General features: G+C 72.2%; 24 protein-coding genes. 17 read left to right on the forward strand and 7 right to left on the reverse strand.

Going from position 1 to position 41,333, the window contains the following annotated elements; genetic code table 11:
- Nucleotides 1-230 precede the first annotated feature (230 nt).
- The 3 genes from ACFWZ5_RS26930 (at nucleotide 231) to ACFWZ5_RS26940 (ending at nucleotide 3,997) form a co-directional block, all read left to right on the forward strand.
- On the forward strand, nucleotides 231-1,439 hold the full coding sequence (locus ACFWZ5_RS26930; protein ID WP_384789439.1) for a cytochrome P450: 1,209 nt from the start codon (nucleotides 231-233) through the stop codon (nucleotides 1,437-1,439).
- Between the two features lie 67 nt (nucleotides 1,440-1,506).
- On the forward strand, nucleotides 1,507-2,772 hold the full coding sequence (locus tag ACFWZ5_RS26935) for a beta-ketoacyl-[acyl-carrier-protein] synthase family protein (RefSeq protein ID WP_384789436.1): 1,266 nt from the start codon (nucleotides 1,507-1,509) through the stop codon (nucleotides 2,770-2,772).
- Complete coding sequence (locus ACFWZ5_RS26940; protein ID WP_384789433.1) at nucleotides 2,765-3,997, forward strand: ketosynthase chain-length factor; 1,233 nt, start codon at nucleotides 2,765-2,767, stop codon at nucleotides 3,995-3,997. The genes ACFWZ5_RS26935 and ACFWZ5_RS26940 overlap by 8 nt, the downstream gene beginning before the upstream one ends.
- 93 nt (nucleotides 3,998-4,090) lie before the next feature.
- Here the strand turns inward: ACFWZ5_RS26940 and ACFWZ5_RS26945 are convergent, their stop codons facing one another.
- Nucleotides 4,091-5,095, reverse strand: a complete 1,005-nt coding sequence (locus ACFWZ5_RS26945) for a ketoacyl-ACP synthase III family protein (RefSeq protein WP_384789430.1) — start codon at nucleotides 5,093-5,095, stop codon at nucleotides 4,091-4,093.
- A gap of 182 nt (nucleotides 5,096-5,277) precedes the next feature.
- On the opposite strand from ACFWZ5_RS26945, the gene ACFWZ5_RS26950 reads away from it, so the two are divergent.
- The 4 genes from ACFWZ5_RS26950 (at nucleotide 5,278) to ACFWZ5_RS26965 (ending at nucleotide 8,623) form a co-directional block, all read left to right on the forward strand.
- Complete coding sequence (locus ACFWZ5_RS26950; RefSeq protein WP_384789427.1) at nucleotides 5,278-5,535, forward strand: acyl carrier protein; 258 nt, start codon at nucleotides 5,278-5,280, stop codon at nucleotides 5,533-5,535.
- Between the two features lie 69 nt (nucleotides 5,536-5,604).
- Entirely contained in the window at nucleotides 5,605-6,411 is an 807-nt protein-coding gene (locus ACFWZ5_RS26955) for a methyltransferase (protein WP_384789424.1), read from the forward strand.
- Nucleotides 6,412-6,925: 514 nt separating this feature from the next.
- Nucleotides 6,926-7,582 carry a response regulator gene (locus ACFWZ5_RS26960; RefSeq protein ID WP_384789421.1) on the forward strand — a complete coding sequence of 219 codons (657 nt, stop codon included), beginning with the start codon at nucleotides 6,926-6,928 and terminating at the stop codon, nucleotides 7,580-7,582.
- Between the two features lie 291 nt (nucleotides 7,583-7,873).
- Nucleotides 7,874-8,623 carry an SDR family oxidoreductase gene (locus ACFWZ5_RS26965; RefSeq protein WP_384789418.1) on the forward strand — a complete coding sequence of 250 codons (750 nt, stop codon included), beginning with the start codon at nucleotides 7,874-7,876 and terminating at the stop codon, nucleotides 8,621-8,623.
- Nucleotides 8,624-8,727: 104 nt separating this feature from the next.
- Here ACFWZ5_RS26965 and ACFWZ5_RS26970 read toward each other — a convergent pair whose 3' ends face one another.
- On the reverse strand, nucleotides 8,728-9,540 hold the full coding sequence (locus tag ACFWZ5_RS26970) for a BTAD domain-containing putative transcriptional regulator (RefSeq protein ID WP_384789416.1): 813 nt from the start codon (nucleotides 9,538-9,540) through the stop codon (nucleotides 8,728-8,730).
- Between the two features lie 212 nt (nucleotides 9,541-9,752).
- Between ACFWZ5_RS26970 and ACFWZ5_RS26975 the strand changes: the two genes are divergently transcribed.
- Together ACFWZ5_RS26975 and ACFWZ5_RS26980 are read left to right on the forward strand one after the other, a co-directional pair.
- Nucleotides 9,753-23,204, forward strand: a complete 13,452-nt coding sequence (locus ACFWZ5_RS26975; protein ID WP_384789413.1) for an SDR family NAD(P)-dependent oxidoreductase — start codon at nucleotides 9,753-9,755, stop codon at nucleotides 23,202-23,204.
- Nucleotides 23,205-23,223: 19 nt separating this feature from the next.
- Nucleotides 23,224-24,438 carry a trans-2-enoyl-CoA reductase family protein gene (locus ACFWZ5_RS26980; RefSeq protein ID WP_384789410.1) on the forward strand — a complete coding sequence of 405 codons (1,215 nt, stop codon included), beginning with the start codon at nucleotides 23,224-23,226 and terminating at the stop codon, nucleotides 24,436-24,438.
- A 49-nt stretch (nucleotides 24,439-24,487) separates the two neighbouring features.
- Here the strand turns inward: ACFWZ5_RS26980 and ACFWZ5_RS26985 are convergent, their stop codons facing one another.
- Nucleotides 24,488-25,420, reverse strand: a complete 933-nt coding sequence (locus ACFWZ5_RS26985) for an AEC family transporter (protein ID WP_384789407.1) — start codon at nucleotides 25,418-25,420, stop codon at nucleotides 24,488-24,490.
- A 178-nt stretch (nucleotides 25,421-25,598) separates the two neighbouring features.
- Here ACFWZ5_RS26985 and ACFWZ5_RS26990 point away from each other — a divergent pair, with 178 nt between their 5' ends.
- The 3 genes from ACFWZ5_RS26990 to ACFWZ5_RS27000 all read left to right on the forward strand — a co-directional run bounded on the left by ACFWZ5_RS26990 (nucleotide 25,599) and on the right by ACFWZ5_RS27000 (nucleotide 30,332).
- Nucleotides 25,599-28,484 carry an AAA family ATPase gene (locus ACFWZ5_RS26990; RefSeq protein WP_384891344.1) on the forward strand — a complete coding sequence of 962 codons (2,886 nt, stop codon included), beginning with the start codon at nucleotides 25,599-25,601 and terminating at the stop codon, nucleotides 28,482-28,484.
- Nucleotides 28,485-28,645: 161 nt separating this feature from the next.
- Entirely contained in the window at nucleotides 28,646-29,518 is an 873-nt protein-coding gene (locus tag ACFWZ5_RS26995; RefSeq protein WP_384789401.1) for an NAD-dependent epimerase/dehydratase family protein, read from the forward strand.
- On the forward strand, nucleotides 29,511-30,332 hold the full coding sequence (locus tag ACFWZ5_RS27000; protein WP_384789398.1) for an MBL fold metallo-hydrolase: 822 nt from the start codon (nucleotides 29,511-29,513) through the stop codon (nucleotides 30,330-30,332). Before ACFWZ5_RS26995 ends, ACFWZ5_RS27000 begins: the two co-directional genes overlap by 8 nt.
- Here ACFWZ5_RS27000 and ACFWZ5_RS27005 read toward each other — a convergent pair.
- Nucleotides 30,322-31,377, reverse strand: coding sequence for an NAD(P)-dependent alcohol dehydrogenase (locus ACFWZ5_RS27005; RefSeq protein WP_384789395.1), 1,056 nt, complete (start codon nucleotides 31,375-31,377; stop codon nucleotides 30,322-30,324). The two genes, ACFWZ5_RS27000 and ACFWZ5_RS27005, sit on opposite strands and share 11 nt — an antisense overlap.
- Before the next feature lie 47 nt (nucleotides 31,378-31,424).
- The gene (locus ACFWZ5_RS27010) at nucleotides 31,425-31,820 is read right to left on the reverse strand and encodes a nuclear transport factor 2 family protein (protein WP_384789392.1); all 396 of its coding nucleotides are present in this window, start codon (nucleotides 31,818-31,820) and stop codon (nucleotides 31,425-31,427) included.
- Between the two features lie 96 nt (nucleotides 31,821-31,916).
- Here ACFWZ5_RS27010 and ACFWZ5_RS27015 point away from each other — a divergent pair, with 96 nt between their 5' ends.
- The gene (locus tag ACFWZ5_RS27015) at nucleotides 31,917-32,546 is read left to right on the forward strand and encodes a TetR/AcrR family transcriptional regulator (protein WP_384789389.1); all 630 of its coding nucleotides are present in this window, start codon (nucleotides 31,917-31,919) and stop codon (nucleotides 32,544-32,546) included.
- Here ACFWZ5_RS27015 and ACFWZ5_RS27020 read toward each other — a convergent pair.
- Nucleotides 32,524-33,678, reverse strand: a complete 1,155-nt coding sequence (locus ACFWZ5_RS27020) for a magnesium and cobalt transport protein CorA (protein ID WP_384789386.1) — start codon at nucleotides 33,676-33,678, stop codon at nucleotides 32,524-32,526. The genes ACFWZ5_RS27015 and ACFWZ5_RS27020 overlap by 23 nt on opposite strands.
- A 222-nt stretch (nucleotides 33,679-33,900) precedes the next feature.
- Between ACFWZ5_RS27020 and ACFWZ5_RS27025 the strand changes: the two genes are divergently transcribed.
- The 3 genes from ACFWZ5_RS27025 to ACFWZ5_RS27035 all read left to right on the forward strand — a co-directional run bounded on the left by ACFWZ5_RS27025 (nucleotide 33,901) and on the right by ACFWZ5_RS27035 (nucleotide 38,487).
- On the forward strand, nucleotides 33,901-35,025 hold the full coding sequence (locus ACFWZ5_RS27025) for a winged helix DNA-binding domain-containing protein (protein WP_384789383.1): 1,125 nt from the start codon (nucleotides 33,901-33,903) through the stop codon (nucleotides 35,023-35,025).
- A 112-nt stretch (nucleotides 35,026-35,137) separates the two neighbouring features.
- A complete protein-coding gene (locus tag ACFWZ5_RS27030) occupies nucleotides 35,138-36,835 on the forward strand; it encodes an AMP-binding protein (protein ID WP_384789380.1) in 1,698 nt (565 codons plus the stop codon).
- Nucleotides 36,832-38,487, forward strand: coding sequence for an AMP-binding protein (locus ACFWZ5_RS27035; RefSeq protein ID WP_384789377.1), 1,656 nt, complete (start codon nucleotides 36,832-36,834; stop codon nucleotides 38,485-38,487). Before ACFWZ5_RS27030 ends, ACFWZ5_RS27035 begins: the two co-directional genes overlap by 4 nt.
- Nucleotides 38,488-38,504: 17 nt before the next feature.
- Here the strand turns inward: ACFWZ5_RS27035 and ACFWZ5_RS27040 are convergent, their stop codons facing one another.
- A complete protein-coding gene (locus ACFWZ5_RS27040) occupies nucleotides 38,505-39,179 on the reverse strand; it encodes a hypothetical protein (RefSeq protein ID WP_384789449.1) in 675 nt (224 codons plus the stop codon).
- 325 nt (nucleotides 39,180-39,504) lie between these two features.
- On the opposite strand from ACFWZ5_RS27040, the gene gcl reads away from it, so the two are divergent.
- Entirely contained in the window at nucleotides 39,505-41,283 is a 1,779-nt protein-coding gene (gene gcl / locus ACFWZ5_RS27045) for a glyoxylate carboligase (protein WP_384789374.1), read from the forward strand.
- Nucleotides 41,284-41,333: the final 50 nt, after the last annotated feature.

Below are 41,333 nucleotides of genomic sequence, written 5' to 3' on the forward strand. Positions count from 1 at the left end.
GCCGGTGGCGGCCGCTCGCCGCTGTCCGGCGGCCGCACGACCGCCGCACGGCGTTCGCCCGTTTCGAACCGACCACGAACTCCTCTCGAACCGGTGCCGCGAAGCTTGGCGCACAACATCGCCTTCCTGGCTGTCCGCGAACGCACGCCGCCCCACCGCACCTTCGGCACAGCACGGCGGGCCGAATCATCTCGGTTACGAACTGAGCACCAAAGCAGAGGAGGCGGACGATGGATTTCGGCGAGGACCCCTATCCCCAGTACGCGTGGCTGCGCGCGGAAGAACCGGTCCGGCGCGTCCTGGAAGGCAAGGGCCTTTACGGACTGCTCGTGACCCGGTACGAGGACGTGCGCATGCTGCTCTCCGATCCCCGGATGAGCAAGGACCCGCGCAACGCGCCGCTCGACTGGCAGGAGGCGGGCAAGGGGCGCCCCCTTGAGGACCGGACCGGGCTCGGCACCCATCTGCTCACCACGGACGCGCCCGAACACACCCGGCTGCGCAGGCTGGTCTCGACCGCCTTCACCGCCCGCCGGGTCGAGGGCCTGCGCGGCCAGGTGCAGCAGATCACGGACGGGCTCCTCGACGAGATCGTGCCGAGGGGACGCGTCGACCTGGTCACCGAGTTCGCGTTCCCCCTGGCGATCACGGTGATCTGCGAGCTCCTCGGCGTGCCCTCGGCGGACCAGGACGTGTTCCGCCAGTGGACGAAGGACTTCCGCAAGTGGACCAACACCAACAACAACGGCTCCGCCCAGGCCGACAACGAGCAGGCGCGGCCGGTCGGACTGCGCGACCTCCTCGGCTATCTGACGGAGCTGGTCGACAAGCGCCGCCGCGAGCCGGCCGACGGCCTGGTCGACGCGCTGATCGCGGCCAGGGACGACGGCGACCGGCTCGATGAGACCGAGCTGCTCTCGATGATGTCCCTGCTGTTGGTCGGGGGATTCGAGACGACGGTCAACCTGATCGGCAACGGCACGCTCGCCCTCCTGCGCAACCCCGACCAACTCGCGCTGCTGCGCAAGCAGCCGGAGCTGGTGGACGGGGCCCTGGAGGAGATGCTCCGGTACGACGGGTCGTTCGAGACGGCCACGTGGCGGTTCCCGCTCGAACCCATCGAGATCGCGGGCACCCGCATCGAGAAGGGCCACCCGGTGCTGCTGTCGCTGGCCTCGGCCAACCGGGACCAGGCGAAGTTCACGGAGCCCGACCACTTCGACGTCACCCGTGCCGAGAACGGGCACGTGGCGTTCGGCCGCGGTGCGCACTTCTGCCTCGGCGCTCCGCTGGCCCGCCTGGAGGGCCGGATCGCGTTCGACGGGCTCCTGCGCCGACTGCCCGGCCTCGCCCTGGCCGTACCGCCCGAGACGCTGCGATGGCAGCGGAGCCTCACGATCCGCGGACTGGAATCGCTGCCCGTCACGTTCGACGTCTGACCTTCGCTAGCAGGAAAGAGATTCCCATGCGACATGTTGAATTGAGCGCGCGAACGGTGAGCACACGATGAATCGGCGGGTAGCCATCACCGGCATAGGCGTGCGCGCACCGGGCGGTGGAAACGCCAAGGCGTTCTGGGAGCTGATCTCGTCCGGCACCTCGGCCATTCGCACCATCTCGCTGTTCGACGCGACCGCGTTCCGCTCCCGGATCGCGGGCGAGTGCGACTTCGATCCGGTGGCGGAGGGCTTCTCCGCGCAGGAGATCCGGCGGATGGACCGGAGCGCGCAGCTCGCCGTCGCCTCGACCAGGGAAGCGGTCGCGGACGCCGGCCTCGACGTGGACGCGATCGACCCGTACCGCACCGGGACCAGCGTCGGCAGCGCCATCGGCGGCACGATGAGCCTGGACCGGGAGTACAACGTGCTCTCCGACGGCGGCCGCAACTGGCTCCTCGACCACGAGTACGCGATTCCACACCTGTGCAAGTACCTCGTCCCGACGTCGATCGCCGCCGACGTGGCCTACGAGGTCGGCGCGGAGGGCCCGGTGGCGCTGGTGTCCACAGGGTGCACCGCGGGCATCGAATCGGTCTCCCACGCGGCCCGGCTGATCCGTGAGGGCTCCGCCGACGTGATGCTGGCCGGCGGCTCGGACGCGCCCCTGTCACCGGTCTGCGTCGCCTCCTTCGACGCGATCAAGGCGACGACCCCGCGCAACGACGACCCGGCCACCGCGTCCCGCCCGTTCGACCGCACCCGGAACGGGTTCGTGCTCGCCGAGGGCGCCGCGATGCTGGTCCTGGAGGAGTGGAGCCACGCCAGGGCGCGCGGCGCGCACATCTACGCGGAGATCGGCGGCTGGGACGTGCGCGCGAACGCGTTCCACATGACCGGGCTCAGGACCGAGGGCACCGAGATGGCCAAGGCCATCGACGTGGCGCTGCGGATGGCCGGGCGCGCTCCCGACCAGGTGGACTACGTGAACGCGCACGGTTCGAGCACGGTCCAGAACGACCGGCACGAGACGGACGCGTTCAAGCGCAGCCTGGGCGAGCACGCGTACCGGACACCGGTGAGTTCGATCAAGTCCATGATCGGCCACTCGCTGGGCGCGATCGGCTCGATCGAGATCGCGGCCTGCGCGCTGGCCATCGAATCCGGGCTCGTTCCGCCGACGGCCAACCTGCACGAGGCCGACCCGGACCTGGGCCTCGACTACGTCCCGCTGGAGGCGCGGGAGGCGGAGCTGCGCACGATCCTCAAGGTGGGCAGCGGGTTCGGTGGTTTCCAGAGCGCCATGGTGCTGACCGAGGGGGATTCCCATGAGTGACACCAGCCCGGCGCCGACGCGCCAGCGCGCGGTGATCACCGGCATCGGGGTGGTCGCGCCGAACGGGTTCGACACCGATGAGTACTGGGACGCCGTGCTGCACGGGCGCAGCGGCATCGAACGGGTCACCCGGTTCGACCCGACGCAGTACCCGGCCAAGCTGGCGGGCGAAGTGGCCGACTACGACGTCCGCAAGCACGTCCCCGGCCGCCTCGTGCCGCAGACCGACCAGGCCACCCGGCTCGCGCTGATCGCCACGGACGCCGCGGTCAGCGACTCCGCCCTCGATCTTGCCGCCGTCCCGGACGACCAGGTCGGCATCGTCACCGGCATCTCCGCGGGCGGACTCGAGTACAGCCAGCGCGAGTTGGAGAAGCTGTGGAGCCTCGGCAGCGACCACGTGAGCGCGTACCTCTCGTTCTCCTGGTTCTACGCGGTGAACACGGGACAGATCTCGATCCGGCACGGGCTGCACGGCCAGGGCGGGGTCCTGACCGGACAGACGAGCGGCCTCGACTCCCTCGCGCAGGCCCGCCGGTACGTGGACGACGGGCTTCCGGTGGTGATGTGCGGCGCGACGGAGAGCACGCTGTGTCCGCTCGGGTGGGTGATCGAGCTGACCACCGGCCGGATGAGCACGGTGACCGACCCGACGCGGGCCTATCTGCCGTTCGACGCCGCCGCGTCCGGCCATCTGCCCGGTGAGGGCGGCGCCATGCTGATCGTGGAGGAGGCCGAGTACGCCCGCGCCCGGGGGGCTCGGCCGTACGGCGAGATCGCCGGGTACGCCAGCACCTTCGACCCGCGGCCCGGTTCGGGGCGGGAGCCGGGCCTGCGCCGGGCCATCGAGTCCGCGCTCGCGGATGCCGGTGTGACGCCGGCCGATGTCGACGTGGTGTTCGCGGACGCGGCCGGCGTCGCCGAACTCGACCGCGCCGAAGCCGCCGCCGTCACCGCCGTGTTCGGCCCGGGCGGAGTGCCGGTCACCGCGCCGAAGACGATGACCGGCCGGCTGTACTCCGGCGGTCCGGCGCTCGACGTGGCCACGGCGTCGTTGAGCATGCGGCACGGCGTCATCCCGCCGATGATCAATGTGACCGACCCGGTCGAGGACGACCGACTCGACCTGGTCATCGGCCGGCCGCGGGAGACGCCCGTGTCCACCGCCGTGGTGCTGACCCGCAGCGACGGCATCAACTCCGCGCTGGTGCTGACGGCGGCGTAACCCGCCGTACCGCAGCCGCGGGAACCGCTTGCGGACCCACGCCGTACGGGGCAGCCGTCACCACGGCTGCCCCGTACGGCGTTAGCGTTTGGTTCACGGCGTGGCGACGATCTCCAGGACGCCGACCGTCCACGTGAAGCCCGCGCCGATGCCGGCGAGCAGGCACGTCTGACCGGGCTCCAGGGAGCCCTCGGAGACGAGGTGGGCCAGCGCGGCGAACTGGTCGCCCGCGCCGAGATGCCCCACCTGCCGCCCCCAGGACCAGGTGGACTGCTGCGGGTCGATGCCGAACGGGTCGAAGTACTGCGCCCGCATCCGGGTCCGGCCCAGGTTCGGCAGCACGAACCAGTCGACGTCGCTGAACTTCACGTCCGCCTGCGCGCAGGCCCGGTCGAACGCCTCCCGCTGCCCCGCCTCGATGCGGTTGAGCAGGCCCTCCACGCCGAGCTCGCGCACCAGCAAGTCGCTGTTCAGGTCGATCGGCCCTCCGGTGGCCAGCGGCGCGTCGCTGAACTCCTCACCCCGACTGCCGTGCTCCAGGCCGGAGTCGGAGACCGAGACGAGCCCGCGGATCCTGGCGAATCCACCGCGGGCGGACACCACCACGGCGGTGCCGCCGTCGCCGCAGATGGTGCTCGGGTCGCTGCGCCACCGGTCGAAGCCCGGCAGGCAGAACCGGTCGGCCGTGGTGACCAGGGCGGTCGTACGGCCGCCGCCGCTCAGATAGCCGGCCGCGAGCTCCAGGGCGATCATGCCGCCGTTGGACATCTGGCGGACCTCGATCGCCGGGCACGAGCCGCCGCCGGAGAACCGCTGGATGTACGAGGCCGTCGGCCACATGTCGTGACCCTGGTGGTACGCGCAGGCGTGCAGCCGCAGCTGGAGGTCCTCCGGATCGGTCCCGCTGCGTTCGAGCGCGGCCCGCGCGGCAAGCACCGCCATCTCCGGTGCCGACTTGTCCGCCGAGACGCACACCGACTGGATGCCGGTGTTCCAGACCCGCGCCCGTTCGGCGAGGCCGGCGCGGTCCGCCTCGTCGAGTGTCATGCGCTCGGGCAGCCACGAACTCGCGGCGGCGAGGTAGAGGTCGTCGCTCATCGTCGTCCTCCCACGGACTGAATCGGATACCGCATCCGGTCAGGGTCGTCAGGTCCGGCGGAGGCTCGTTCGAGGCCCAGGCGAGGCCTTGACGGGCCCGTCACCGTCGATCCGACCTCGATCGGGTGTCGAAGCGTCCCGGCCATGTTGGTCGTCGACGGCACGAGACGAAGGGGGCAACGATGGCGACGTTCACCCAGGCGGACCTGGTGGGGTACATACGCCGGGCGGCAGGCGAGGACGAGGGACTCGACCTGGACGGCGACATCGGCGAGACCGCGTTCGCCGATCTGGGCTACGACTCCGTCGCGATGGTGGAGGTGACGCTCCTCGTCGAGCGGGAGCTCGGGATCAGCCTGCCGGAGGAGAAGACGAGCAAGGACGCGACGCCGAAGGAGTTCGTCGCGCTGGTCAACGAGCTGCTGCCCGCGTCGATCTAGCCGCGGGCCGCGGTGGCGCGGACGGCTCGACGACCCCGGCGGCGCGGACGGCTCAACGAGGAGATGCCCATGTACAACACCGAGCACAAGCAACGCTTCGACAACGACGCGCCGGTGGCGGGCGAGCAGCTGAGCCTGCTCTCCGAGATCCTCAACCGGGAGACGTTCAGCATCCTCGGCGAGGAGGTGCGCGTCGGTCACCGCTGGCGCTGCTGGGAGGTGGGCGCCGGGGACGGCTCCGTGGCCCGCTGGCTGGCCGCCCGCGTGGGAACGGGCGGACACGTGGTGGCCAGCGACCTCAAGCCGCAGCACGTGCCCGACCATCCACGGATCGAGGCGATCCAGCACGACCTCGCCAGCGACCCGTGGCCGGAGCCGAAGTTCGACCTGATCCACGCCCGGCTGCTGTTGATGCACCTGCCCGACAGGGAGGCCATCGCGGTGAAGCTGGCCGGGCACCTGCGGCCGGGCGGCGCGCTGGTGCTCACCGACTGGTACCGCGCCGCCGACGAGGGCCTGTTCACGTCCCAGGTCGACGAGGACACGGCGCGCGTCTTCCAGGAGTACCACGACGGCGTGCACAAGCTCGCCGGTCAGGCCGGTATGGACTTCGACTGGGCGGCCCGCACGCCGGACGTGCTCTCCGCCGCCGGCTACCGGGACATCACGGTGCGGGACTATCAGGCACCGGGACAGGGCGGGGCACCGTCCGCGCGCCTCGCCCGGCTGCACAGCAGCATGCACGAGCCCTTCCTGCTGAATCAGACGAGCCTGACGGAGGCCGATCTTTCCGTGATCCGGGAGAAGCTTCTCGACCCGGAATTCGAGATGGTCACCAACCACACGTACACGACCATCGTCCGGGCACCGAAGTGAGGATGCGCGGCGACGCGGGCTGCGCCGTGAGTGCCCCGGCTCCGTCCGCCGCGCGCACTCGCTTGAGTAACGGAACAGGCTGACTCAAGTACCGCACAAAGACTGGGACAAGGCCATCGTGCACCCGGGTTGAACGTCACCGTTCTTCCCGAGCGCTGCACGGTGGCCCCTGCCTGTTCAGGGGTGGTACGAACCGGCGCGGCGGAAGCGCGCGCAGGGCGCACAACTCCTCAGGCGTGCCGCCGTGTACCCCAAACATCAATCTTGTCAGGAGGCGGAGCCACAGACTACCGTCTGTCGTATGCCAGCGAGCATATGGGGGAATTAATGGCAGCTTCTGCGGCATCGGTATCTGCGGCAATGCGAAATGTGGATTTCGCGGCCGATCATGCCATCCAGGAACTGGCGAGCATCTCCATACGGATCTGTCGCAGCGAAAGACGGATAAAACCCGGTGTGTGCGCCGCCCTCGGAAATCCCTCATGGCACTCCGCGTCCCAATCGGGGGCGGGCCATGGGGCCTGACCACGTCGGTCGGCTACGGATAGTACTGATCGACGACCACACGCTGCTGCGCGAGGTGGTGCGCGCGGCGCTCGACATGGAACCGGACATGGTCGTGGTCGGCGAGGCCGCCAGCGGCACGGCCGGCATCCTGCACTGCAAGTCCGAGCAGCCCGACGTCGTGCTGCTCGACGTGAACACCCCCGACGGGTCGGTCACCGAGACCGTGCACGCCATCCGCACGATATCGCCGAACGCCAGGATCCTGATCGTCAGCATGCGTGACGACCCGGTCCTCGTGCGCCAGTTGCTCGACTGCGGTGTGCGTGGCTATCTGAACAAGTCGGTGAGCCGGACCGATCTGGTGTCCAGCATCCGCGCGGTGTGCGCCGACGACATCCGCATCGTTCTGCACGTGTCCCCCGACGCGCTCACCTACATTGCCGCGGCGTCGAACTGCTCGGACATGCTCACCAAACGGGAGCTGGAGATTCTGACCCTGGTGAGCAAGGCCATGAGCAATCGGCAGATCTCGCGACGCCTGACGATCGCGGAGGGCACGGTGAAGCGGCACCTGGGCACCATCTTCACCAAGTTGGGTGCGCGTTCCAGGCTCGACGCGGTCAACAAAGCGGTTTCCATCGGGCTCATCGCCCGCGCCGGATAGGACGCTCGTGACAGTTCCCCGACGTGCTGGTTCGGGGGCCCCTTTGAGGATTGCTCGTAGCGCCTTCGTAGCTGATAAGAGAGGCGCAATACGACGCGCTTCCCCGGGTTGTTGCCGCCGCCCGCGACTGGTCTAATCGCTGTCTGGAGAGCCTTTGTTCCCCGTTCTCAGGGGGACGTAATCCGGAAGTATCCGCAGGTGCAGATGAATTCGTTCTCGCCCGGCGTCCGGCAGGCAGTCACTACTGAATCCGGTCACTGGGCGGAACCATCAAGGGGAGGTACGCAGACCGTGACAAGCTTGAAGGGCAAGACCGCGCTGGTGACCGGTGGCCGGACCGGCATCGGCTTCGGCATCGCCACCGCACTGGTCGAGCGGGGCGCGAACGTGGTGATCACCGCGCGCAGTGAGGACAAGCTGCGTGAGGCGGCCGCCCAGCTCGGCGACGACCGGGCCATCGGCATCGTGGGCGAGGCCAGCGACCCCGAGCACGCGCGGAGCGCGGTGGCGGCCGCCGTCGAGCGGTTCGGTTCGCTCGACCTGCTGGTGAACAACGTCGGCGGTACGGAGAGGGACGGCCGCCGCCTTGTCGACACCGACGTGGCGACGTATCTGCGCACCATCGAGATGAACCTGGTGACCTCGCTGACCTGGGTCCAGGCGGCCTGGCACGGCTGGCAGGGCGAGCACGGCGGCGCCATCGTCAACGTGTCCTCGATCGCCAGCCTGCTCGCCGTTCCCGACGGCACCTCGTACGGGACGGCCAAGGCGGCGCTGAACCACTTCACCCGGCAGATGGCGAACGAACTCGCGCCCGGGGTCCGGGTGAACGCCGTCGCGTCCGGCACGGTGCTCACCGACTTCACCAGGGTGAACGTCGAAGGCCGGGAGGAGAAGGTGCTCGGCGGCATCCCGCTGAAGCGCCTCGGAGAGCCCTCCGACGTGGGCGCGGCCGCGGCCTTCCTGCTCTCGGACGACGCGGCCTGGATCACCGGGCACACCCTCGTCGTCGACGGCGGCCGGCTGCTCCACAACCGCTAGTACGGAATCCAGAGGCAAGAACAGGTAGTTCGGTATCGGCGTGATCGAGGATCGCCTCCCCGCGATCCTCGATCCGTCACCAACGGCCCCCCGCGGCACCGGAACTACCGGGTGACCGGCTCTGAACGGGACCTGTCCGACGCCCCCCAGTCCGACCAGGAGTCGCGTCCGGCAAGGACCTCCTGGTGCAACTCCTGCAGCACCTCCGACGGTTCGAGCCCGAGTTCGGTCGACAGCGTCCTGCGGAGGTGCTGGTAGGCCACCAGCGATTCGTTGCGCCGCCCGCTGGAGGCCAGCGCCTTGATCAGCTGTGCGTGATACCACTCGTTGAGCGGTTCGGTGAGCAGCATGGCCTTGAGCTCCCCGACGAGTTCCCGGTGCCGGCCGAGCATCGCGTCGGCCTGGATGCGCAGTTCGACGGCGTGCGCCCGCTGCTCCCCGAGATGGACGACGTGCGCCTGGATGGAAGGACCGGCCGTCACATCGGCGAGCGCCGGCCCCGACCAGAGGCCGAGCGCCTGCCGGAGCAGTCTCCCCGCCGCGGCCGGATCGCCGGAGGCCAGCGCGACGCGCCCCTGCTCCGCCAGCCGGAGAAACGCTTCGAGGTCCAGCTGGCCCGGCTCCACCCGGAGCATGTAGCCGGTGCCGCACGTGGCGAGCACCTGCTCGACCGAGTGGTCGGGCACCCACGGTTCGAACTGCCGCCGCAGCTGGTAGATGTACGTCTGCGCGGTGGGCACGGCGCTCTTCGGCGGCTTGTCACCCCACAGTTCATCGATGATCGCGTCGAGCATGACGATGTTGTTCGCGCACAGGAGCAGCTGCGCCAGCACACGCCGCGCCATCGGCGCGGTCGGCGTGCAGTCGCCCAGATCGTTGGTGACGGTAAGACGGCCGAGTATCTGGAATCGCAACACGGGCGAAAGCCTCCACGCGGAGTTCGTTGGGACGGGCCTCGATTCAGACTCTGCCGAGCGCTTTGCTCGGCAAGCAATGCTTCGAGGCGAAGGTCCCACGCCGGTGACCGTGTCGGGTCGCGTCGACTACAACCTTCGCTGCATTCCCTGGGCGAAAGGTTTACGTCCGGCGGTGCCGGCCAGCCCCTGAGAGCAGAGTGGAATCCGCTGTCATGACAGAGAACTTCGTGAAATCGAGTGGTCACGACGTCGTCGCGGTGGTCGGTCTGTCGTGCCGCCTTCCCGGTGCGAGCTCCCCCGAGGCGTACTGGGACCTGCTGTCGTCCGGCCGGGAGGCCGTCGCAGAGGTGCCCGCCGACCGCGCCGCGCACGTCGGCGCGCGGGTGGGCAGGGCCGGGCTCGTCGAGGGGGTCGCGGACTTCGACGCGGGCTTCTTCGGGGTGTCGCCGCGCGAGGCCGCGGCGATGGATCCGCGGCAGCGACTGATGCTCGAACTGGCGTGGGAAGCCCTTGAGCGCGCGGGAATCGACCCGTCGGTGGTGCGCGGCATTCGGGCGGGAGTCTTCCTCGGGGCCATGGGGGACGACTATGCCGGTCTCGTGCACGACCGGGGCGCGGAAGCGATCGACAGTTTCACGCTGTCCGCGCTCCAGCGCGGCATCCTCGCGAATCGCATCTCGTTCTTCCTGGGCCTTTCCGGCCCGAGTGTGGTCGTGGATTCCGCGCAGTCCTCGGCTCTGGTCGCCCTGCACCAGGCGTACGAGAGCGTGCGCCGCGGGGAGTCGACCTGGGCCCTCGCGGGCGGGGTGAACCTGATCCTCTCGCCGGAGTCGACGGCGGCCGCGAGCGAGTTCGGCGCGCTGTCGCCGGACGGCCGGTGCTACACCTTCGACGCGCGCGCCAACGGGTACGTGCGCGGCGAGGGCGCCGGCATGGTGGTCCTCATGCGCCTCGCGGACGCCATCGCGTACGGCCACGACGTGGTGTGCGTGATCCGCGGCGGCGCGGTGAACAACGACGGCGGCGGCGAGCAGCTGACCACGCCGAGCAGGCCGGGGCAGGAGCAGCTGCTGCGGATGGCCCTCTCCGCGGCGGGCGTCGACGCCACCGACGTGGGATACGTGGAGCTGCACGGCACCGGCACGCCCGTCGGGGACCGCGTGGAGTCGGCGGCCCTGGCCACGGTCTTCGGGGACCGGGACCGGCCGCTGGTGGTGGGGTCGGCCAAGACCAACGTGGGGCATCTGGAGGGGGCGGCGGGGGTCGCCGGCTTCCTCAAGGCGGCGCTGGCGGTCCAGCGCGGCCAGGTGCCGGCGAGCCTGAACTTCACCGCTCCGCCGGACGACGTCCCGCTCACCGAGCTCGGCATCGAGGTCGCCGCCGAACTGCGCGACTGGCCGGGCGACGGGCCCCGGGTGGCGGGCGTGTCGTCGTTCGGGATGGGCGGGACGAACTGCCATCTGGTGCTCGCCCAGGCCCCGGATCCGCTGCCGGTGGAGGACAGCCGCCCCGGCCGCCCGGCCGAGGAGGGCCGCCCCGTCGCGGAGGGCCACCCCGAGAGGGCGGCCACGATCCCCTGGCTCGTGTCCGGCGGCACCGCCCAGGCACTGCGCGCCCAGGCCGAGCGCCTCGCCGACCACCTGGCCGCGCAGGACGGTCCGGATCCGCTCGACATCGGATTCTCGCTGGCGACCACCCGCGCCGCCCTCGCCCACCGCGCCGTCGTGATCGGCGCCGACGCGGCCGAGCTGAGCGAGGGCCTGACCGCCCTTGCGGCGAACGAGCCCGCGCCGCACGTCGTGTCCGGTGTCGTCGCCGACGGCGGCACCGCGTTCATGTTCACCGGGCAGGGCGCGCAACGCACCGGCATGGGCCGGGAGTTGTACGCGCAGTTCCCGGTGTTCGCCGAGGCCTTCGACGCGGTGTGCGCGGAACTGGATCCGCTGCTCGGCCGCGGGGTGCGGGAGATCGCGTGGTGCGACGACGACCTGCTCGGCCGGACCCGGTACACGCAGGCGGCGCTGTTCGCGCTGGAGACGGCGTTGTTCCGCCTGGTGGAGTCGTTCGGCGTGCGTCCGGACCACCTGATCGGCCATTCGATCGGCGAGGTCACCGCCGCGCACGTCGCGGGGGTGCTCTCGCTGCCCGACGCCTGCAAGCTCGTCGCGGCACGCGGACAGCTGATGCAGGCGGCGCCCTCCGGCGGGGCGATGGTGGCCGTCAATGCCGCCGAGGACGACGTACGGGCCGTGCTGCCCGAGTCCGGGGTCAGCGTCGCCGCCGTCAACGGGCCCAACTCGGTAGTGATATCCGGTGACACCGAACCGGTGCTCGCGTTGGCGGAGTCCTTCCGCGCCGAGGGAGTGAAGACCAAGCAGCTGACCGTCAGCCACGCGTTCCACTCCCACCACCTCGACGGAGTCCTGGACGAGTTCGCCGACGCCATCCGCGGGCTGACCTTCCACGCCCCCCGGATCCCCGTCATCTCGAACCTCACCGGACGCCCCGCCACCACCGACGAGCTGACCGACCCGGGCTACTGGGCACGCCACATCCGCGGCACCGTCCGCTTCGCCGACGGCATCCGCGCCCTGCACGGCGCGGGCGTCTCCCGCTACCTCGAGCTCGGCCCCGACCCCGTACTCGCCGGCATGGCCCGGGAAACCCTCGCCGAGCAGGCACCGGCGGCGGTGTCCACCCTGCGCACCGGGCAGCCGGAAGTCCGCGCCCTGCTCAGGGCGCTCGGCACGATGCACGCCACCGGCGTGGACGTGGACTGGACGCGGCTGCTCAGCGGCGGCCGCAGGATCGCGCTGCCCACGTACGCCTTCCAGCGCCGCCGGCACTGGATCGGTGAGGCGCGCGAGGCCGCGTCCGCCGCGGAGCCGAGGCAGCGGCACGACCGCGACGGCGTGCTCGACATGGTGCGCAGACACCTGGCGGCGGTCCTGGGGTACGACGCGGCCGACATGACGCCGCTGACGTCGTTCAAGGACCTCGGCCTCACCTCGCTCACCGCGGTCGAGCTGTGCGCCGGGCTCTCCGGAGAGCTGGGTCTGGTCCTGTCCGGATCCCTGGTGTTCGACCATCCCACCCCTGACCGGTTCGCGACGTACCTGCACGCGGAGCTCACCGGACACGGCGACGCGGGTGCCGCGGTGGGCATCCGGGCAGAGGGCAACAGCATCGCCGCACGGGGCGACGGCACCGCCGACGACGCGATCGCCATCGTCGGGATGGGGTGCCGGTATCCCGGCGGCGCGGCGACGCCGGGCGAGCTGTGGGACCTGGTGCGGTCGGGCCGGGACGCCGTCGGCGGGCTGCCGCGCGATCGCGGCTGGGACCTGGACAACCTCTTCGACCCGGACCCGGCGACCTCGGGGCGGACCTACGTACGGCACGGCGGTTTCCTCGACGACGTCGCGGGATTCGACGCCGGGTTCTTCGGGGTGTCCCCGCGCGAGGCGCTGGCGATGGATCCGCAGCAGCGGCTGCTCCTGGAGACCGCGTGGGAGGCGCTGGAGGACGCCGGGATCGAGCCCGGTTCGCTGCGCGGCAGCAGGACGGGCGTGTTCGTCGGGGCCATGGCGGGCGACTACGGCCCGCGGCTCGACACTCCGTACGGCGGCGTCGACGGATATGTGCTCACCGGCAACACCGGCAGCGTCACGTCCGGCCGCCTTGCGTACTTCCTGGGTCTGGAGGGGCCCGCGGTGACGGTGGACACGGCGTGTTCGTCGTCGCTCGTCGCCCTGCACCAGGCCGCCCAGGCGCTGCGGAGCGGTGACTGCGCCCTGGCGGTGGCCGGTGGCGTGACCGTGATGTCCTCGCCCGGAATGCTGGTGGAGTTCTCCCGCCAGCGGGGGCTGTCCGCCGACGGCCGGTGCAAGGCGTTCGCGGAGGCGGCCGACGGCACCGGCTGGGGCGAAGGAGCGGGCCTCGTCCTCCTTGAGCGCCTGTCCGACGCGCGCGCCAACGGGCACCGGGTCCTTGCGGTGCTGCGGGGTTCGGCGGTCAATCAGGACGGAGCTTCGAACGGCCTGACCGCGCCGAACGGCCCGTCACAGCAGCGAGTCATCCGCGGCGCGCTGGCCAACGCCGGACTCACCGGCGCGGATGTCGACGTGGTCGAAGCCCATGGCACGGGCACCGAACTCGGCGACCCGATCGAAGCGCAGGCCCTGCTGGCCACGTACGGGAAGGAGCACTCCCCGGAACAGCCGCTGTGGCTCGGCTCGCTGAAGTCGAACATCGGTCACACCATGGCGGCGGCCGGGGTCGGCAGCGTCATCAAGATGGTGGAGGCGCTGCGTCACGGTGTGCTGCCGCCGACGCTGCACGTGGATGAGCCGACGTCACACGTGGACTGGGATGCCGGGGGAGTCCGGTTGCTCACCGAGCTCCGCGAGTGGCCTTCGACGGATCGGCCGCGTCGTGCCGGGGTGTCGTCGTTCGGCATCAGCGGCACCAACGCGCATGTGATCCTGGAGCAGGCGCCGCAGCCGGAGCCGTCGGAGCCCCCGTCCCCGGAGGGGCCAGTCGGGTGGGTCCTTTCGGCGCGGACCGAGGAGGCGCTGCGGGCGTACGCGGGACAGATCGCCACCGCCGCCCCCTCCGATGTGTCCACCGTGGACATCGCCACGACGCTGGCGGCACGCTCCGCGTTCGAGCACCGTGCCGTGGTGGTCGGCTCCACCCGCGAGCAACTCCTCGCCGGACTCACGTCCGTGGCGGAGGGCCTTCCCTCGGACACGGTGATCACCGGACGTGCACGGGACGGCAAGACCGCGCTGGTGTTTCCGGGACAGGGTTCGCAGTGGGACGCGATGGCCCGTGACCTGTACGCGACCGCTCCGGTGTTCCGTGCCCGCATCGACGACTGCGCACAGGCGCTGTCCGCGTACGTCGACTGGGACTTGCTGGAGGTGTTGCTGACCGACGACGGCGCGCCGCTGTTGACCCGGGTGGATGTGGTGCAGCCGGCGCTGTTCGCGGTGATGGTGTCGCTGGCCGCGCTGTGGCAGTCGTATGGGCTGCGGCCGGACGCAGTGATGGGCCATTCCCAGGGAGAGATCGCCGCGGCCTGCGTCGCCGGGGCCCTGTCGCTGGAGGACGCGGCTCGCGTCGTGGCGCTGCGCAGTCAGGCGATCCGCGCGCTGGCCGGGCAGGGCGGCATGGTGTCCATCGCGCTGTCCGTCGACGAAGTGCGGCCGCGTTTGCAGCAGTGGGACGGTGACATCGGCATCGCCGCGATCAACGGCCCTGGTTCCACGGTGGTGTCCGGCAGCGCGCAGGGCCTCGACGAGCTGCAAGCCGTCTTCGAGGCCGATGGCGTACGCACCTGGCGCATCCCCGTCGACTACGCCTCGCACTCCCCGCACGTCGACCAGATCCGCGACCGCATCCTGGAGCTGCTGGCGCCGATCCGCCCGCAGGCCGGCACCATCCGCTTCTACTCCACCGTCACCGCACAACACATCGACACCACCGAACTCGACGCGGAGTACTGGGTCCGCAACCTCCGCGGCACGGTCGAGTTCGAAGCCACCACCCGGCTGCTGCTGGCGGACGGCTACGACACCTTCATCGAGTCGAGCCCGCACCCCGTCCTGGCTCCCGGAGTGCAGGAGACCATCGACAGCACACCGACTCCCGCCCGGAGCATCGGCACACTGCGCCGTGACAACGGCGACCTGACCAGCTTCCTGCGCGCCACCGGCGAAGCCTTCACCGCCGGAGCCACCTCCCACTGGAGCCCTGCGCAGCAGCACAAGGGCAGCCATGTCACCCTGCCCACCTATCCCTTCCAGCGGGCGCACTACTGGCTCACCCCCGACACCGGCCGACGCGATGTCAGCGCCGTCGGCCTGACGGCGGCCGGTCACCCCCTGCTCGGCGCTGTCACCGAGGGTGCGGCCAGCACGGTGTTCACCGGTCGGATCTCCCTGGCCACTCACCCGTGGCTGGCCGACCACGAAGTCGCCGACACCGTCGTGGTGCCCGGCGCCGCCTTCGTCGAGCTGGCCGTGCACGCCGCCGACCTGGTGGGGTGCGGCGCCGTGCGCGAGCTGACCGTGCAGGCCCCGCTCGTCCTGAGCGAACAGGGCGCGGTGAGGCTCCGGGCGGAGGTCGGCGAGCCCACCGGCGACGGCGCGCGCCCGATACGTATCGACGCACGCCCGGACACCGGCGCCGACGCCTCCTGGACGTGCCACGCCACAGGCGTCCTGGACATCGAGACGCCGACCCCGGACTGGGACCTCACCGCCTGGCCCCCCGCCGGGGCCGAGCCCGTCGACATCTCGTACGACACCCTCGCCACCGCCGGATACCAGTACGGCGAAACCTTCCAAGGGCTGCACCAGATGTGGCGCCACAACGACCACATCTACGCCGAGGTCGCCCTCCCCACCGACCCCGACACCTACACCCTCCACCCCGCCCTCCTCGACGCCACACTCCACGCCGCACTGCTGGGCCAGGACCTGCCCAACGACGGCCGGATACGGCTGCCGTACGCCTGGGAAGGCGTGACGCTGCACGCTTCCGGCGCCGCCGCGCTGCGGGTGTCCGTGACGACCGCGGGGGACAACGCGCTGCGGCTGCGCGCGGCGGACGGCGCCGGCATGCCCGTCGCCGAGGTGGCGTCCCTCACCATGCTGCCGGCCGACCTCACCGACCTCGGTGCTCCGGCCGTGCACCGGGACTCCCTGCTGCGCCTGGAATGGCTGCCCGCGCCGTCGACGGACGCAAGCCCGCCCACCGGGCTCGCGCTGCTCGGCCACGACCCGTTCGGCCTGCGCTCGGGAACGGGCGTCGACTGGCACGAGTTCACCGAACTGGCCGCGATACCCGGCGACTCGCCCGACGTGGTCGTGTGCGTCGGAGGCGACGGCGCGCCGGACGTCCCGGCGGCCGCCCGCACGGCGCTGTACGGGGCGCTCGACCTGGTCCAGGCATGGCTGTCCGACGACCGGTTCGCGGACGCACGGCTCGTCGTGGTGACCCGGCGCGCGGTCATGACCACAAGCGGCGAGCCCGTACCGGACCTCGCCGCCGCGCCCCTGTGGGGGCTGCTCCGCTCCGCGCAGAACGAGAACCCCGGCCGCCTCGTCCTGGTCGACGTGGACGACGACGACCGCTCGCTCGCCGCGCTGCCCGCCGCACTGGCCGGTGACGCCACCCAGTTCGCGCTGCGGGACGGGCACGTCGTGGTGCCGAGACTGACCAGGCCGAGCGCCAAGGACCGACTGCGGGAACCGGCAGGCGTGCCGTCGCCGTCGGACGCCGAGGGCCAGGAGTCGCCGTCGGACGCCGAGAGCCAGGGCGGGCCGGAGCCGCTGTCACGGTGGGACACCGACGGCACCGTGCTGATCACCGGTGGTACGGGCACACTCGGCAGGCTCTTCGCCCGGCACTTGGTCACGCGGCACGAGGTGCGGAACCTGCTCCTTGTCTCCCGGCGCGGGCCGGACGCCCCCGGAGCCGCGGACCTGGTCGCCGAACTGTCCGGCCTGGGCGCCGAGGTGACGGTGGCCGCGTGCGACGCGGCCGACCGGGACGCGCTGTCCGCACTGCTCGCGGCCATCCCGGCGGACCACCCGCTCACCGGCGTGGTGCACACCGCGGGGACCCTGGACGACGGGCTGATCTCCGGGATGACGCCGGAAAGCCTCGACACGGTCCTGACGCCGAAGCTGGACGCGGCGTGGCACCTGCACGACCTGACCCGCGACCTCGGCCTGTCCGCGTTCGTCCTGTTCTCCTCGATCATGGGCACGATCGGCAACGCGGGCCAGGGGAACTACGCCGCCGCGAACGTGTTCCTCGACGCGCTCGCCCAGCACCGCCACGCCACCGGACTGCCCGCGACCTCGCTCGCGTGGGGCTTCTGGAGCGAGCGCAGCGAACTGACCGGCGACCTGGCCGACACGGACCTCGCCCGCATGGCACGCACCGGCCTCAAACCACTGCCGTCGGACGAGGGCGTCGCGCTGTTCGACGCGGCGCTCGCCCGTGGTGCGGCCACCGCGACACCGGCCGCGCTCGACCTGGACCGGCTGCGCGCGCGGGCCGCCGAGGCGAGCCTGCCGGAGGTGCTGCGCGGCCTCGTCCGGGCGCGGCGCACGGCGACCGCGGTCACGGCGACCGGCTCGACGCTCGCCGACCGCCTCGCCGGACGCCCGGCCGAGGACGTCGACCGCGAACTGCTCGACCTGGTGCGCTCCCACACCGCCGCCGTGCTGGGCCACGCAGGCGCCGGTTCCGTACAGCCGGACATCGCGTTCCGGGAACTCGGCCTCGACTCGCTGTCCGCGATGGAGCTCCGCAACCGGCTCAACGACGTCACCGCACTGCGGCTCCCGGCCACCGTCGTGTTCGACCACCCCACCCCGTCCGGCCTGGCCGCGCTCCTGCGCGCGGAACTCCTCGGCGGGACCACCCCGGCCGTCACACCGGCGGCCGCGGCACTCGCCCCGGCAAGGGACGACGAGCCGGTCGCCGTCGTCGGCATGGGGTGCCGGTACCCCGGAGGTGTGCTGTCGCCGCAGGGCCTGTGGGACCTCGTGCGGTCGGAGCGGGACGCCGTCGGCGGGCTGCCGCGCGATCGCGGCTGGGACGTGGACAACCTCATCGACCCGGACCCGGGGCGCACCGGCAAGAGCTATGTCGACAAGGGCTACTTCCTCGACGACGCGGGGGAGTTCGACGCCGGGTTCTTCGGCATCTCGCCGCGCGAGGCACTGGCCATGCACCCGCAGCAGCGGCTGCTCCTGGAGACCATGTGGCAGACGCTGGAGGACGCCGGGATCGAGCCCGGTTCGCTGCGCGGCAGCAACACGGGCGTCTTCGTCGGCGCGATGTTCCAGGAGTACGGGCCGTCGATGCACGACGGTTCGGCGGAGGCCGACGGGCTGCTGCTCACCGGCACCATGGGCAGCGTCGTGTCCGGCCGCCTTGCGTACTTCCTGGGTCTGGAGGGGCCCGCGGTGACGGTGGACACGGCGTGTTCGTCGTCGCTCGTCGCCCTGCACCAGGCCGCTCAGGCGGTGCGCAGCGGTGAGTGCGGTCTGGCGGTGGCCGGTGGCGTCAGTGTGATGTCCTCGCCGGGCGTGCTGGTGGAGTTCTCCCGCCAGCGGGGGCTGTCCGCCGACGGTCGGTGCAAGGCGTTCGCGGAGGCGGCCGACGGCACCGGCTGGGGCGAAGGGGCGGGCCTCGTGGTGCTTGAGCGCCTGTCCGACGCGCGCGCCAACGGGCATCGGGTCCTTGCGGTGCTGCGGGGCTCGGCGGTGAACCAGGACGGTGCGTCGAACGGCCTGACCGCGCCGAACGGCCCGTCGCAGCAGCGAGTGATCCGCGGGGCGCTGGCCAACGCCGGACTCACTGCCGCCGATGTCGATGTCGTCGAAGGACACGGCACGGGCACCACGCTCGGCGATCCGATCGAGGCGCAGGCCCTGCTGGCCACGTACGGGCAGGAGCACTCCGACGATCAGCCGCTGTGGCTGGGTTCGCTGAAGTCGAACATCGGTCACACCATGGCGGCGGCCGGCATCGGCGGTGTCATCAAGATGGTGGAGGCGCTGCGTCATGGAGTGCTGCCGCCGACGTTGCACGTGGACGCGCCGAGCTCACATGTGGACTGGAGCACTGGTGGGGTCCGGTTGCTCACCGAAGCGCGGGAGTGGCCCGAGGTGGGGCGGCCGCGTCGTGCCGGGGTGTCGTCGTTCGGCATCAGCGGCACCAACGCTCATGTGATCCTGGAGCAGGCGCCGCAGCCGGAGCCGTCGGAGCCCTCGTCCTCGGAGCCGCCTGCGGAGGCTCCGGTCGGGTGGGTGCTTTCGGCGCGGACCGAGGAGGCGCTGCGGGCGTACGCGGGACAGATCGCCACCGCCGCCGACTCCGAAGTGCCGCTCGTGGACATCGCCACGACACTGGCCGGGCGTACCGCGTTCGAACATCGCGGTGTGGTGGTCGGCTCCACCCGTGAGCAACTCCTCGCCGGTCTGAAGTCCCTCGCGGACGATGTTCCCGCCGATGACGTGGTGACGGGCACCGCTGGAACCGGCAAGGCGGTGCTGGTGTTTCCGGGGCAGGGTTCGCAGTGGGACGCGATGGCCCGTGACCTGTACGCGACCGCTCCGGTGTTCCGCGCGCGCCTTGAGGAGTGTGCGCAGGCGCTGTCCGCGTACGTCGACTGGGACTTGCTGGAGGTGTTGCTGACCGACGACGGCGCGCCGCTGTTGACCCGGGTGGATGTGGTGCAGCCGGCGCTGTTCGCGGTGATGGTGTCGCTGGCCGCGCTGTGGCAGTCGTATGGGCTGCGGCCGGGCGCGGTGTTGGGCCACTCCCAGGGGGAGATCGCCGCGGCGTGTGTCGCTGGTGCGTTGTCGCTGGAGGACGCGGCTCGGGTGGTGGCGCTGCGCAGTCAGGCGATTCGTGCGCTGGCGGGGCAGGGCGGCATGGTGTCGATCGCGCTGTCGGTCGATGAGGTGCGGCCGCGTTTGCGTCAGTGGGACGGTGATATCGGCATCGCCGCGATCAACGGCCCTGGTTCCACGGTGGTGTCCGGCAGTGCGCAGGGCTTGGACGAGCTGCAAGCCGTCTTCGAGGCCGATGGCGTACGCACCTGGCGCATCCCCGTCGACTACGCCTCGCACTCCCCGCACGTCGACCAGATCCGTGAGCAGGTCCTCGACCTGCTGGCGCCGATCCGCCCACGGCCCAGTGAGGTGCACTTCTATTCGACCGTCATGGGGCAGCGGGTCGACACCACGGAGTTGGATGCCGACTACTGGTTCCGCAACCTTCGCACCACGGTGGAGTTCGAGGCCACCACGCGGCTGCTGCTGGCGGACGGCTACGACACCTTCATCGAGTCCAGCGCCCACCCCGTGCTGGCTCCGGGTGTGCAGGAGACCATCGACAGCACACCGCATCCCGCCCGCAGCATCGGCACACTGCGGCGCGACAACGGCGACCTGACCAGCTTCCTGCGCGCCACCGGCGAAGCCTTCACCGCCGGAGCCACCACGCACTGCGTCCCCGCGCGGCAGCACGACGGCAGCCATGTCACCCTGCCCACCTATCCCTTCCAGCGGGCGCACTACTGGCTCACCCCCGACACCAACCGACGCGATGTCAGCACCGCGGGACTGACCGCGGCTGACCATCCGCTGCTCAGCGCCATCACCGACGGCGCCACCAGCACGGTGTTCACCGGCCGGATCTCCGTGGCCGCCCACCCCTGGCTGGCCGACCACGAGGTCGCCGGCACCACCGTGCTCCCCGGGTCCGTGTTCGTCGAGCTTGCGGTGCACGCCGCCGACCGGGTGGGTTACGGAACCATCCGGGAACTGACCGTGCAGACCCCGCTGATACTCCCCGAACACGGTGCCGTACGGCTCCGCGTAGAGGTCAGCGAGCCCACCACGGGCGACGGCGCACGGCCGATACGTATCGACGCCCGCCCGGACATGAGCACCGACACGTCCTGGACGTGCCACGCCACGGGCGTCCTGGACGTCGAGGCACCGTCCCCGGACTGGGACCTCACCGCCTGGCCTCCCGCGGGCGCGGAGCCCGTGGACATGTCGTACGACACCCTCGCCGCGTACGGATACGACTACGGCGAAACCTTCCAGGGGCTGCACCGGATGTGGCGCCACAAGCACCACATCTACGCGGAGATCGGCCTCCCCACCGACCCCGACACCTACAACGTCCACCCGGCCCTCCTCGACGCCGCGCTCCACGCCGCGTGCACCGAGGGCCCCCGGCTTGCGACGTCGTGGCGTGGCGTCGCCGTGCACGCGGTCGGCGCGTCCGCCCTGCGGGTGCGGATCGGCCCGAGCCGCACCGGCTCGGTGTCGATGATGCTGGCCGACACCGTGGGCGATCCGGTCGCCGAGCTCGCGGTCGGCACCACCCCCGTCGACGCGGGGCAGCTGCGGGCCGCCAGGGTCGCGCAACTCGACGCGCTGTACCGGGAGGTATGGGTCGACCACGTCGCGCACTCGTTGCCCCGCAAGGCGAACTGGGCGGTCGTGGGCGCGGATCCGCTGGGCGCCGCCGCGGGACTGACGGCCGCGGGCGTGGACGCCCAGGAGTACCCGGGGCTCGACGCCCTGGCCGCGGTCGGCGGGGGCGTGCCGGACTATCTGGTGCTCACCGTGCCGACGGGCGCGGAGGTCGCCGCCACCGCGCGGGAGACAGCGCGTCAGCTGGACGCGCTCCTGGCGACCGAAGCGTTCGCCGCGGTGACCGCGGTGTTCCTGACCACCTCCGTGGTACGGGCCTTCGACCGCGCGGGCACCGACCTCGGCGGCGGCGCGGTGTGGGGCCTGATCCGGTCCGCGCAGGCGGACAACCCCGGACGGTTCGTGCTGGCCGACGTGGACGCCGACGCAGCGTCGTGGCGGGCGCTGCCCTGGGCCGTCATGTCGGGCGAGCCGCAGCTGGCCCTGCGCGAGGGCCGGGCCAGGGTGCCGCGGCTCGCACCGGCGGGCGGGACGGCCGACGGTACGGAGCGGTTCGCCACGGGCGAGGGCACGACGCCGATCATGGGCGGTGGCACGACGCTGGTCACGGGCGAGGGCACGACGCTGGTCACGGGCGGAGCCACGCCGATGGGCGAACACCTGGCCCGGCACCTGGTGGCCGTGCACGGCGTGCGGCACCTGGTGCTCACCGGCGCCGAGGACCCCGTACTGGCCGCGGAGCTCACCGCGTTGGGTGCCACCGTCACCACCGCGGCGTGCGATCCGGGTGACCGCGCGGCGCTGCGCGAGCTGATCGACGGTCTGCCTGCGGAGCGTCCGCTGTCGATGGTGGTGTACGTGCCGCAGGGGCTGCCGAGCGACGCGACGCCTTCTCTGACCTCTCGGGAGCCTTCTCCGGCATCCTCGCTCACGCCGGATGCGATCGCCGAGGCGGTGCGCGCGACGGTCGGTGCCGCGGAGCTCCTGGACCAGGAGGCCGGGGCCGCCACCCTCGTCCTGTGCTCGTCGTTCGCCGGGACCCTCGGCGGCGACGCGACCGCCGCCTCGGCCGCGTCGGCCGCCGCACTGGACGCGCTCGCCCGACGGCGCCGGGCGCGCGGCGCCCCCGCGGTGTCGCTGGCCTGGGGGCCCTGGGCGCCGGGCGACGCACCGTCCCGTACCGGGATCGCGGGGGTGGGCGTGCTGGGGGCGCGGGAGGCGGTCGCGCTGTTCGACGCCGCCTGTGGCGCCGGCGAACCCGTGCTGATTCCGGCCAGGCTGGATCTGGCCGACCTCGCCCGGCAGGCCAGGACCGGGAAGGCGCTGCCGCCCGCGTTCCGGTCGCTGGTCAGGACCACCGGCAAACGCACGGCGGGCGGCGGCGCGGTCTCGCCGACCTCGCTGCGGGAACGGCTCGCGTCGATGGCGGAGGCCGACCGGCACCAGACGCTGTCCGACCTGATCTCCACGCAGATCTCGGCGGTACTGGGGCTCGATTCGCCCGATGTCGTGCAGCCGAACCAGATCTTCCGCGAGCTCGGGTTCGACTCGCTGTCGATTCTGACCCTGCGCAACCGCCTGAACTCGGCGACCGGCGTGCGGCTTGACGCCTCGTCGATGTTCCAGCAGTCGACACCGGACGACCTGGTCCAGCACCTCAAGCAAGCACTGCTCGAGAACTGACGCGGCAGAGGAGACGATGATGCACCCACCGCTCACGCAGTCCGAACGCGTCGTTGCCCCGACGGGACGCGGCTATCTGCTGGTCGAGTCGCATCCCGCCGGATGCCTGCGCAGCGTCGAGCTGATGCGGGCCGAGGTGCCGGAGCCCGGGAAGCCACCGGCGCGGCGGCCGACGGCGCTGGTGATCGGGTCGAGCGCGGGCTACGGCCTGGCGAGCACCGTCGCCGGGCTCGTGCGGTACGGCATCGACGGCGTCGGCATCGGTGTGGAGCGTCCGGCCGGGCGCCGCAGCGCGTCCGCCGGGTGGTACCGCACCGTCGCCACCGACGCGCTCGCCCGCGAGCTCGGGTCGGACTTCTCGTTCCGCAACGCCGACGCGTTCGCCGACACCACCAAGGCCGAGACGCTTGACCTGCTGGCCGAGCGGTTCGGCGGCGTGGACTACCTGATCTACAGCCTGGCCGCGCCCAAGCGCACCGATCCACGGAGCGGCACCACCTACCAGTCGGTGCTCAAGCCGCTCGGCACGCCGTACACCACGCGGAACCTGGAGTTCGCCGACGACGGCGCCGCGTACCTGCGGGAGGTCACCGTGGGTCCGGCGAACGAGGCCGAGACCGCCGCGACGGTCCGCGTCATGGGCGGCGAGGACTGGTCCCGCTGGATCACCGCCCTTGCCGAACGCGGGCTGCTGCGCGACGGCTTCCGCACGGTCGCCCTCTCCTACGTCGGCTCGCCGCTGACCTCGGCGATCTACCGCGCGGGCACGATCGGCGCGGCCAAGGCCGACCTGGAGGCCACCGCGGTCGCCCTGACCGAGCGCCTTGCCGCGGTGGGCGGCCGCGCCTACACATCGGTGAACGGCGCCGTGATCTCGCAGGCGTTGACCGCCATCCCCGGCATCCCGCTCTACGTCAGCCTGCTCCGCGGCGTCCTGGGCGACCGCTTCCCGTCGCCCGTCGCGCAGGCGCTCCAGCTGTGGGACCAGCTCACGTCGGACCATCCCGACCTGGACGAGTCCGGCCGCATCCGCCTCGACCGCTGGGAGCTGGCCGCGCCGGTCCAGGCCGCCGTGGCCGAACGCTGGCGGTCGCTCACCCCCGAAACCCTCACCGAGCAGGCCGACATCCCATGGTTCCGCACCCAGTTCCGTTCCCTGTTCGGCTTCGACGTCCCCGGCGTCGACTACGACACCCCGGTCGAGACGGACCTGCCCTGGCCGGCCCCGCGCTGATCCCCGAAGGCTGACGTTTCCGCGGGCCGACGTCTCCCGAGGACCGACGTCACCCGAGCAGCGCCGCGACCACCACCAACACCGGCACCGACGCCATCGTCGACAGCAGGATCGACTCCCGTGCGAGGCGTTCCGCCACCCGGTAGTGACTCGCGTACGTGAAGAGGTTCTGGGCCGCCGGAAGCCCCGACGTCACCACGACATCCAGCAGCCTCGCCCCGTGCAGGCCGAACACGCAGGACGCGAGCACCCACGCCGCCACCGGCTGGCCCACCGCCTTCAGCGCCGCCGACAGCAGCACCGGCGCCCGGTCCGCGCCCCGGCCGCCGGGCAGGGAACTCCCGCACAGCGAGATGCCGAACGCGATCAGGATCGTCGGGACGGACATGTTCGCGATGAGTTCCATCGGATCGAACAGCGGGGACGGGACGGTGAAGCCCGCCGCCGACACCGCGACGCCGGAAAGCGAGCCGATCGCGATCGGATTGCGGAACGGGGTCAGCAGCCGCTGTGCCCACGAAAGGCGCGCCTCCCCGGACGCCGCCCCGGACAGGTCGAGCACCGTCAGCGCCACCGGTGTCACGACGAGCTGCTGGAAGAGGAGGACCGGCGCCACGAGGGACGCGTCGCCGAGCACATAGACCGCGATCGGGATGCCCAGGTTCCCGGAGTTCACGTACGACGAGCACAGCGCGCCGATCGTGATGCAGCCCGTGCCCCAGCCGCGTACGACACCCACCGCGACGAAGATCCCGGCCGCCGCCGCCGTGGAGAGCGCCGTGACCAGCAGGCTCGGCGAGAGGATCACGGACAGGTCCGCCCGGGCCAGCATCGTGAACAGGAGCGCGGGCGTGGTCACATGGAAGGCCAGCTTGGTGAGCACCCGACGGCCGTCCTCGCCGAGATGCCCGCGCCGCCCGATGACGTAGCCGACCGCGATGACGACCGCGATGACCGCGAACCCGTTGAGAACTCCTTGCACGCCCGCCAGCCTCAACCGCGACCGAACCACCGGTCAACGTTGATCCACATCAACGTGATCCACCCCACTACGGCATGCGCGGGGAGCGCACGGACCGGGACCCACGACTGTCGGACCCATGACATTTCAGCCATGATCACCGTGGGGGTGAGGTGTCTTGATGAGGGGGGAAGCACCGATGACTGACGCGGTCCGTGCAGGTGCCGTCGACCGGGGGGCCGCCGGCCTCAGTGGCCGGGAGCGCGAATGGGACCTTCTCGACGGGCTCTTGGCGGGGGCCCGGGAGAGCAGGGGCGGCGCCGTGGTGCTCATCGGCGAGGCGGGGTCGGGCAAGACGGCGCTGCTCGACCGGTGTGCCGCGGCGGCGGACGGAGCCCGGCTGCTGCGGTGCACCGGTGTCCAGTCGGAGGCGGCGCTGCCGTACGCCGGTCTGCAGGTGCTCCTCCGGGGAGCCCTGGAGGAGGTCAGGGGCCTGCCGGAGCGTCAGGTGCGGGCGTTGCGCGGGGCCGTCGCGCTGGACGACGCGCCCGCCGGGGACCGCTTCCTGGTCGGGGCCGCGGTGCTCGGCCTGCTCGACGAGCTGTCCGAGGAGCGTCCCGTCGTGGTCCTGGTCGACGACGCGCACTGGCTGGACCTGGAGACCGTGGACGCGCTGCTGTTCGCGGCCCGTCGGCTCGGCATGGGGCGGGTGGCCATGGTGTTCGCCGCGCACGAGGACGCGGCGGTCCTCGACGCCGCGCCGGGCCTGCCGGTGCTGCACCTCGGGCCGCTGACCGACGAGCAGGGGGCGGCACTCCTCGCCGACCGGGCGCCCGATCTGCACGCCCACGTGAGCCGCCGGATCCTCGGGCTCGCGCGGGGCAATCCGCTCGCCCTGGTCGAGCTCGCGGGGGCCCTGACGGCGGCCCAGCGGAACGGGAGCGAGCCGCTGGACGCGCGGGAGATCGCCGTCCTTCCGGCCTCGTGGCGGGTACGGCGGATCTTCGACGACCGGATCCGGGCGCTGCCCGCGCCGACCCGCCTGCTGCTCACGGTCGCCGCGGCGGACGACACCGGTGACGTGGCGCTCGTGGTGGCGGCGGGAGAACGGGTGGGCGCGGCCGCCGGTGACCTCGGTCCCGCGGAGGCGGCGGACCTGGTGCGGGTGTCCGGGCGCCGCCTTGTGTTCCGGCATCCGCTGGCGCGGGCCGCCGCCTACCAGGGGGCGGTCCTCGGTGAACGGACGGCCGCCCACCGGGCGCTCGCCGAAGCGGCGTCGGCCGCCGGGGACATGGGCCGCCGGGCCTGGCACCTGGCCGCCGCGACCGTCGGCTACGACGAGGAGGTCGCCGCCGAACTGGAGCGCAGCGCCGAGCTGTTCCGCTCGCGGGGCGGCCGGGCGGCGGTCGCCGCTGCCTACCGGCGGGCCGCACGGCTCACCGCGGACCCGGAAGCCCGGTCGCTGCGCCTTGCCACCGCCGCCTCCGCCGCGGCGGAGGCCGGACAGGTGGAGCTCGCGGGGACGCTCGCCGACGAGGCGGGGCCGGTGAGCAGCCCGCCCGCGATGGCCAGGCTCGCCAGCGTCCGGGCGGCGCTCGAACACGGGCAGGGCCGCGCGGAGTCGGCGCGGCTGCTGCTCGTCGAGGCGGCGTCCGAGGTGACGGCGCACCGCCCCGCCATGGGGGCGTGGCTGCTGTTCGAGTCGGCCGCGATGGCCTGGGAGGCGCCGGCCCCGGCCGCGGCGGCCCGGGACACCCGGGCGCGGATGGCCGGTCTGGACTTCCGCGGGCATCCCGTGCACCGGGGCGCGGCCGGGGTGCTCGACATGCTGGCGGGCGATCCGGCGGGCGGGGCGGCGGCGATACGGGAGTTCGCCGGGTACGTCGTACGGACCCGGCACGAGCGCGGCCTGACCGACCAGGTGCGCCTGCACGGCTGGGACATGCTGCTCGGCGAGTACCAGGCGGTGCACGACGAGGTCGTCGCCCTGGAGCGGGAGTGCCGTGTGGAGGGTGCCGTCGGGGTGCTGCCGCGGGTGCTGCTGCGCCTCGCGCGGCTGCGCCTGTTCCTGGGCCGGCACCGGGACGCGTACACGACGGCGGTCGAGGGCCTGGAGATCGCTTGCGACACCGGTCAGCGCCATCTCGCCACGATGCTCAGCGGTGTCCTGGCGGTGCTCGCCGCGCTCGAAGGGGAGGAGCCGGGCGGCACGGAGGGGTCGGCGGGTGCCGACGGGCCGGACGGCGGGGGCGGCAGGGACCGCCCGGTCGGCGGGGACCGGACGGGCGGCGGGGACCGGACGGGCGGCGGGCGGGGGTCCGCCGGGAGGGCGGGGCGGGACCCGTACCTCGGTGTCGCGCCGATCCCGATCTGGCTCACCAGGGCCCAGGGCCTGCATCACCTCGGGCTCGGCCGCTACGACCGCGCGCTGCAACGCTTCGCGGCCCTGACCGGCGGCCCGCACCGGCACCTCATGGTCTCCGTGCACAGCCTGCCCGACCAGGTGGAGGCCGCCGTCCGGATCGACCGGGCCGCCGACGCCGTACGGGCCGCCGAGCGCTTCACGTGCTGGGCCGCGGCCACCGGGACCGCGTGGGCGGGGGCGGTGGAGCTGCGCTGTCGTGCCCTGCTCGCCGCCGACGACGCGGGGGCGGAGGAGTACTACGAGCGGGCGCTCGCCGCGCACGAGGGCGACGGCCGCCCGTTCGAGGAGGCACGCACCCAACTCCTGTACGGGGAGTGGCTGCGCCGGGCGAAGCGCAGGGTCGCCGCCAGACAGGCGCTGACCACGGCGCTCGAGTCGTTCGAGCGGATGTCGGCGGCCGCGTGGGCGGACCGGGCCCGCACGGAGCTGCGGGCCGCCGGTGCCGGCCAGGCCGCGCCGGCGGCGGGCGCGGATCTCGTGGGCCGACTGACCGCGCAGGAGCTGCGGGTGGTCCAGCTTGCGGCGACGGGTCTGAGCAACCGCGACATCGGCGCGCGCCTGTTCCTGAGCCCGCGCACGGTCGGCTACCACCTGTCCAATGCCTACCCGAAGCTCGGTGTGACGTCGCGGGCCGCACTGGGAGCGCTCAACCTGGGCTGACGTCCGCCTGCCGCCGTCACGACCGTCATATCCGTCACGTCCGTCACGTACGAGCCCTGGTACGGCACCCCGGTACGACACCTGGTCATTCGACGGATCCGCAGGCCCGGGCGCGATTCCTACTGTTCTCCCGTTCGAGGAACGTCCACTTGGGAGAGATCATGAGGGTTCTGGTACTCGGTGCCACCGGTTACATCGGCTCCGCGGTGGTGTCGCGCCTGACGCAGGAGGGCCACGACGTGGTGCCCCTGGTCAAGGACGCGACCGCGCTGCACCCGGACGTGCCGGTGCGGGTCGGCGACCTGGCCGACCCGGCGTCGCTGCGCGCGGCGGTGACGGACGACATCGACGCGGTGGTGCACCTGGCCGCGCCGACCGGCGACGAGGCGGTGGACACCGCCGCCGTGGAGGCGCTGCTCGCACCGCTGCGCGGCACGGGCCGGGCCTTCGTCTACACCAGCGGTGTATGGGTGCTCGGTGCCACCGGGGACGCCCCGCTGACCGAGGACGCCGACACCGACCCGATCGCGATCGTCGGCTACCGGCCGCGGGTCGAGCAGCGGGTCCTTGCCGCCGCCGGGGACGACGTGCGGGCGGCGGTGATCCGCCCCGGCATCGTGTACGGGCGGGACGGCGGCATCCCGGCCATGATGACCGGCTGGGCCCGGGAGCAGGGCGCGGGCCGCTACGTGGGTGCGGTCACGACCCGCTGGCCGATGGTCCACGTCGACGACCTCGCCGAGCTGTACGCCCTGACGCTCGCCAAGGGCGACGCGGGTGCCCTCCTGCATGGCGTGGCCTGGGAGTCCGTCCCGGCGGCCGCGGTCGCGGCGGCCGCCGATGTCGCTGCGGGCGGTACCGGCCGGGCCGAGCCGTGGTCGCTCGCCGAAGCCGCCGAGGCGGTCGGGGCACCGTTCGCCGAGGCGCTCGCGGTCGACCAGGTGGTGTCGGGCCGGCGCGCCGTCGAGCGGCTCGGCTGGCGGCCGAGCCGCCCGTACGTCCTCACCGAGCTCGCCGGAGGAAGCCGTGACTGACACCACCACCCCCGCACCCCCCATCTGCCGCACCTGCGGCACCCAGTACGCCGCCGCGCGCCCGGACTGCCCGGTCTGTCTGGACGAGCGGCAGTACGTGGGCCACGGCGGCCAGCAGTGGACGAGCCTCGCCGGATTGCGCGAGGACGGCCACAGCGGCCGCTTCGAGGAGCAGGGACCCGATGTGCTCGGCATCGGCGTCACGCCGCAGTTCGCCATCGGCCAGCGGGCCCTGCTGCTGCGCACCGCCGCGGGGAACGTGCTGTGGGACTGCGTGCCGTACCTCGACGACGCGATGGTGCGGGCCGTCGAGGAGCTCGGCGGCATCGACCACATCGCGATCAGCCACCCGCACTTCTACTCCTCGATGGTGGAGTGGGCGCACGCCTTCGACGCGCCGGTCCACCTGCACGAGGCCGACCGGCAGTGGGTGGGCCGGCCGGACCCGGCCGTGCGGTTCTGGAGCGGGCGCACGCTCCGGCTCACCGACGAGGTCACCCTGATCAACCCGGGCGTGCACTTCCCGGGCAGCGCGGTCCTGCACTGGAGCGCGGGCGACGGGGCGCTGTTCACCGGCGACGTGGTCAACGTCTGCCCGGACAACCGCTGGGTGACCCTCATGTACAGCTACGCCAACCACATCCCGGAGCGTCCGCACGCGGTCCGCGCGGCGGCGGACCTGCTCGCCGGCTACCGCTTCGAGCGGATCTACGGCGCTTGGTGGAACCGGGTCGTCGCCTCCCAGGGCAACGAGGTCCTCGCCCGGTCCGTCGAGCGCTACCTCCGCTTCGAACAGGCCACGGTCACGGACTGACGGTCCTTGACCGGGGGTTGCTGATGACGACCTTGCCGAAGGGGCCGCCGTTCGCGTAGTGGCGGTAGGCGTCCACGGCCGCGTCGAAGGGGAAGACGCGGTCGATCACGGGCCGCAGTCCGTGCGCCGCGATGAAGGTGTTCATCGCGGTGAACTGGGCGCGGCTGCCGACCGCGACGGTCCGGACGGTGGCACCGGAGGCGAACAGGGCACGGGTGTCGAGGGGCGCGGGGCTGTTGCCGACGAAGCCGACGCACGCGATCGTGCCCGCCAGGGCGATGGCGCGGACCGACTCGTGGAGCAGCCCCGCGACGTCGACGACGCGGTCGGCGCCCCGGCCGCCGGTGAGCGCCCGGACCTCGGCGGCCCAGTCGGGCGTGGCCGAGTAGTCGACGACCTCGTCGGCGCCGAGGCCGCGCAGCCGCGCGGCCTTGGCGGGACCGCTGGTCGTGGCGATCACGCGCGCGCCGAGGGCCTTGGCGAACTGGAGCGCGAAGAGGGAGACACCGCCGGAGCCCTGCACGACGAGGGTGTCGCCGGGCCCGAGGCCCGCTCCGTCACCGGTGAGCGCGTTCCACGCCGTGACCGCCACGCACGGCAGGGTCGCCGCTTCCTCGTACGACAGGTGCGCGGGGACGGCCACCAGCGAGTCCACGTCGACCAGGGCGAACTCGGTGAGCAGACCGTCCAGCGAGCCGCCGCGCTGGGCGAGGTGCTCGACGGCGAAGGGGCCGTCCTGCCAGGTAGGAAAGAGCGTGGCGGCCACGCGGTCACCGACGCGCACCGTGCCGCCGCCCGTGCCGCCGCCCGTGCCTCCACCCGGGCCGACAGCGACGACCTCGCCGGCCCCGTCCGACACGGGAACGACATCGGGCTTGACCGGCAGCACGTAGGTCCCGTCGAGCACCATGAGTTCGCGGAAGCTCAGGGATGTCGCGCGTACTGCCACCAGGGCCTGGCCGGGACCGGGCACGGGAGTGTCGTGCTCGCGGACGGAGAGGCCGGAAAGCCCGGCACCGCTGTGCGACAGGTGGTAACTCAGCATCGGGGGAGTGCCCTTCTCTTCTCATGTCTCATGACGTGGGTGGTGGTTCACGCGGCGTCGGACTCGGTGGCCAGCGGGACCTCGCCGGCGGTCTTGCTGAAGCCGAGGGCCTCCACGATCCGGCCGTCCGTCACGCGCATGACGTTGACGCCGTGCACCCACTGGTCGGGGCCGTCCCCGAAGCGGTACGTCCACAGGATCGTCGCGCGGTCGCCCGCCACGATCACCTCCTGCGGAGTGAACTGCGAGGCGCGGTCCTCGACGAGGGCCGCCCACCACTGCGTACAGGCCTCGCGCCCGACGACCCGCTCCCCGCGCGGCGCGGGCTGGACGCTCTCCATGACACAGTCCTCGCCGACCAGGTCGGCCAGGAGGCCCGCCTCGCGGTGGGTGAACGCGCGGTTGAAACGGTCGATGACTTCGGCGGTGCTGAGCACGGACATGACGCCTCCTCACACGAGATAGACCGATCGGTCTACCCTCCTGAGATATAGATAGACCGATTGATCTACCGCGTCAAGGGCTGGCACAATCACGCCATGACCGCTTCCGCCAAGCCGGGCCCCCGCGAACGCCTGCTACTCGCGGCCCAGGAGCTGACGTACACGCACGGCGTCGGCGTCGGCGTGGACGCCCTGCTCAAGGCGGCCGGCGTCGCACGCCGTTCCCTGTACGAGCACTTCGGCGGCAAGGACGGCCTGATCGCCGAGGTGCTGCGCCGCAGCACCACCGAGGACGCGGCGGAGTACCGCGCCACCATGGACGCGGCGGGCGACGACCCGCGGACCCGCCTCCTCGCGGTCGTCGACCGGCTCGGCGGCATCGCCGCGGGCCCGGACTTCCACGGCTGCCGCTACCTCGCCGCCGACCTCGCCCTCACCGACCGCGACCATCCGGGCCACGAGGTCACCCGCGCCTACCGGCGCACGCTCCACGAGCTGTTCACGGCCGAACTCGACGCCCTAGGGCACGCACGCCCCGGCTTCGCCGCCGACCAACTGCTCATCCTCATCGACGGCCTGCTCGCCACGGGCGCGTCCCGCCCCGAGGACCGCCCACCGACCATGGCGGCCCGCGAACTGGCCGAGCACATCATCGACACCGGGCGCCCCGCGCCGGGCACCGCCGGGGGGCGAGCATCCCCCGCTACAGCCAGTCCCGCCGCTTGAAGATGAAGTACAAGCTCACGCACACCACACCCATCAGCCCGATCGCGAACGGATACCCGAAGGTCCAGTTCAGCTCCGGCATGGCGTCGAAGTTCATCCCGTAGATGGTGCCGACCAGGGTGGGGGCGAACAGGATGGCGGCCCACGACGAGATCTTCTTGATCTCCTCGTTCTGCTCGAAGCCCGCCTCCGCCAGGGCCCGCATTTCCGCGTTCTGCTGTTGGGTGACCAGGGTGGCGTTGACCGTGAGGATGTCCGTGAGGGCCTGGCGGAAGCCGTCGACGCGTTCGCTGGTGTGGGTGACGTGGTCGGCCACGTCGCGCAGGTAGCGCTGGAGTTCCTCGTCCGTGCCGTACTTGGCGAAGCCCGCCATCAGGCCGTGCAGCATGCCGACCAGGGGGCGGGTCGCGCGCTGGAACTCCACGACCTCGCGGGAGAGCTCGTAGATGCGCCGGGAGACCTCCGGGTCGCCGCTGAACACCTCGGTCTCGATCTCGTCGATGTCGTTCTGCACGCCCCACACGACCGGCGCGTAGCCGTCGACGACCGCGTCGAGGATGGCGTACAGGACCGCCTCCGGGCCGAGGCGGAGGAGTTCGGGGTCCTCCTCCATGCGGCGGCGCACGGCGGACAGGTCGGGGGCCGCGCCGTGCCGGACCGTGATGACGAAGTCCGCGCCCACGAACACGTGCAGCTCACCGAAGTCGACCTCCTCGGGCGCGTCCAGATAGCGCGCCGCGCGCAGGACGACGAACAGCGTCTCCCCGTACCGCTCCAGCTTCGGCCGCTGGTGGGCCTCCATCGCGTCCTCGACGGCCAGCTCGTGCAGGTCGAACTCGGCGGCCAGGGAGAGCAGTTCCTCCTCCGTCGGGCGGGCCAGGCCGATCCACGCCATGCCGTCGGGCCGCCCGCGCAGCTCGCGGTAGGTCTCGGCGAGCGTCGCGGGCGACGACACGCGGACGCCGTCGCGGTACAGGGCCGACTGCACCACGCTCGGGCCCTCGGCCCGCGCCGGCCGCGCGGCGTGGCGCTGCGGCGGGTCGGCGGGCCCCGCCGCGGGGCGCTCGGGCGCGCGGCGCCAGGAGTGCTTGCGCGTCGACTGCGGACGGTGTGCTCGTCGCTCCGGAGTCACCGGTGGGCCTCTTCCTGTCGTCCGGCGGTTCGGTCGCCGATGCGGTCGCTGGTTCGGTCGCGCGTTCGATTGTTGGTGGGGTTTGTGTGGGCCCGCCCGTCCCCCCCCCGTGGCCTCGGAGCAGGATATATGCGGCAAATGAAGCAGGGGTCGCGGGCGCGGGGCGGCGTGGGGCGCTGATGCGGACCGTAGGTGTCCGCAACTCGGGCTAGCGTGCGGAGCATGACGAAAACCGCGCAGGGGACCCCGGCGGGTGCCCAGGTCCTCAGCCGTCGTGCCCTGAACCGGGCCACCCTCGACCGCCAGCTCCTGCTCCGCCGCGCGCGCCTGTCCGCGCACGACGCCCTCACCCACCTCGTCGGCCTCCAGGCGCAGAACGTGAAGCCGCCGTACCACGCGCTCGCCGCCCGCCTCGACGGCTTCGACCCCGAGGAGCTCTCCCGGCTCATGAGCGACCGCGCCGCCGTACGTGCCGTCACCATGCGCTCCACCGTCCACACCCTCACCGCCGACGACGTCCTCACCCTGCGGCCCCTCACCCAGGCCGCCATCGACCGCGAGCTGCGCGTCTTCCGCCACGGGCTCGCCGGCGTCGACCTGGACCGGCTCGCCGCGCACGCACGGGCCTACGTCGAGGAGGAGCCGCGTACGCCCGCGCAGCTCCGTACCGAACTGCTGCGGTACTGGCCGGACGCCGACCCGCAGTCCCTCGGCATCGCCGCCCGTGCCCGTCTGCCGCTCGTCCAGGTCACCCCGCGCGGCCTGTGGCGGCGCAGCGGGCAGGTCGCGCTCACCACCGCCGAGCACTGGCTGGGGCGCCCGCTCGCCGACGCGCCCACGCCGGACGGGACCGTCCTGCGCTACCTCGCCGCTTTCGGGCCCGCCTCCGTCAAGGACATGCAGACCTGGGCCGGTCTCACCCGGCTGCGGGACGCCTTCGAGCGGCTGCGGCCCCAGCTGCGTACGTTCCGTGACGAGCAGGGGGTCGAGCTCTTCGACCTGCCCGACGCGCCGCGGCCCGACGCGGACGTGCCCGCGGCGCCGCGGTTCCTTCCCGAGTACGACAACCTGCTCCTCTCGCACGCCGATCGGACCCGGGTCGTGCCGGTCGCCCACAAGGGGCGGATCTGGAAGGGGAATCAGTCCTTCCCCTCGTTTCTCCTCGACGGATTCGTCGCGGGGGTGTGGCGGTTGGAGGAGGGCGAGGGCGGTGCCCTCGTGACCGTCGAGCCCTTCGCGAAGCCGTCGAAGGCGCAGCGCGCCGAGCTGGAGCGGGAGGCGGTCCGGACGGCGGCCGTCCTGGCCCCCGAGGCCCCGTCCCACGACGTGCACCTCCGTACGGGGTAGTGAGACCCGCATCACGCGCGACACGATGGTACGAATCCGGGATCTGGGCCATACAACGGTGGACGAGCCGGAACACGAGCCGGGTGACCAGTCGGGAACGAGGGGCGCGCAGATGAGGGTGACGGGGACGGGCACGGGGGCGGGCGGCGTGACGGAGGAGTTCCGGGCCGCGCGGGACTTTCTGCTGGGCCACCGCGAGGACTACGAGACCGCGTACGAAGGCTTCGCCTGGCCGCGGCCCGAGCGGTTCAACTGGGCCCTCGACTGGTTCGACGTCATCGCCGACGGCAACGACCGCACGGCGCTGCACATCGTCGAGGAGGACGGGACCGAGACCCGGCTGTCCTTCGCGGAGCTCTCGCGGCGCTCGGCGCAGGCCGCCAACTGGCTGCGGGAGCGCGGCGTCGCGGCCGGGGACCGCCTGATCGTGATGCTCGGCAACCAGGCCGAGCTGTGGGAGATCGCGCTCGCCGCGATGAAGCTGCGGGCCGTGGTGATCCCGGCGACGCCCCTGCTCGGCGCGGCGGACCTGCGCGACCGGATCGAGCGCGGCCGGGCCCGGCACGTGCTCGTGCGCCCCGAGGACACCGGCAAGTTCGCCGACGTGCCGGGGGAGTACACCCGGATCGCCGTCGGCGGCGCCCCCGAGGGCTGGATCGGATACGACGGCGTCGACGCCGCGTCCGCCGACTTCACGCCCGACGGCGTCACCCTCGCCACCGATCCGCTGATGCTCTACTTCACCTCCGGCACCACCGCACGGCCCAAGCTCGTCGAGCACACCCATGTGTCGTATCCCGTGGGCCACTTGGCGACGATGTACTGGATCGGGCTCAAGCCGGGCGACGTGCATCTGAACATCTCCTCGCCCGGCTGGGCCAAGCACGCCTGGTCGAACCTCTTCGCGCCCTGGAACGCGGAGGCGACTGTCTTCATCCACAACTACTCGCGCTTCGACGCGGGGCGGTTGATGCGGGAGATGGACCGGGCGGGCGTCACGAGCTTCTGCGCGCCGCCCACCGTGTGGCGCATGCTCATCCAGGCCGACCTGACGCAGCTGCGTACGCCGCCGCGGGAGGTCGTCGCGGCGGGCGAGCCGCTGAACCCCGAGGTCATCGAGCAGGTGCGGCGCGACTGGGGCGTGACCATCCGGGACGGGTTCGGGCAGACGGAGACGGCCGTGCAGGTCGCGAACACGCCGGGGCAGAAGCTCAAGCCCGGCTCCATGGGCCGTCCCACGCCCGGCTTCGCCGTCGAGCTCCTCGACCCGGTGACCGGCGCACCCGGCGCCCAGGAAGGGGAGATCGCCCTCGACCTGTCCGCCGACCCCGTCGGCCTGATGGTCGGCTACCACGGCGACCCGGAGCGCACCGCCGAGGCCATGGCCGACGGCTACTACCGCACGGGCGACATCGGCGCGCGCGACGCCGACGGGTATCTCACGTACGTGGGCAGGTCGGACGACGTCTTCAAGGCGTCCGACTACAAGATCTCGCCGTTCGAGCTGGAGAGCGCGCTCCTGGAGCACGAGGCCGTCGCGGAGGCCGCGGTGGTGCCCGCCCCGGACCCGCTGCGCCTCGCCGTGCCCAAGGCGTACGTGGTGCTCGCCGAGGGATACCAGGCGGGACCGGACACCGCCGCACTGCTCTTCGCGCACTCGCGCGCGGTGCTCGCTCCGTACAAGCGCGTACGCCGCCTGGAGTTCGGTGTGCTGCCCAAGACGGTGTCGGGCAAGATTCGCCGCATCGAACTGCGTGAGGCGACGGCCGAGGGGTCCGACGCCGAGTACCGCGAGGAGGACTTCCGGTGAGCACGACGGTGGGCACGACGGCGGCGACCGCGGAGCACGGCCGGGCGGGGACCGCCCTGTCCTACGCGCACGGCACCAGCACCACACCGCTGCTCGGGGACACCATCGGGCAGAACCTCGACCGGGCCGTCACCGCCTGGCCCGGCCACGACGCGCTCGTCGACCTCGCCTCGGGGGTCCGCTACACGTACGCCGAGTTCGGCGCCGCCGTCGAGCAGCTGGCGCGCGGCCTGCTCGGCGCGGGCGTGGCCAAGGGCGACCGGGTCGGGATCTGGGCCGTGAACTGCGCCGAGTGGGTCCTGGTGCAGTACGCCACCGCGCGCGTCGGCGCCATCATGGTCAACATCAACCCCGCCTACCGCTCCCACGAATTGGCGTACGTACTGAAGCAGTCCGGGATCTCGCTGCTCGTCGCCACCCGGCGGCACAAGAGCAGCGACTACCGGGCGATGATCGACGAGGTCCGCGGCGACTGCCCGGACCTGCGGGCCGTGCACTACGTCGGCGACCGGACGTGGGACGCGCTGCTCGACGCCGCCCGGTCCGTGACACCCGCCGAACTCGCCGCGCACGAGGCCGGGCTGAGCTGCGACGACCCCGTCAACATCCAGTACACGTCCGGCACGACCGGCTTCCCCAAGGGCGCGACGCTCTCCCACCACAACATCCTCAACAACGGCTACTGGATCGGCCGCACCATCGGCTACACCGAGCAGGACCGCGTCTGTCTGCCCGTGCCCTTCTACCATTGCTTCGGCATGGTCCTCGGCAACCTCGCCGCCACCACGCACGGCGCGTGCATCGTCATCCCCGCGCCGTCGTTCGACCCCGTGGCCACGCTGCACGCCGTGGAGCGCGAGCGGTGCACCTCGCTGTACGGCGTCCCGACGATGTTCATCGCCGAGCTCAACCTCGCCGACTTCGCCACGTACGACCTGTCGTCGCTGCGCACCGGCATCATGGCCGGGTCGCCGTGCCCCGTCGAGGTGATGAAGCGGGTCGTCGCCGAGATGCACATGGAGCAGGTCTCCATCTGCTACGGCATGACCGAGACCTCGCCGGTGTCCACGCAGACCCGCATGTCCGACGACCTGGAGCGGCGCACCGCCACCGTCGGGCGGGTCCTGCCGCACATCGAGGTGAAGGTCGTCGACCCCGCGACCGGGGTCACGCTCCCGCGCGGCAGCTCCGGCGAGCTGTGCACCCGCGGCTACAGCGTGATGCTCGGCTACTGGCAGGACCCCGACCGCACCGCCGAGGTCGTCGACGCCGGGCGCTGGATGCACACCGGTGACCTCGCGGTCATGCGGGACGACGGGTACGTCCGGATCGTCGGGCGGATCAAGGACATGGTGATCCGCGGCGGCGAGAACGTCTACCCGCGCGAGATCGAGGAGTTCCTGTACGCGCACCCGAAGATCGCGGACGTCCAGGTGGTGGGCGTGCCGGACGAGCGGTACGGGGAGGTGCCGCTGGCCTGCGTGATCCTCCGCGAGGGCGTGGAGACGCTGACCCTGGAGGAACTCCGCTCCTTCTGCGCCGGCCGCCTCGCCCACTACAAGATCCCCGCGCATCTGCGGCTCATGGACGGCTTCCCGATGACGGTCAGCGGCAAGGTCCGCAAGGTGGAACTGCGGGAGCGGTTCGGCTGACCCGCCGGGCGCGGTGGCTACGCGCCGCGCGCCGTCAGCTCGTCCGCCGCGCCGTTCAGCGCCTCCGGTACGCCGGTGAGCGCGATGCGGAAGAGGGGTACGCCGAGTTCGTCGGCGCGGGACCGTGCCTCCGGGGTGAAGTCGCACAGCGCGAAGCAGACGCACGTCGCCGTGTGGGTCAGCGCGGTGAGCCACGCGCACTCGACGTCGCGCAGGGACGCGGGCCGCACCGACGGTTCCACCTGGGCCACGACCCCGCGGGCGGCGAGCCGCGCCCCGGACGGCGGCCGCCCGTCGACACCGGTCTCGGCGTCGTGCACGTCCTTGTAGCCGAGCCAGCGCAGATACAGGGCCGCCGTGGTCACGGCGTCCCGCGCGCTCCGGACGGGCACGGGCCGGAACGGGGGCCGGGGGGCGGGCGGAGGACGCTCCCCGACCACGGGGATGCGCAGCACCGTCCCGCAGGCGCACCCCAGCTCCGGCTGGGGCCAGTCCGCCTCGCGGCCGCAGGCCCCGCAGCGGACCGTGACCCAGTCGTCCGCCCAGGTGCGATGGGTGACGGGCGTGGCGGGGGCGCCGTGTGCGACGGGCGGGACGACCGGCGCGCCGCAGGCGCAGGGGAACGCCGGGGGAGCGTACGCCTGCTCGTGGCGGCACACCGGACACCGCACCGGCACGCCGTCCGCCGTCATCGTCCTCACCGCCCGCGCTCTCCGTACCGCGTTGCTGCCCGTACCGCGTTGCTGTCCGTACCGACCGCCGACTACGCAGCCCGCAGTCCCTCGAAGGCCCCGGCCCGAGGCCGCACCAGCCTGGGCCCATGTTCTTACGGAAAGCAATCGCATCGATACGCGATTTTGAGCTCAGGGCCGCACTCCCTTGACGCTCCCGCCGCACCCCCCTACATTGCTTCCATATAGCAGAACATGAATTTCACGATGCGGAATTCACAGCTCACCGCGGGGCGCGACGGGAGCCCGAATTCGCCAGCCGGAGCAGGAGAACTCAATGGCTCGAATGACCGCTGCCCGCGCGGCAGTTGAGATCCTCAAGCGCGAGGGCGTGCGGAACGCGTTCGGCGTGCCGGGTGCCGCGATCAACCCCTTCTACAAGGCGCTGAAGGAGGGCGGCGGCATCGACCACACGCTCGCCCGCCATGTCGAGGGCGCCTCGCACATGGCCGAGGGGTACACCCGGGCCCACCCGGGCAACATCGGCGTCTGCGTCGGCACGTCGGGCCCCGCGGGCACCGACATGATCACCGGCCTCTACTCGGCCATCGGCGACTCGATCCCCATCCTGTGCATCACGGGCCAGGCGCCCACCAGCGTGATCCACAAGGAGGACTTCCAGGCCGTCGACATCGCGTCGATCGCCAAGCCGGTGACGAAGATGGCCGTGACGGTCCTGGAGGCGGCCCAGGTTCCCGGCGTCTTCCAGCAGGCCTTCCACCTGATGCGCTCCGGGCGCCCCGGCCCCGTCCTCATCGACCTGCCCATCGACGTCCAGCTCGCCGAGATCGAGTTCGACCCGGAGACGTACGAGCCGCTGCCGGTCTACAAGCCCGCCGCGACCCGCGCCCAGATCGAGAAGGCCGTCGGCCTGCTCCTGGAGTCCGAGCGCCCGCTGATCGTCGCGGGCGGCGGCATCATCAACGCCGACGCGTCCGAACTCCTCGTGGAGTTCGCCGAGCTGACGGGCACTCCGGTCATCCCCACCCTGATGGGCTGGGGCGCCATCCCGGACGACCACGAGCTGAACGCCGGCATGGTCGGCCTCCAGACCTCGCACCGCTACGGCAACGCGACGTTCCTGGAGTCCGACTTCGTCCTCGGCATCGGCAACCGCTGGGCCAACCGCCACACCGGCTACAAGCTCGACGTCTACCGCGCGGGCCGCACGTTCGTGCACGTCGACATCGACCCCACCCAGATCGGCAAGATCTTCGCGCCGGACTACGGCATCGCGTCCGACGCCCGCGCCGCGCTCGCACTCTTCGTCGAGGTCGCCCGCGAGCTCAAGGCCGCGGGCAGGCTGCCCGACCGCTCCGCGTGGATCGCCGCGGGCCAGGAGCGCAAGGCCACGCTCCTGCGGCGGACGCACTTCGACGACATCCCCATCAAGCCGCAGCGCGTGTACGAGGAGATGAACAAGGCCTTCGGCCCGGATACGCGGTACGTCACCACGATCGGCCTCTCCCAGATCGCGGGCGCCCAGATGCTGCACGTGTACAAGCCGCGGCACTGGATCAACTGCGGCCAGGCGGGCCCGCTCGGCTGGACCATCCCGGCCGCGCTCGGCGTCGCGAAGGCCGCCCCGGAGGGCCAGGTCGTCGCGCTCTCCGGCGACTACGACTTCCAGTTCCTGATCGAGGAGCTGGCCGTCGGCGCCCAGCACCGCATCCCGTACGTCCACGTCCTCGTGAACAACTCCTACCTCGGCCTGATCCGCCAGGCCCAGCTCGGCCTGGACATCGACTTCCAGGTCAACCTGGAGTTCGAGAACGTGAACTCGCCGGAGCTCGGCGTCTACGGCGTCGACCACGTCAAGGTCGCCGAGGGCCTCGGCTGCAAGGCGATCCGCGTGACCGACCCGAACGACCTGGGCGCGGCCTTCGAGCAGGCCAAGAAGCTGGCCGAGGAGTACCGCGTCCCGGTCGTCGTCGAGGCGATCCTCGAGCGCGTCACGAACATCGCGATGAGCAGGACGGCCGACATCAGCGACGTGACCGAGTTCGAGGACATCGCCACGGAGCCGGGTCACGCGCCCACGGCCATCAAGACCCTCAAGGTCTAGGCGTACGGGGCCGCGTCAGCCTCGTACGTCGGAGGCCCCCGCCTCGGCCG

This window comes from Streptomyces sp. NPDC059003 (assembly GCF_042740445.1).
In the GTDB taxonomy this organism is placed as follows: Bacteria; Actinomycetota; Actinomycetes; order Streptomycetales; family Streptomycetaceae; genus Streptomyces.

Bases quoted from the DNA above. Each gene is read 5' to 3' on its own strand.
- ACFWZ5_RS26930 (WP_384789439.1), top strand. From the start codon at position 231: ATGGATTTCGGCGAGGACCCCTATCCCCAGTACGCGTGGCTGCGCGCG.
- ACFWZ5_RS26935 (WP_384789436.1), top strand. From the start codon at position 1,507: ATGAATCGGCGGGTAGCCATCACCGGCATAGGCGTGCGCGCACCGGGC.
- ACFWZ5_RS26940 (WP_384789433.1), top strand. From the start codon at position 2,765: ATGAGTGACACCAGCCCGGCGCCGACGCGCCAGCGCGCGGTGATCACC.
- ACFWZ5_RS26945 (WP_384789430.1), bottom strand. From the start codon at position 5,095: ATGAGCGACGACCTCTACCTCGCCGCCGCGAGTTCGTGGCTGCCCGAG.
- ACFWZ5_RS26950 (WP_384789427.1), top strand. From the start codon at position 5,278: ATGGCGACGTTCACCCAGGCGGACCTGGTGGGGTACATACGCCGGGCG.
- ACFWZ5_RS26955 (WP_384789424.1), top strand. From the start codon at position 5,605: ATGTACAACACCGAGCACAAGCAACGCTTCGACAACGACGCGCCGGTG.
- ACFWZ5_RS26960 (WP_384789421.1), top strand. From the start codon at position 6,926: ATGGGGCCTGACCACGTCGGTCGGCTACGGATAGTACTGATCGACGAC.
- ACFWZ5_RS26975 (WP_384789413.1), top strand. From the start codon at position 9,753: ATGACAGAGAACTTCGTGAAATCGAGTGGTCACGACGTCGTCGCGGTG.
- ACFWZ5_RS26980 (WP_384789410.1), top strand. From the start codon at position 23,224: ATGCACCCACCGCTCACGCAGTCCGAACGCGTCGTTGCCCCGACGGGA.
- ACFWZ5_RS26990 (WP_384891344.1), top strand. From the start codon at position 25,599: ATGACTGACGCGGTCCGTGCAGGTGCCGTCGACCGGGGGGCCGCCGGC.
- ACFWZ5_RS26995 (WP_384789401.1), top strand. From the start codon at position 28,646: ATGAGGGTTCTGGTACTCGGTGCCACCGGTTACATCGGCTCCGCGGTG.
- ACFWZ5_RS27005 (WP_384789395.1), bottom strand. From the start codon at position 31,377: ATGCTGAGTTACCACCTGTCGCACAGCGGTGCCGGGCTTTCCGGCCTC.
- ACFWZ5_RS27010 (WP_384789392.1), bottom strand. From the start codon at position 31,820: ATGTCCGTGCTCAGCACCGCCGAAGTCATCGACCGTTTCAACCGCGCG.
- ACFWZ5_RS27015 (WP_384789389.1), top strand. From the start codon at position 31,917: ATGACCGCTTCCGCCAAGCCGGGCCCCCGCGAACGCCTGCTACTCGCG.
- ACFWZ5_RS27025 (WP_384789383.1), top strand. From the start codon at position 33,901: ATGACGAAAACCGCGCAGGGGACCCCGGCGGGTGCCCAGGTCCTCAGC.
- ACFWZ5_RS27030 (WP_384789380.1), top strand. From the start codon at position 35,138: ATGAGGGTGACGGGGACGGGCACGGGGGCGGGCGGCGTGACGGAGGAG.
- ACFWZ5_RS27040 (WP_384789449.1), bottom strand. From the start codon at position 39,179: ATGACGGCGGACGGCGTGCCGGTGCGGTGTCCGGTGTGCCGCCACGAG.
- gcl (WP_384789374.1), top strand. From the start codon at position 39,505: ATGACCGCTGCCCGCGCGGCAGTTGAGATCCTCAAGCGCGAGGGCGTG.